Source organism: Amycolatopsis sp. NPDC004368, from assembly GCF_053602515.1.
Window position 1 is genome coordinate 1 of sequence record NZ_JBSGDT010000047.1, and the last position, 54,291, is coordinate 54,291.

The window sequence follows — 54,291 nt, forward strand, 5'->3', positions numbered from 1 at the left end:
CCTCGACAGCGAGGTCGATGGGGTGTCCCGCTGGCCAGTGCAGAAGCTGTATCGACGATGGAAGATGCATGGCAGGCTTGCGCTGGTGAGCAAGTCCAGCAAGGCGTCGTACTTTTCAAGCTTCTGGCGGTGCAGCGTTTCCTGTCCGGAGAGCTGGCCGCCCAGCTGGCCACTGAGCTGGGGTTGTCGTCTCCGGTGTACCCAGACCCTCGCTGCCTAGACTCTCAATTACCGAGTCCAACTTTCGGGGCCCACTTCACCCGGGTTTCCGGGGCGGGGGCCTTTCTCTTGTGCTGCCGTTCAGCTGAGATGAATGCGTTCGGTAGTCGCGTTGTTGTCGGCACTTCTACGGTCCCGGGGCCGGTGGCGCGGACCTAGCGTGGCAGCCGTGGCTGACGTCGTGCCGTTCACGGACAACTTCTCGGATCTCTCCAACACCCAGGGCTACCAGTTCGAGTTCCGCTGCGAACGCTGCGGCAACGGCTTCCGCTCGGCCTTCCAGCGCGACGCGGTCGAAACCGGCCGCGGTGTGCTTCGCGCGGTGGGCTCGTTCTTCGGCGGCAAGCTGCAGGACCTGAGCTACTCGGCCGACCAGTGGCGCTACGACCGCGCCACGAACTCCGCCGCGAAGGACCGCGCGCTCGCGGCCGCGGTCAAGGAGATCTCGCCGAGCTTCCGCCAGTGCCGCGGTTGCAGCGACTGGATGTGCGCGGACCAGTGCTGGAACACCGAGATCGGCCAGTGCCTACGCTGCTCGCCCAGCGTCGCCGAGGAGGTCTCGCGCGCCCAGGCCGCCGCCCAGCGCGACCAGATCTGGAACCGCGCCACCGAGCGCGACTGGACCCGCGACCTCGACCTCGACACCCGCGCCCACCTCACCTGCCCCAGCTGCGGCGTGAAGGCCGAGGGCGGCAAGTTCTGCGCCGCCTGCGGCTCGTCTTTGGCCCCCACGGTCCACTGCACCGAATGCGGCAAACCCTCCCAAGCCGGCGCCGTCTTCTGCGGCGACTGCGGCACGCGGCTGTAGCCGGCCGGGCTTACGAGACGGCCGGTTCCTGGGCCTTGCGCAGCTTCCTGAGGCGCCGGGGCGGCCTCGGCCGGTAAGTGGCCTTGGCGAGCAACACGCCCGCCAGCAGCGGCAGCAGGGCGAGGAGCAGCACGATCACCGCGGCGTAACTGCTTTCCAGGACCGGGTGCCACCAGATCGGCCCGATCTCCACGTCGACCACATCGCCCTTGGCGGGCAGCTGGTCGATCCATTCGGTCGACACGACGTGGGTCGTGCCGTCGAGGACGTAGCTGCCGCGGACCCAGTCGTTGCTGCCGGTACAGCCGCCGCGCCCGGGAGCACAGTCGCCGGCGTAGCCTTCGTGCGCTTCGAGAACGGTCAGATGGGTCTGGGGCGACACGTTGACCAGTGCGGTCAGGGAGTTCAGGACCGGCAGCAGCCCGAGCAGCGTGAGGGCCAGCGCGATCACCGTGCGGGTGGTCAGCGACACCGACGTGACCGGCTGCCGGTCCGCGGCCTCGCGGAAGCGGTTGACCGGTGTCCGCAGGAACCCGCCGCGGCCGCCGTTCCAGGAGTTGTAGCTCGTGTCGGAACCGGCGGCCAGCGCGGCGAACGCCTTGTCCCCGCCCCAGACCTCCCACACCGGCGCGGGCACGGCCGCGGCCAGCATCGCCAGCCGGCGCGAGTTGCCGAACACGCGGTCTTCGGTGAGCGCGCCCGACTCGGTGGTCCACATCGCGTCGCCGTGGAAAGCCACCGAGTGCACGCGGAACCACAGGTCGCGCAGCAGCAAGGCGCGCACCTCAGTGGTCAGCACGGCCGCGGCGAACTCCGGATCGGACGTGGTCACCGTGAACCGGCGGTCGAACTCGGCGTCGACCTCGAATGTGTCCAGCCCGAGATCGGGCTTCAGCCAGCCGAACGAGTTCCGGGTGATCCGCGCGTCTTCCAGCGGGGTGAAGTGCTCCGGCTCGAACGCCCCGGTCCGCGGCGAGATCACCAGCGCCGGCACCTTCGGGATCCGCAGCTGCACCGACGAGTTGATCGAGTCGATCTGCTCCGCGACCCTGCCGATCGCGGCGCCCGGCTCCTCGGGGTTGATCGGGTTGCTCGAGTACTCGGTGCCCAGTACCCGGTGGCCCTGCTGGTCGAACTCGACCTTCGTGCGCACGGGACCGGGATCCGGGTGGTCGAGCGCCACCCCCCGGCCGAGGTGGGGGAGCACCCCGAACGTCTGCCGGCCAGTCGAGCCCGCGATCCGGGCGATCCACGTGCGCTGCCGCCAGGCCCGCCACGCCACCAGCGCGGCGAACGCCACCGGGAACGCGATCCACAGCAGCTGGGGCACGACGCTGCCGGTGCCCGCCGAAAGCCAGTACAGCGCCGTCACGGAGCACACGGCCCCGCACAGGACGTAACACCCGGTCGCGGCCACACCGTTGCGCCGTTCAAGCCGGCCCGCGAGCCACAGCAGCGCGAAGCCCAACGCGAAACCGCCGACGATGAACCACGGCTCGAACAAGTCCATCTACTGGTCCATGTCCAGGTTCTCGCGGGTGTCCTCTTCGGAGTGGTAGCCGGCCGCATCGCTGCCGCCGCGGGAACCCACGATGTCGCGGGTGTTGTCGATCGCCTTGTTCGCGAAGTCGAAACCGGCCTTGCCGTTGTAGGCCGACCCCTTGTCGAGGTCGCCGAGCTTCACGCCGGTCACGCCCTTGAGGGCCTCTTCACCGCCGGCTTTGACCGACTCCTTGAGGGCCTCGACCGTCGCCGCGCCGCGGGAGTTCGTCGCCGAGGCGAGCGCGCCCGTGGCGGCCTTCTCCATGCCCGGCGTCATGCCCGCGCCACCCGACGGGGTGAGCTTGCGGCCCTGCTTGATCAGGTCGTCGGTCCACTTCGCGAGGAAGGTCATGAACTTCTGGAGCAGCTCGCCGAGCTTCCCGAGCTTCGAGGTGATCTTCGTGAACGCACTGGCCGCCTTCGCGATCGAGGCGGTCATCGCCGCGGCGACGGAGGAGCCGAGGCTCACGATCGAGGCGGCCAGCGCCGGCAGCCAGATGTAGATCAGCCAGCTGACCAGCTCGCTGATGATCGCCTTCACGACCTCCTCGATCACGGTCATGACCATCGACCACATCTGGAGCGTCTCGGCGATGCCGCCCGCGGTCGAACCGACGCCCTTGATGCCCTCGGAGAACTGGTCCAGGGACTTGCGCGCGGCTTCGCCGCCATCGCCGACCCAGGTCCGCAGCTCGTCCTTGCCCTTCTTCGCGAAGTCGTCGCCGAGCTTGACGAAGCCTTCGCCGATCTGGCTGAAGTTTCCGGCCGCGTCCTTCAGCGAGTCGCCGTCGCCGGTCACGAAGTGCAGCGCGTCCTGCAGTGGCGAGATGAGCTCGAGAAGCATGTTGAGCCCGTTGCTCACCAACCAGCCGACGGGGTCGAGCGCGAAGCTCGCCACATCCATCGCGGCGTTCGCGACGAAGCCCGCGCCGTCCTGCAGCATCTGGCCGGTGGCCGCGGCGAAGTCGCCGGCGTCCTCGGCGTCGCCGAAGTTCTCGACGGCCCGGTTGACGCCTTCGACGCCCTTTCCGATGAACGGCGTTTTCTCTCCGACGTCCTTGACGGTTTTCCAGGCGCCGTCCTCTTCCGGCTTCAGTTTGACGCCGTCGGCGATGCTGTCGGCCATTTCGGTCTCCCCCTGCTCAGAGCGGTCCGTCGATGTTCGCCTTGAACTTGCCGAAGGTCATGACGGTGTCCTTCTCGTGGCCGTCGTAGATCTCCGCGGCCTGGTTCATCTTCCCGCCGAGCGTGTCGACGCCGGTTTTCATGAGTTCGAGCATCTGGCGCAGGTCGTCGAGCTTGCTCGTGTACGTCTGCTTCACCGCCAGCCCGATCAGGCCCCACGACTTGTCCGTGACGTCGGCCTGGTTCACGAGGTTGCCGAATTTGGTCGTCTCGTCCTTGTAGTGCGGCAGCGTGCTGGAGGCGTAGGTCTTCAGGATCTGCGGATCCACGTCGTGTGCCATCAGTCCTCCTCGTGGTCCCACAGGCGGCGGACGCCGTCGTCGGTCGGTTTGGCCGGTGGGGGCGGCGGGGGAGCGGCCGGGGGCTCGTCGCGGCGCAGGATGTCGCCGTGTTCGAGGTCGTCGTCGGAGAGGGGGCGGGGTGCCGGCTCCGCTTCCGAGGCTTTGGACTTCAGCTCTTCGGCTGTGGTTCCCATCGCTTCGGCCTGGGCTTCGAGGACCTGGCCCGACACGTCGATGCCGAAGGCGGCGCCCACGTGCGCGTCGACGATGCCGGCCTGCTTCAGCGTGGCGTCGGCGACGGCGCGGTGCAGAGTGGACAGGATCGTCGCGGCCAGTTGCTGCGGCTGCCGGCGCAGGGCGTCGGCGGTGAGCCGGATGTCCTTCACGGACCCGCCGGCGCCCGCGACGACCGTGATGGCGCGGTCGGGGGACGTGGCGGTGGCCTCGAGCGCCGTCACCTCGTCCTGCATGTCGCCGACCTTGGCGAAGCTCGCCTCGGCTTGTTTGATCCTGGTCTGGAACTTCTCGAACTCGGCGACGAGCCGATCGAGCTCAGCCGACACGGCGGCCCCCTCACGTGCGCATGCGTACGGACGTGCGGGATTATGCCGCTTCTGTCGTGTTCGCGCTGCGAAGTCGTGAATTTTTCCCGGACGGGGTGATGGCGGTACCCGCGCACCGGCTCGACCCAGAAGATCCTTTGTGGACAAGGAAAATCCAGTGTGGACGGGCCGGAACCCTTTCACCCCAGCGTTTTCGAGAACCAGTGCTCCGCGTACTTGTCGTCGTTGAACGGTTCGACCTCTGTGTACCCGATCCGCGCGTACAGCGCCCGCGCCTCGACGAGATCGTGGCGGGTGTCGAGGCGCAGCACCTCGGCGCCGAGCGAGCGCACCGCGTCCTCGGCCGCCGCGACGAGCCGCGCGCCGCCACCCCGGCCGCGGTGCTCCGGGCGCACGTAGACCTTCGTGAGCTCGTTCAGCCCCGGCCGCACCACGCGCGTGCCGGCGCAACCGGCCACGGTGCCGTCGGGCAGGCGGGCGACGAGGAACGCGCCGGTCGGGGCGACGAGATCGGTGCCCGGCTCGTCGGCCAGGGCCTGGTCGACCTCGGCTTCGGTGGCCGGGCGGCCCCAGTAGCGGCTCGCGACGTCCGTGAGGTATTCGCGCAGGATCGCGCGCGCGTCGAAGTGGTCGACGGAAATCGGCGTGATCGTCCAGTTCGTCGTCACGGAATCATGGTCGGCCGCGTGTCCACTGGTTAACGGGCAAGTCGATCACCTCGGCAAAGCGACGTCCAGTCCCCGTGTGTCACCCGTTCGTGGAATGGGTAGCGTGCGAGCCGCAGGGAAACCGACTTGAGGAGTGCGTCATGGACGGCAACGGCACCGCCGACCGGCCTGAAGAGGGGCAGCAGGAAACCCAGGGCCACCACGCCGCGCCTGAGGGGGCCGGCGTCCACCCGCTGATCGATCTGTCGCGCGACCCGAACCCGGGGCGGCCCGACCACGCGAAGCCGGACGAGGAATAGCGGGGACGTCCGTCACGTTCCACACAACGGGACCCGTTCGGCGAACCCGGCGTCGCTCTGGCCGCAGAGCCCCTATCTGGGGTTACGATGGGCGGTCGCCGTCCCTTCGGACCCCCCGCCCGGACCGCCCGTCAAGTGGCCGGGTATCTTTGGAGACCGTGCCCGGCAGGCGTCGGGCCGCTCCGCGTGCCGTACGGCATGAGCGGGGTGCTCGCGCACCCGGTTCACCGGCCTCGTCCACGTGGGGTTCCGACGGAAAACCCCTTCGGGAAAGTACCGGTCGAGAGACCGTGACGCGGGCCGACACGCCCGACCGCGGGGGCCGGTGAAGACACGAAGAAGCAGCAAGATCGCGACAGAAAGCTGGTCCATTGCCCACGATCCAGCAGCTGGTCCGCAAGGGCCGCCAGGACAAGGCTGCCAAGCAGAAGACCGCGGCCCTCAAGGGGAGCCCGCAGCGTCGTGGCGTGTGCACCCGCGTGTACACCACGACCCCGAAGAAGCCGAACTCCGCTCTGCGCAAGGTTGCTCGCGTGAAGCTGACGAGCGGCATCGAGGTCACGGCGTACATCCCCGGTGAAGGTCACAACCTGCAGGAGCACTCGATGGTGCTCGTGCGTGGTGGCCGGGTGAAGGACCTGCCTGGTGTTCGCTACAAGATCATCCGCGGTTCGCTCGACACCCAGGGTGTGAAGAACCGCAAGCAGGCGCGCAGCCGCTACGGCGCGAAGAAGGAGAAGAGCTAATGCCCCGCAAGGGACCGGCCCCGAAGCGGCCTCTGATCTCCGACCCCGTCTACGCCTCCCCGCTGGTCACCCAGCTGGTGAACAAGGTGCTGAAGGACGGGAAGCGGTCGCTGGCCGAGCGCATCGTGTACGGCGCGCTGGAAGGCGCTCGCGAGAAGACCGGCACCGACCCGGTCGTCACGCTGAAGCGCGCGCTCGACAACGTGAAGCCCACCATCGAGGTGAAGAGCCGCCGCGTCGGTGGTGCCACCTACCAGGTGCCGATCGAGGTCAAGCCCGGCCGCTCCACCACGCTGGCCCTGCGCTGGCTGGTCTCCTTCTCGCAGGCTCGCCGCGAGAAGACCATGATCGAGCGGCTGCAGAACGAGCTGCTCGACGCGAGCAACGGCCTTGGCGCCAGCGTCAAGCGTCGTGAAGACACGCACAAGATGGCCGAGTCCAACAAGGCCTTCGCGCACTACCGCTGGTGATGACCGCCCGGCTGCCGATCCAAGCCATGCCGGGCCCCACGCTCGAGACAGGGGAACACTCTCGTGGCACGTGAAGTGCTGACCGACCTGAACAAGGTCCGCAACATCGGGATCATGGCGCACATCGACGCCGGTAAGACCACCACCACCGAGCGGATCCTGTTCTACACCGGGATCAACTACAAGATCGGCGAAGTCCACGACGGCGCCGCCACCATGGACTGGATGGAGGAGGAGCAGAAGCGGGGTATCACCATCACCTCGGCTGCCACCACCACGTTCTGGGCCGATCACCAGATCAACATCATCGACACCCCCGGGCACGTCGACTTCACCGTCGAGGTGGAGCGCTCGCTCCGCGTGCTCGACGGCGCCGTGGCCGTCTTCGACGGCAAGGAAGGTGTCGAGCCGCAGTCCGAGCAGGTCTGGCGGCAGGCGGACAAGTACGAAGTCCCGCGCATCTGCTTCGTCAACAAGATGGACAAGCTGGGTGCCGACTTCTACTTCACCGTGCGCACCATCGAGGAGCGCCTCGGTGCCCGGCCGCTGGTCATCCAGCTGCCGATCGGCGCCGAGAACGACTTCGAGGGTGTCATCGACCTCGTCCGCATGAAGGCGCTGACCTGGCGGGGCGAGGTGAGCAAGGGCGAGGACTACGAGATCGAGGACATCCCCGCCGAGCTCGCCGACCGCGCCGCCGAGTACCGCGAGAAGCTGGTCGAGGCCATCGCCGAGACCGACGACTCCCTGATGGAGAAGTTCCTCGAGGGCGAGCAGCTCACGGAAGCCGAGATCAAGGCCGGCATCCGCAAGCTCACCGTCGCGCGCGAGGCGTACCCGGTGCTCACCGGCTCCGCGTTCAAGAACAAGGGCGTGCAGCCGATGCTGGACGCGGTCATCGACTACCTGCCGTCCCCGCTGGACGTGCCGGCCGTCGAGGGCACGCTGCCCGACGGCGAGACGCCGGCCCAGCGCAAGCCGTCGGTCGACGAGCCGTTCTCCGCGCTCGCGTTCAAGATCGCCGCGCACCCGTTCTTCGGCAAGCTGACCTACATCCGGGTCTACTCGGGCAAGGTCTCCGCGGGCGCCCAGGTCGTCAACGCGACCAAGGAGCGCAAGGAGCGCATCGGCAAGCTCTTCCAGATGCACTCCAACAAGGAGAACCCGGTCGAGGAGGCCCAGGCCGGCCACATCTACGCGGTCATCGGCCTGAAGGACACCACGACCGGTGACACGCTGGCCGACCCGCAGAACCCGGTCGTCCTCGAGTCGATGACCTTCCCGGATCCCGTCATCCGCGTGGCCATCGAGCCGAAGACGAAGGCCGACCAGGAGAAGCTGTCGCTGGCGATCCAGAAGCTGGCCGAGGAAGACCCCACCTTCCAGGTCCAGCTCGACGAGGACACGGGCCAGACGATCATCGCGGGCATGGGCGAGCTGCACCTCGAGGTGCTGGTGAACCGCATGAAGTCCGACTACAAGGTCGAGGCGAACATCGGTAAGCCGCAGGTCGCCTACCGCGAGACGATCAAGCGGACCGTCGACAAGCTCGACTACGTGCACAAGAAGCAGACCGGTGGTTCCGGCCAGTTCGCGAAGGTCATCGTGAAGCTGGAGCCGCTCGAGACGACCGACGGTGCACTCTACGAGTTCGACAACAAGGTCACCGGTGGCCGCGTGCCGCGGGAGTACATCCCGTCGGTCGACGCGGGCGCACAGGACGCCATGCAGTACGGCGTGCTGGCCGGCTACCCGCTCGTCGGGTTGAAGTTCACCTTGTTGGACGGCGCGTACCACGAGGTCGACTCTTCGGAGATGGCGTTCAAGATCGCCGGTTCCATGGCGATGAAGGAAGCCGCGAAGAAGGCCGGCCCGGTCATCCTCGAACCGCTGATGGCCGTCGAGGTCACGACTCCCGAGGACTACATGGGTGACGTGATCGGTGACCTCAACTCCCGCCGTGGCCAGATCCAGGCCATGGAGGAGCGCGCCGGTACCCGTGTCGTGAAGGCACTGGTGCCGCTGTCGGAGATGTTCGGTTATGTGGGCGACCTGCGGTCTCGCACCCAGGGTCGCGCGAACTACTCGATGGTGTTCGACTCCTACGCCGAGGTTCCCGCGAACGTCGCGAAGGAAATCATCGCGAAGGCGACGGGGGAGTAGTTCCCCCTCGCTCGCGGGCATAAGGATCACTCCTGAACGTCCGCAGCAAAGACGAGAAAAAATCGCCGGCCGGCAGCCACGCCGGCCGGTGAGCACAAAGCGAAATCAGTCCAGGAGGACATTCCAGTGGCGAAGGCGAAGTTCGAGCGGAGCAAGCCGCACGTCAACATCGGGACCATTGGTCACGTCGACCACGGCAAGACCACGCTGACCGCGGCGATCACCAAGGTTCTGCACGACAAGTACCCCGAGCTCAACGAGTCGCGTGCGTTCGACCAGATCGACAACGCGCCCGAAGAGCGCCAGCGCGGTATCACGATCAACATCTCGCACGTCGAGTACCAGACCGAGAAGCGCCACTACGCCCACGTGGACGCCCCCGGTCACGCGGACTACATCAAGAACATGATCACCGGTGCGGCCCAGATGGACGGCGCGATCCTCGTGGTCGCGGCGACCGACGGCCCGATGCCGCAGACGCGTGAGCACGTGCTGCTCGCCCGTCAGGTCGGCGTGCCCTACATCGTTGTCGCGCTGAACAAGGCCGACATGGTCGACGACGAGGAGATCCTGGAGCTCGTCGAGCTCGAGGTCCGCGAGCTGCTGTCCTCGCAGGAGTTCCCGGGCGACGACGCGCCGGTCGTGCGCGTCTCGGGCCTGAAGGCTCTCGAGGGTGACGAGAAGTGGGCCGAGGCCGTCCTCGAGCTCATGACCGCCGTCGACGACAACGTGCCGGACCCGGTGCGTGAGCTCGACAAGCCGTTCCTCATGCCGATCGAGGACGTCTTCACCATCACCGGTCGCGGCACCGTCGTCACCGGCCGCGTCGAGCGTGGCGTGGTCAACGTGAACGAAGAGGTCGAGATCGTGGGTATCCGCGACAAGTCGACCAAGACCACCGTCACCGGTGTCGAGATGTTCCGCAAGCTGCTGGACCAGGGCCAGGCGGGCGACAACGTCGGCCTCCTCGTCCGCGGTATCAAGCGCGAGGACGTCGAGCGCGGCCAGGTCGTCGTGAAGCCGGGCACCACCACCCCGCACACCGACTTCGAGGGCCGGGTCTACATCCTGTCGAAGGACGAGGGTGGCCGTCACACCCCGTTCTTCAACAACTACCGCCCGCAGTTCTACTTCCGCACCACCGACGTGACCGGCGTCGTGACCCTCCCCGAGGGCACCGAGATGGTCATGCCGGGCGACAACACCGACATCTCGGTCCAGCTGATCCAGCCGGTCGCGATGGACGTGAACCTGCGTTTCGCCATCCGCGAGGGTGGCCGGACCGTGGGCGCGGGCCAGGTCACCAAGATCATCAAGTGACGTCGACGCCCCTGACCTGAGGTCATTACACCCCCGGGTCAGGGGCGTCAACTCACGTGTGCGACACTATTCAGGTTGCTCGTCCCGGGGCGGCCGAATCCTCGAGTTGTTCGATTGACTCACGGGGTTCCGGCCGCCCCTGTACGAGCGGCCACGGTCCGTCCAGCTCTTCCTTCGGGGTGAGGCTAGCGGGCAAAGGCCAAGTGGCCGGCGGCGCTGTTGTGCAGTAGCGGTGCAGCGAAGCCGACTCGCGGCCTCCTCACGTTGAGGAAGACCAGGCAGGACGATCCCACGGGATCGGTCTGTGCGTCGGGCGCGACACGCCCGACCGCGTGGACCGGGGACAGGGCCGTTGAACTGCTGAAACCGGGGCTCAGGCCCGGGTTGACGAGACAAGCGGCACGAGACGACGAAGGAACGAGCAGCCACCATGGCGGGACAGAAGATCCGCATCCGGCTCAAGGCCTACGACCACGAGGCGATCGACACCTCGGCGCGCAAGATCGTGGAGACGGTCACGCGCACCGGCGCCCGTGTTGTCGGGCCGGTGCCGCTGCCCACCGAGAAGAACGTTTACTGCGTCATCCGCTCGCCGCACAAGTACAAGGACTCGCGCGAGCACTTCGAGATGCGCACCCACAAGCGTCTGATCGACATCCTCGACCCGACGCCGAAGACGGTCGACGCGCTCATGCGCATCGACCTGCCGGCGAGCGTCGACGTCAACATCCAGTAGCAGCGGCTGGCGAGCGGCGGAGAGTAAGAGACTCATGTCTGACAGGCAGATGAAGGGCATCCTGGGCACCAAGCTCGGCATGACCCAGGTCTTCGACGAGCAGAACCGGGTTGTCCCGGTCACCGTCGTGAAGGCCGGTCCGAACGTGGTCACCCAGGTTCGGACCCAGGACAAGGACGGCTACGCGGCCGTGCAGCTGGCCTTCGGTGCGGTCGACCCGCGCCGGGTCAACAAGCCGCGCACCGGCCACTTCGACAAGGCGGGCGTGACCCCGCGGCGCTACCTCGCCGAGCTGCGTACCACCGACGCGGACACCTACGAGGTCGGTCAGGAGATCACCGCCGAGGTGTTCGCCGCCGGCGTCGAGGTCGACGTCACCGGTACCAGCAAGGGCAAGGGCTACGCCGGTGTCATGAAGCGCCACGGCTTCAAGGGCCAGGGCGCGAGCCACGGTGCCCAGGCCGTGCACCGCAAGCCGGGTTCCATCGGTGGCTGCGCCACCCCCGGCCGCGTCTTCAAGGGCCTGCGCATGGCGGGCCGGATGGGCTCCGACCGGGTCACCACGCAGGGTCTGACCGTGCACGCCGTGCGCGCCGAAGACGGCCTGCTGCTGATCAAGGGCGCGGTGCCCGGTCCCAAGGGCGGCCTGCTGTTCGTTCGCAGCGCCGCGAAGGGTGGTAAATCCGAATGACAAGCGTCGAGCTGAAGACCCCGGCCGGTAAAGCCGACGGCACGGTCGACCTCCCCGCGGAGATCTTCGACGTGCAGGCCAACATCGCGCTGATGCACCAGGTCGTGATCGGCCAGCTGGCCGCCGCGCGCCAGGGCACGCACGACACGAAGACCCGTGGTGAGGTCTCCGGTGGCGGCAAGAAGCCGTACCGGCAGAAGGGCACCGGTCGTGCCCGCCAGGGTTCGACCCGCGCGCCGCAGTTCGCCGGCGGTGGCGTCGTCCACGGCCCCACGCCGCGTGACTACACGCAGCGCACCCCTAAGAAGATGAAGGCCGCCGCTCTCCGTGGCGCTCTCTCCGACCGGGCGCGCGCCGGGCAGCTGCACGTCGTGACCGAGCTGGTCACCGGCGAGAAGCCGTCGACCAAGGCCGCCAAGACCGTGCTCGCCGCCGTCACGCAGGCGAAGCGCGTGCTCGTGGTGCTGCACCGGGCCGACGAGCTGTCCTGGGTCTCCCTGCGGAACCTCCCCGAGGTCCACCTGCTTTGGGCGGACCAGCTCAACACCTACGACGTGCTGGTCAACGACGACGTCGTGTTCACCAAGGCCGCGTACGACGCGTTCGTCGCAGGCCCCGCCCGTGGCAAGGCCGTCAAGGCCTCCGCGCGGTCGGGCGAAGTTTCGGAAGGGAGTGACGAGAAGTGAGCTCGGTCGCCATTCCGGACCACCGCGACATCCTGCTCGCGCCGGTCATCTCCGAGAAGTCCTACGGGCTGCTCGAGGACCACAAGTACACGTTCATCGTCCGCCCGGACGCCAACAAGACCCAGATCAAGATCGCGGTCGAGAAGGTGTTCGGTGTCAAGGTGGTCAGCGTCAACACGGCCAACCGTCAGGGCAAGCGGAAGCGGACTCGCGCGGGCTTCGGCAAGCGCAAGGACACCAAGCGCGCCATCGTGACTCTTTCGCCTGAGAGCAAGGCGATCGAGATCTTCGGCGGACCCACCGCGTAAAGGACTGAGCTGACAATGGGCATCCGCAAGTACAAGCCGACGACCCCGGGTCGTCGCGGTTCGAGCGTCTCGGACTTCGCCGAGATCACCCGCTCCACGCCGGAGAAGTCGCTGCTGCGTCCGCTGAGCGGTTCGGGCGGTCGCAACTCGTCGGGCAAGATCACCACCCGTCACAAGGGTGGCGGCCACAAGCGCGCCTACCGCGTCATCGACTTCCGTCGCAACGACAAGGACGGCGTGCCGGCCAAGGTCGCGCACATCGAGTACGACCCCAACCGCACCGCGCGCATCGCGCTCCTGCACTACGCCGACGGCGAGAAGCGCTACATCATCGCGCCGGACAAGCTGAAGCAGGGCGACACCGTCGAGAACGGCCCGCGCGCCGACATCAAGCCGGGCAACAACCTGCCGCTGCGCAACATCCCGGTCGGCACCGTGGTCCACGCGATCGAGCTCCGCCCCGGTGGCGGCGCGAAGATGGCGCGCTCCGCCGGCGCCCGCGTGCAGCTGGTGGCCAAGGACGGGCCTTACGCCCAGCTCCGGCTGCCCTCGGGTGAGATCCGCAACGTCGACGTGCGCAACCGCGCGACCGTCGGCGAGGTGGGCAACTCCGAGCACGCGAACATCAACTGGGGCAAGGCGGGTCGCAACCGCTGGCGCGGCAAGCGCCCCACCGTCCGTGGTGTCGTCATGAACCCGGTCGACCACCCGCACGGTGGTGGTGAGGGCAAGACGTCCGGTGGTCGCCACCCGGTGAACCCGAACGGCAAGCCCGAGGGCCGCACGCGTCGCCGCAAGGCGAGCGACTCGTTGATCGTCCGCCGCCGTCGCACCGGCAAGAACAAGCGCTGAGCAGGGAGGTAGAAGAACATGCCACGCAGCCTTAAGAAGGGGCCCTTCGTGGACGACCACCTGCTCAAGAAGGTGGACGCGCTCAACGAGGCCAACAAGAAGACCGTGATCAAGACCTGGTCGCGTCGCTCGACGATCATCCCGGATTTCCTGGGTCACACGATCGCCGTGCACGACGGCCGCAAGCACGTCCCGGTGTTCGTCACCGAGGCCATGGTGGGTCACAAGCTGGGCGAGTTCGCCCCGACGCGGACCTTCAAGGGCCACATCAAGGACGACCGCAAGTCGCGCCGCCGCTGAGCGGGCACGAAACAAGACAAGGGAAGTAGCGATGAACGCCCAGAACGACGCGACAGTCGAGGCTGAACTGCCTACGGCTTACGCGCGGGCTCGCTTCGTCCGGGACTCGCCGACCAAGGTGCGCCGGGTGATCGAGCTCATCAAGGGACGTAGCGCCGCCGACGCCTTGGCCGTGCTCCGGTTCGCCCCCCAGGCGGCCAGCGAGCCGGTCGCGAAGGTGCTCGCCAGCGCCGTGGCCAACGCCGAGAACAACCTTCAGCTCGACCCGGAGACGCTCTGGGTCAAGAACGCGTACGCCGACGAGGGCCCGACCCTCAAGCGCATCCGCCCGCGGGCCCAGGGCCGCGCGTACCGGATCCGCAAGCGGACCAGCCACATCACCGTCGAGGTGGAGTCGCGTCCGAAGGCCGACGTGAAGAAGGCGCAGAGCAAGAAGAAGGCAGGTGGCCGGTAGTGGGCCAGAAGATCAACCCGCACGGCTTCCGCCTGGGTATCACCACGGACTGGAAGTCGCGCTGGTACGCCGACAAGCAGTACTCGGAGTACGTGGCCGAGGACGTGAAGATCCGCAAGCTGCTGTCCACGGGCATGGAGCGCGCCGGCATCTCCAAGGTCGAGATCGAGCGCACCCGTGACCGCGTCCGCGTCGACATCCACACCGCCCGGCCGGGCATCGTCATCGGCCGTCGCGGCGCGGAGGCCGACCGGATCCGTGGCGCGCTGGAGAAGCTGACCGCCAAGCAGGTCCAGCTCAACATCCTCGAGGTCAAGAACCCCGAGGCCGACGCCCAGCTCGTCGCTCAGGGTGTCGCGGAGCAGCTGAGCAACCGCGTGGCGTTCCGCCGCGCGATGCGCAAGGCGATCCAGACCTCCATGCGGTCGCCACAGGTCAAGGGCATCCGCGTGCAGTGCGGCGGTCGTCTCGGCGGCGCCGAGATGTCCCGCTCCGAGCACTACCGCGACGGCCGGGTTCCGCTGCACACGCTGCGCGCCGACATCGACTACGGCTTCTTCGAGGCCAAGACGACGTTCGGTCGCATCGGCGTGAAGGTGTGGATCTACAAGGGCGAGCTGGTGGGTGGCCTCAAGGCCCGCGAGGCGCGCGACGCCGCCGCGGCCGCCGAGCGGGCCCCGCGCCGCGACCGCGGTGACCGTCCGTCCCGCCCGCGCCGCTCCGGCGCCTCGGGCACGACGGCGACCTCGACCGAAGCCGGTCGCGCAGCTGCCGCCGCGAAGAACGACGACGCGGCGCCCGTGGCGACCGAGGCGGCCCCGGCTGCCGAGACCGCAGAAAAGACGGAGGGCTGAGACGTGCTCATCCCGCGCAGGGTCAAGCACCGGAAGCAGCACTCCCCGAAGCGCCACGGCGCCGCCAAGGGCGGTACGAAGGTCAGCTTCGGCGAGTACGGCATCCAGGCGCTTGAGCACAGCTACGTGACGAACCGGCAGATCGAGTCCGCTCGTATCGCCATGACCCGTCACATCAAGCGTGGCGGCAAGGTGTGGACGACCATCTACCCGGACCGCCCGCTGACCAAGAAGCCGGCGGAAACCCGCATGGGTTCCGGTAAGGGTTCGCCCGAGTGGTGGATCGCCAACGTGAAGCCGGGCCGCGTGATGTTCGAGATCTCGTTCCCGAACGAGGAGACCGCCCGCGAGGCGCTCCGTCGCGCGATCCACAAGCTGCCCATGAAGTGCCGCATCGTGACCCGTGAAGGTGGTGAGTTCTGATGGCGAACGGAGCCGTCCAGGCATCGGAGCTGCGTGAGCTCACCGCGGAAGAGCTCGTGCTGCGTCTGAAGGAATACAAGGAGGAGCTCTTCAACCTCCGCTTCCAGATGGCCACCGGGCAGCTGGACAACAACCGTCGGCTGCGCACCGTCCGCACGGACATCGCGCGGATCTACACGGTCATGCGTGAGCGTGAGCTCGGCCTGTCCGTGGCCCCCGACGCCGAAAGTGAAGGTGCCGCATGAGCGAGCCCACCACCGAGAAGCTCGTGCGCAACTACCGCAAGGTGCGCGAGGGCTACGTCGTCTCGGACAAGATGGACAAGACGATCGTGGTCGAGCTCGAGGACCGCAAGAAGCACCCGCGCTACTCGAAGGTTCTGCGCAGCACCACCAAGGTCAAGGTGCACGACGAGAACAACGAGGCGGGCGTGGGCGACCGGGTCACCCTGATGGAGACCCGGCCGCTGTCGGCGACGAAGCGCTGGCGTCTGGTGCAGGTCGTGGAGAAGGCCAAGTAAGCAGGGCTCTTCGGAGTCCTTGGTTCCGCAAGGCTCGCCGGCAGGCGAGAACCAGCGCGACATACAGGAGTTGACGTGATCCAGCAGGAGTCGCGGCTTCGGGTCGCCGACAACACCGGTGCTAAGGAAATTCTTTGCATCCGTGTTCTCGGTGGCTCCGGGCGGCGCTACGCGGGTATCGGCGACATCATCGTCGCCACCGTGAAGGACGCCATCCCGGCTGCCGGGGTGAAGAAGGGCGACGTCGTCAAGGCGGTCATCGTCCGCACGGTGAAGGAGCGTCGTCGTCCGGACGGTTCCTACATCCGCTTCGACGAGAACGCCGCTGTGCTCATCAAGAACGACAACGAGCCCCGTGGCACCCGCATCTTCGGCCCGGTGGGCCGCGAGCTGCGCGACCGAAAGTTCATGAAGATCATTTCGCTCGCGCCGGAGGTGCTGTGATGAAGGTGAAGAAGGGCGACACGGTCGTCGTCATCGCCGGCAAGGACAAAGGCGCCAAGGGCAAGGTCATCCAGGCCTACCCCGAGCGCGACCGCGTGCTGGTCGAGGGCGTGAACCGGATCAAGAAGCACACCCGGATCACCCAGACCCAGCGTGGTGCGCAGTCCGGTGGCATCGTGACCCAGGAAGCGCCCATCCACGTGTCGAACGTGATGGTCGTGGACTCGGACGGCAAGCCGACCCGCGTGGGCTACCGCATCGGCGAGGACGGCAAGAAGGTCCGGGTCTCGCGCCGGAACGGCAAGGACATCTGACATGACCACCGCAGAGAAGATCGTGCCGCGTCTGAAGACCCGGTACCGCGAAGAGATCAAGGGTGAGCTCCAGAAGGAGTTCGCCATCCCCAACGTGCACCAGATTCCCGGCGTCGTGAAGGTCGTCGTGAACATGGGTGTGGGTGACGCGGCCCGCGACAGCAAGCTCATCGAGGGTGCTGTCCGCGACCTGTCGCTGATCACCGGCCAGAAGCCGGAAGTCCGGAAGGCCCGCAAGTCCATCGCGCAGTTCAAGCTGCGCGAGGGCCAGCCGATCGGCGCGCGCGTGACGCTGCGCGGCGACCGGATGTGGGAGTTCCTCGACCGGCTGCTCACCATCGCGCTGCCCCGTATCCGCGACTTCCGCGGCCTGTCCGGCAAGCAGTTCGACGGCAACGGCAACTACACGTTCGGTCTCAACGAGCAGTCGATGTTCCACGAGATCGACCCCGACGCCATCGACCGTCCGCGCGGCATGGACGTCACGGTCGTCACCACCGCCACCACCGACGACGAGGGCCGGGCGCTGCTGCGCAAGCTCGGCTTCCCGTTCAAGGAGAACTGAGCCGATGGCCAAGAAAGCGCTGGTCCACAAGGCCGCCAAGAAGCCGAAGTTCGCCGTGCGGGGTTACACCCGCTGCAACCGTTGTGGTCGGCCGCACTCGGTGTACCGCAAGTTCGGGCTCTGCCGGATCTGTCTCCGGGAGATGGCGCACGCGGGCGAGCTGCCCGGTGTCCACAAGTCCAGCTGGTAAGAGGCTCGAAACTATTTCCCAGTTCGCCACAGGCCCCACCCGAGAGGGTGGGGAACCAGGCGAGAAAGGTTGACAGGTCACCATGACGATGACCGACCCCATCGCAGACTTCTTGACGCGTCTGCGCAACGCGAACTCGGCGTACCACGACGAGGTCGTGCTTCCCCACTCGAAGATCAAGGCGAACATCGCCGAGATCCTCAAGCGCGAGGGTTACATCGCGGGCTACCGCGACGAGCCGGGCGAGAAGCACAAGAACCTGATCGTGGAGCTGAAGTACGGCCCCAACCGTGAGCGCAGCATCGCCGGCCTCCGGCGCGTGTCCAAGCCGGGTCTGCGGGTGTACGCAAAATCGACCGAACTGCCGTCCGTGCTGGGTGGCCTCGGCGTCGCGATCATCTCGACGTCCGGCGGCCTGCAGACCGACCGTCAGGCCAAGCGCAACAACGTGGGCGGCGAAGTCCTCGCCTACGTCTGGTAAGGAAGGGGGCACAGACATGTCACGCATCGGAAAGCTGCCGGTCGCCGTCCCCTCCGGGGTCGAGGTGACCATCAACGGTCAGCACATTCAGGTCAAGGGGCCCAAGGGCACCCTCGAGCACACCCTCGCCGAGCCCATCACCGTCGAGCGCGGTGAAGACGGCACGCTGCAGGTGAAGCGTCCGGACGACGAGCGCACCTCCAAGGCGCTGCACGGTCTCAGCCGCACGCTGGTGAACAACCTCGTCGTCGGTGTCACCGCCGGCTACGAGAAGAAGATGGAAATCCACGGCGTCGGTTACCGCGTGCAGGCCAAGGGTTCGGACCTCGAGTTCGCCCTCGGCTACAGCCACCCGGTGAAGATCGAGGCGCCGGAGGGCATCACCTTCACGGTCGAGTCGCCCACCCGGTTCTCGGTGTCCGGCATCGACAAGCAGAAGGTCGGCCAGATCGCCGCGGTCATCCGCAAGCTGCGCCGCCCCGACCCGTACAAGGGCAAGGGCCTGCGCTACGAGGGTGAGAAGATCCGCCGCAAGGTCGGAAAGACGGGTAAGTGATCATGAGCGACACGACTACCACGAAGCGCAAGCCGGTCGGCAAGGACATCTCGACCCGCCGCCGCGTCGCGAAGACCCGTCGGCACTTCCGCCTGCGCAAGAAGGTCAGCGGCACGCCGGTTCGTCCGCGCCTGGTCGTCAAGCGGTCCTCGCGGCACATCGCCGTGCAGGTGATCGACGACCTCGCCGGCCACACCCTGGCGTCCGCGTCCACCCTCGAGGCGGACGTCCGGGCGACCGACGGCGACAAGAAGGCCAAGGCCGCGAAGGTCGGCGAGCTCGTCGCCGCGCGCGCCAAGGCGGCCGGGATCTCGGCCGTGGTGTTCGACCGTGGTGGCAATGCCTACCACGGCCGCATCGCCGCCCTCGCCGACGCTGCCCGTGAGGCGGGGTTGGAATTCTGATGCAGATGCTCGTCAATGGAAGGAAAGCCTGATGCCGGGACGTACGCGGCAATTCGGCGGCGGCCAGGGCGGACCGGGCGGTCAGGGCGGCAACGACCGCGGTGACCGTCGCGACCGCCGGGACCGGCGCGACAGCGGCCGTGGCGGGGCGGCCCAGGACAAGACCCCGCACCTCGAGAAGGTCGTGACGATCAACCGCGTCGCGAAGGTCGTCAAGGGTGGTCGTCGCTTCAGCTTCACCGCTCTCGTCGTCGTCGGCGACGGTGACGGCCAGGTCGGCGTCGGCTACGGCAAGGCCAAGGAAGTTCCCGCGGCCATCGCCAAGGGCGTCGAGGAAGCGAAGAAGAACTTCTTCCGCGTGCCTCGCGTCGGCGGCACCATTCCCCACCCGATCCAGGGTGAGGAAGCCGCCGGTGTGGTGCTCCTGCGTCCGGCGTCGGCCGGTACCGGCGTCATCGCCGGTGGCCCGGTCCGCGCGGTGCTGGAGTGCGCCGGTGTCCACGACGTGCTGTCGAAGTCGCTCGGCTCCGACAACGCGATCAACATCGTGCACGCGACCGTGGCGGCCCTGAAGGGTCTGCAGCGTCCCGAAGAGGTCGCGGCCCGCCGCGGTCTCCCGCTCGAGGACGTCGCGCCGGCCCGGATGCTGCGCCAGCGCGCGGGCCAGGGGGTCTGACATGGCTCAGCTGAAGGTCACCCAGATCAAGAGCAAGATCGGCACGAAGCACGAACACCGCGAATCGCTGCGCACCCTCGGGCTGCACAAGATTCGCCAGTCGACTGTGCGTGAAGACACCCCCGAGGTGCGCGGCCTGATCCGGGCCGTCCGCCACCTCGTGGAGGTCGAGGAGGTCCAGTCATGACCGCCATCAAGATCCACCACCTGCGTCCGGCTCCGGGCGCCAAGCGCGACAAGATCCGCGTGGGCCGTGGTGAAGGTTCCAAGGGCAAGACGGCCGGTCGCGGCACCAAGGGCACCAAGGCCCGCAAGAACGTGCCCGCCGGCTTCGAGGGTGGGCAGATGCCCATCCACATGCGGCTGCCGAAGCTGCGTGGCTTCAAGAACCGCTTCCGCACCGAGTACCAGCCGGTGAACGTGGGCGACATCGCCCGCGTCTTCCCGGACGGTGGCACGGTGGGCGTCGAGGAGCTCGTCGCGGCGGGTCTCGTCCGCAAGGGCAGCCTCGTGAAGGTTCTCGGCAACGGTGACCTCAACGGCGTGAAGCTGGACGTCACCGCGGACGGTTTCTCCGGCTCTGCCAAGGAGAAGCTCGAAGCCGCCGGTGGCACCGCCACCACCAACTGAGGCGACTGAGGCAACTCGGTACCGACGTACGACTCGGGCCCACCCAGCGAACAGCCGGGTGGGCCCGAGTCGTTTTCCGCGTTCGTCCACAGTGCCGGTTCACCGCCACCCGACGGCTGGCTCCGTGAGTTCGCTCGTAGCGCAATCCGTTGCCTCGCAACGAAGCAACCCTCGTGGTAGCCGCGCGTCCTTCGTGTAGCGACCACCGGGAACCTACCGACGACCGCGGCCGAACAGGTGATCATTTCGCCTGCGAACGGTCCAACCTGCGGCGTCGGCTCAGGGCTTCGAGGGCAGGCCGAGCCGGAAAACGCACACGCGCTGCGGGCGCGCCCCAGGAAGCTGTTAGAGTCGGCCACACGCTTCGGGACCAGTGTGCCCTGAGGCGTTCCTGGCTTGCCTGCCAGTGAGCTGTGTTCCCGCCGGACTCGTGCCGGCCAAGCCGATCGTCGGTAGGACAGCCGACGACGCCGAGGAGGTCCCCCGCGTGCTCAGCGCCTTCCGCTCGGCTCTCGCGACGCCGGATCTACGCAAGAAGATCCTGTTCACGCTAGCCATCGTCGCGGTCTACCGGATCGGTGCCGCCATCCCGGCCCCGGGGATCTCGTTCTCCGCAGTGCAGGCCTGTAGCTCTCAGGCCGACCAGCAGGGCGTCTACCAGCTGCTGAACCTGTTCAGCGGTGGTGCGCTGCTCCAGCTGTCGCTGTTCTCGACCGGCATCATGCCGTACATCACGGCCAGCATCATCATCCAGCTGCTCACCGTGGTGATCCCGCGGTTCGAGGAGCTGAAGAAGGAAGGCCAGGCCGGCCAGAACAAGCTCACGCAGTACACCCGGTACCTCACGATCGCCCTGGCGATCCTGCAGGCCACCGGCGTCGTGGCGCTGGCCGACCGCGGCACCCTGTTCCAGGGCTGCCAGCAGCAGATCATCCCGGACAACAGCGTCTACTCGCTGGCCCTGATCGTCTGCACGATGACTGCCGGCACGGCCGTGATGATGTGGCTGGGCGAGCTCATCACCGAGCGCGGCGTCGGCAACGGCATGTCCGTCCTGATCTTCCTGAACATCGCGGCCCGCATCCCCACCGAGGGCGCCAACATCATGAGCAACGGCGGCGCGGTCGCCCTGGTCATGATCTGCGTGTTCGGCTTGGTGATCATCGCGAGCGTCATCTTCGTGGAGCAGGGCCAGCGCCGGATCCCGGTGCAGTACGCCAAGCGCATGATCGGGCGCCGGATGTACGGCGGCACGTCCACGTACCTGCCGATCAAGGTCAACCAGGCCGGTGTCATCCCGGTCATCTTCGCGTCGTCGCTGCTGTACCTGCCGCAGCTGCTCAGCCAGCTCATCGGCGACCCGAACAGCAACTCCGGCTGGCAGGCCTTCATCCAGAACTACCTGGTCAACCAGAGCAGCTGGGTGCACATCCTGCTGTACTTCGCGTTGATCATCTTCTTCACGTACTTCTACATCACGATCACGTTCAACGTCGACGAGCGTGCGGACGAGATGAAGAAGTTCGGTGGCTTCATCCCGGGTATCCGCCCGGGCCGCCCCACCGCCGAATACCTGAGCTACGTCCTCGGCCGCATCACGCTGCCGGGCTCGCTGTACCTGGGCATCATCGCGATCCTCCCGAACTTCTTCCTGTCCCTCACCGGTAGCGGGAACAACCAGAACTTCCCGTTCGGTGGCACGGCTGTGCTGATCATGGTGGGTGTCGGCCTCGACACCGTGAAGCAGATCGAAAGCCAGCTGATGCAGCGCAACTACGAAGGGTTCTTGAAGTGACGCGGTTGGTTCTCGTCGGCCCGCCAGGTGCGGGCAAAGGCACGCAGGCAGTCGCCCTGTCCGAGCAGTTGCGGGTTCCGCACATCTCGACCGGTGACCTGTTCCGCGCCCACGTCGGTCAGGAGACGCCGCTCGGCCAGGAGGCCAAGCGCTACCTCGACTCGGGTGAGCTCGTCCCCGACTCGGTGACCAACGAGATGGTGCGCGAGCGGCTTGCCGAGCCCGACGCGAAGGCCGGCTTCCTGCTCGACGGTTTCCCCCGCAACACGAAGCAGGCCGAGGTCCTCGGCGAGATGCTGAAGGAAGCCGACTGCGCCCTCGAGGCCGTCATTCAGCTGCAGGTGCCGGAGGACGTGGTCGTGTCCCGGCTGATGGCCCGCGGCCGCGCCGACGACACCGAAGAGGTCATCCGCCGCCGTCAGCAGATCTACTGGTCCGAGACGGCTCCGCTGCTCGAGTACTACGGTGAGATCCTGGTCGCGGTCGACGGTGTCGGCGACGTGCAGGAGATCTCGGACCGCGTGCTGGAAGCGCTGCGCGACCGCACGTGAATCTCGGAGGGTTGCGTGTTCTGCAAGTGCTCCGCCGTGGGCGCATGATCGAGGTCAAGACGCCGGGCGAACTGCAGGCGATGCGGGCGGCCGGGCTGGTCGTCGCGAGGACCCTGGCCGCCGTGCGGGAGCGCGCGCAGGCCGGGGTCAGCACCGCCGAGCTCGACGAGCTGGCCGAGCAGACGATTCGCGATGCCGGGGCTGTGCCGTCCTTCAAGGGCTACCACGGCTTCCCGGCGTCGATCTGCGCGTCGGTCAACGAGCAGATCGTGCACGGGATCCCGTCGAGCCGGCAGGTGCTGGCCGACGGTGACCTGATCTCGGTCGACTGCGGCGCCATCCTCGACGGCTGGCACGGCGACTCCGCCGTCACGCTCGCCATCGGCACCGTGAGCGAGAAGGACCTCGCGCTGTCCGCCGCCACGGAGAAGGCCATGTGGGCCGGCATCGAGGCGGTGCACGCGGGTGGGCGGCTCACCGACATCTCGTTCGCGGTGCAGACCGCGGCCGAGAAGGCGGGCCGCGACAACGGCGTCGAGTACGGGATGATCCTCGAGTACGGCGGCCACGGCATCGGCCGCCAGATGCACATGGACCCCTTCCTGCCGAACGTCGGCAAGCCCGGCAAGGGCCCGCGGCTCAAGGTCGGCATGGCGCTCGCGATCGAGCCCATGCTGACCGGTGGCGGCGGCGAGACGGTGGAGCTGGAAGACGGCTGGACCGTGGTCACGGCCGACGGCTCGCGCGCATCGCACTGGGAGCACACCGTGGCCATCACGGAAGACGGTCCCTGGGTGCTCACGGCGCCCGAGCAGGACTGACCGCCCCACAAAAGTTCACCTGACCAGGCGATTCTCGCAGGTCGGCTCGGTTTCAGGCATACTGGACCCCTGGCGCCCGGTCGCCGGCTTGTAGCACAGTTACCCCCCGTTTGGGGGTCGCGACACGAGTTGCGTACACTGTCAAGTCGGCGTACTCATCGCGCCGGTTCCAGCGCGCTCGTGAACTCTCGCGAACACCGGAGTCGGGGTGGAGTGTGCCGGAGCAGCACCCCAGTAAGCAAGGACTCGAGCTCATTACGGATCACGCTGTGTGCATCAAGCGTGCATTCAGGGATTGCGGAGGACATGGCTAAGAAAGACGGGGCCATCGAGGTCGAAGGCCGCGTGGTCGAGCCGCTCCCCAACGCGATGTTCCGCGTCGAGTTGGAGAACGGCCACAAAGTTCTTGCCCACATCAGCGGCAAGATGCGGCAGCACTACATCCGCATCCTGCCCGAGGACCGGGTCGTCGTGGAGCTCTCGCCCTACGACTTGTCTCGTGGTCGCATCGTCTACCGCTACAAGTGATCACGAAGAGCTGAGAAGAAGCAGGAGAGTCGACAGACGTGAAGGTCCAGCCGAGCGTCAAGAAGATCTGCGACAAGTGCAAGGTGATCCGCCGTCACGGCCGGATCATGGTGATCTGCGAGAACCTGCGTCACAAGCAGCGTCAGGGCTGAGCACCGCACTCCAGCAGAGCGGATTGACGGCTACACACCCTCCCCGCACCTGCCGGGCCGCGTGAGCGGTCCGGTACACCCCCGGACTTCAGGCCGGGGCCGGGACACCCGCAGCGCAAGCCGCGGGCACGACAGGCGAGTCGGTTCCGGAACCGGACGGGGAGCAGACCTGAAGACGAAATCGAAGAAGGAGCTACAGCGCCCATGGCACGACTCGCTGGCGTAGACCTCCCCCGCGAAAAGCGGTTGGAGATCGCGCTGACCTACATCTACGGCATCGGCCGTACCCGCTCGAAGCAGATGATCGCTGCTGCCGAGCTCAACGCGGACACCCGCGTGAAGGACCTCAGCGATGAGGACCTCATCAAGCTTCGTGACTACATCGACGAGAACTTCAAGGTCGAGGGTGACCTGCGTCGCGAGGTGAACGCCGACATCCGTCGCAAGATCGAGATCGGCACCTACCAGGGCCTGCGCTGGCGTCGTGGTCTGCCCGTCCGCGGTCAGCGGACCAAGACCAACGCCCGCACCCGCAAGGGTCCGAAGAAGACGGTCGCCGGCAAGAAGAAGGCTGGCAAGAAGTGAGCCTCAAGGGCAAGAAGGTCGTGCAGATGGGCGGCGGGAACCGCCGCGGTGCGGCTTGTGTCTCGCCCAAGGCGCTCTACGCCCGCCCGATGGCGCTGCGGAACCTGTACACCGATGCCGGGTCGATCATCCGGCGCGGTCAGCAGGAAGCGGCTGCCGAACACCTTCAGAACGCGCGCTAACAGGAGAACCCTCAGAACATGCCACCGAAGTCTCGTACTGCGGCTGGGGCCAAGAAGGTCCGCCGCAAGGAAAAGAAGAACGTTGCGCACGGTCACGCGCACATCAAGAGCACCTTCAACAACACCATCGTCTCGATCACGGACCCCACGGGTGCTGTGATCGCGTGGGCGTCGAGTGGTCACGTGGGCTTCAAGGGCTCGCGCAAGTCCACCCCGTTCGCCGCGCAGATGGCCGCCGAGAACGCCGCCCGCAAGGCCGCCGAGCACGGCATGAAGAAGGTCGACGTCTTCGTGAAGGGCCCGGGTTCGGGCCGCGAGACGGCGATCCGCTCGCTGCAGGCCGCCGGTCTCGAGGTCGGCACCATCCAGGACGTGACCCCGCAGCCTCACAACGGCTGCCGCCCGCCCAAGCGGCGCCGGGTCTGAGGAACGGGGAGGAGTAAGAAGAAATGGCTCGTTACACCGGCCCCGCGACGCGTATTTCGCGTCGCCTCAAGGTTGACCTCATCGGCGGCGACCAGGCTTTCGAGCGTCGCCCCTACCCGCCGGGCCAGCACGGCCGCGGGCGCATCAAGGAGTCCGAGTACCTCCTGCAGTCGCAGGAGAAGCAGAAGGCTCGCTACACCTACGGCGTTCTCGAGCGCCAGTTCGTCCGGTACTACAAGGAAGCCGTGCGGCGTCCGGGCAAGACCGGTGAGAACCTGCTCCAGATCCTGGAGTCCCGGCTCGACAACGTGATCTACCGCGCCGGCATCGCCCGCACGCGCCGCCAGGCGCGCCAGCTGGTGAGCCACGGCCACTTCCTGGTCAACGGAGTCAAGGTCAACGTCCCGTCGTTCCAGGTCTCCAAGTGGGACATCATCGACGTGCGGCCGAAGTCGTTCTCGATGCTGCCCTTCGTGGTGGCGAAGGAGTCCTTCGGCGAGCGCCCCATCCCGGCGTGGCTGCAGGTCGTCCCGTCCAACCTCCGCGTGCTGGTCCACCAGCTGCCGGAGCGTGCGCAGATCGACGTTCCGGTTCAGGAACAGCTGATCGTCGAGCTCTACTCGAAGTAGTCCGGCCCCGGTCGGACAGGGCGGCGGCGCCCCGAGTGCGCCGCCGCCGCGCCATCCCTTCGACGTCATATGGCGGGCGTCGTCTGGAAAGGAATTAGGAAGAATGCTGATTTCCCAGCGGCCGGCTCTCGGCGAAGAGACGGTCAACGAGACCCGCTCCCGGTTCACCATCGAACCGCTGGAGCCCGGCTTCGGCTACACGCTCGGCAACTCGCTGCGGCGCACGCTGCTGTCGTCCATTCCGGGCGCGGCCGTGACGAGCATCCGCATCGACGGCGTGCTGCACGAATTCACCACCGTTCCCGGGGTGAAGGAAGACGTCACCGACATCATCCTGAACCTCAAGGAGCTCGTGGTCTCCTCGGAAGAGGACGAGCCGGTCACCATGTACCTGCGCAAGCAGGGCCCCGGTGAGGTCACGGCTGCCGACATCGTGCCTCCGGCCGGCGTCACCGTGCACAACCCGGACCTCCACATCGCGGCGCTGAACGGCAAGGGCAAGCTCGAGATCGAGCTCGTCGTCGAGCGTGGCCGCGGTTACGTCCCGGCTCTGCAGAACAAGCAGGCCGGCGCCGAGATCGGCCGGATCCCGGTCGACTCGATCTACTCGCCGGTGCTGAAGGTGACGTACAAGGTCGAGGCCACCCGTGTCGAGCAGCGCACCGACTTCGACAAGCTGATCCTGGACGTCGAGACCAAGCCGTCGATCACGCCGCGGGACGCGGTCGCGTCGGCGGGCAAGACGCTGGTGGAGCTGTTCGGTCTCGCGCGCGAGCTGAACGTCGACGCCGAGGGCATCGAGATCGGCCCGTCGCCGCAGGAGGCGGACACCATCGCCGCCTACGCGATGCCGATCGAGGACCTGGACCTCACCGTCCGGTCGTACAACTGCCTCAAGCGCGAAGGCATCCACACGGTGGGCGAGCTCGTCTCGCGCAGCGAGGCGGACCTGCTCGACATCCGCAACTTCGGTGCGAAGTCGATCGACGAGGTCAAGCTGAAGCTGGTCGGTCTCGGCCTGGCCCTCAAGGACAGCCCGCCCGGGTTCGACCCGACCGCGGCCGCGTCCAGCTACGACGGTGAGGGCTGGTCGGGAAGCGTCGCCGGCATCGGCGGCGGGATTTCGGACGACGGCCACGACGATGGCCAGGACTACGCAGAGACGGAACAGCTGTAAGGCCGCGTAGGCCTGGAGCTGTGCAGCTGAACTAGGAGAATCGATGCCCACCCCCACGAAGGGCGCCCGTCTCGGCGGGTCGTCTGCGCACGAGCGCCTGATCCTGGCCAACCTGGCCAGCCAGCTGTTCGAGCACGGCAAGATCACGACGACCGAGGCGAAGGCCCGCCGGGTGCGCCCGCTGGCCGAGAAGCTGATCACCAAGGCGAAGCGGGGCGACCTGCACAACCGCCGTCAGGTGCAGAAGGTCGTGCGCGACAAGGACGTGCTGCACAAGCTGTTCGCCGAGATCGGTCCGCACTTCGCGGAGCGCGCCGGCGGTTACACCCGCATCACCAAGACGATGCCGCGCAAGGGCGACAACGCCGCCATGGCCGTCATCGAACTGGTCGCGGAGAAGACCGTGACGTCGGAAGCCGAGCGGGCTCGCAAGACGAAGTTCGCGAAGGACGAGAAGCCGGCTGAGACCGCCGTGGTCGAGGAGACCACGTCGGAGGAAGCCGTCGCCGAGGCTCCGGCCGAGGAGACCACCGAGGCCGCCACTGAAGAGACCGCCACGGAGGCCGCCGCGTCCGACTCGGACGAGGCCGCCGCCGACGACGCGGACGCCAAGAAGGACTGAGTCCTGACGGCACAGTCGACACCGGACGAGCCCGCCACTCCCCTCGGGGAGGGCGGGCTCGTTCGTCTGCGCTTGGACGTTTCCTACGACGGCACGGACTTCTCGGGCTGGGCGCGCCAGCCCGGCCGGCGCACGGTGCAGGCCGAGCTGGAAGCGGCCCTGCAGCGCCAGCCGCCGGGGGCCGCGGTGCCCAAGTCGGTGGTCGTCGCGGGCCGCACCGACGCCGGGGTGCACGCGACCGGTCAGGTCGTGCACGTCGACGTCGTGCCGCTCGAACCCGGCGCTCCCGGCCGCGTTCCGGTTGACGCGTCAGGCATTCCGGACCTCACGCGCATGACGGGCCGCTGGAACAAGCTGATGCCCGCCGACGTGCGCGTGCTGCGCGCCAGCGTGGCCCCGGAGGGGTTCGACGCCCGCTTCTCCGCGATCCGCCGCCACTACCGCTACCGGGTCTCCGACGCGCCCTGGGGTGTCGATCCGCTGCGCCGCAACGACACCCTGGCCTGGGGCCGGCCACTGTCGGTCGACGCGATGAACGAGGCCGCCGAGGCGTTGCTGGGGCTGCAGGACTTCGCCGCGTACTGCAAGCAGCGCGAGGGCGGCACCACGATCCGCGAGCTGCAACAGCTGGTCTGGACGCGGCTCGACGAGCACCTGCTGGAAGTTCGCGTCTCGGCCGACGCCTTCTGCCACTCGATGGTCCGCAGCCTCGTCGGCGTGCTCCTGATGGTGGGCGACGGCCGACGCCCCCGGTCGTGGCCCGCGGAGGTCCTCGCCAGCGGCGCGCGTGACAGCGCGGTGGCCCCGGCCCACGGCCTCACGCTGACCGCCGTGGACTACCCGCCCGACGCGGAACTCGCCGCGCGGGCGGAGCAGACGCGCAACGTCCGCTCGGCGGAGGACCTGTAGCTTCTGTCCCCGTGACAGAGCACCAGGAGGAGACCAGGGCGGCCTACGACGGGGTCGTCGACCTGTACACCTCGCGCTTCGCCGACCCGCTGCTCACGGAACCGCTGTTCACCCGCACCATGGCGACCGCCTTCGCCGAGCTGGTGCGGGGAACCGGGAACCTGCGCACCGCCGACGTCGGCTGCGGCCCCGGGTACATCACGGCTTTCCTTGCCGCACAAGGACTCGACGCCTTCGGGCTCGACCTTTCGCCCGCCATGATCGAGTACGCCCGCAAGACGTTTCCTGCTCAGCGTTTCGACGTGGCGCGCACCGAAGCCCTGCCGATCGAAGACGGCGTCCTCGGCGGCGTCATGGCTCACTTCTCGCTCATCCACACCCCGCCGTCGGAAGTGCCCGCGCTGGTCGCCGAGCTCACGCGCGTACTGGCCCCTGGCGGCCTCTCTCTGGTCTCTTTCTTCGCCACCGAGGGTCCTGCCCCGGTTCGGTTCGACCACCGGGTCACGCCCGCGTACAGCTGGCCGGTGGACCAGTTCGCTCAGCTGCTCAGCGAGGCGGGACTGGAACCGGTCGCCCGCCTCGTGCACGACCCGCGCTCCGAACGCGGCTTCCTCGACGCGCACCTGCTGTTCCGGCGGCCGTAGCGCGGCGTCAGCGGCCGCCTTGATAGCGGCCCGGGCTGCTGCCCATGACGTTCGTGAACGCCGCGATGAAGCCACTCGGGTTGGCCCACCCGCAGGCGTGCGCGGTTCGTCTGACGTCGTGGCCGTCGGCGAGCAGCACGAGAGCGTGGTGGATGCGCAGCTGCGTGCGCCACTGGTGGAAGGTCATGCCGAGCTCGCCGCGCATCAGCCGGCGCCGAGGTCTTCCCGAGCGCGGCCATCGAGGTGTTGTCGCCCGGGTTCTCGGCCAGGATTCGCGCGAGGGCCCGCAAACGGTCGTCGCGCGGCTCCGGCAGGTGCAGCGGTTGCTCCTGGACCTCCCTGAGCTCGTCGACGAGAACCCGCAGGAGGCGAGTGCGGGCCACGCCCGCGCGGTGGTGATCGGGCGGCCCGGTGAGGGCGAGCAGGACCTCGCGCGCGAGGCCGGTGGCCAGGAACACCGCGGGCCGGTCCGGGATGTGCGAAGCCAAGGATGCGGGGAGGAACACGATCCGCATGTCCCCACGCCGACGACGTCGTTCGCGTCCTGGAGCGCGCTCGGATCACCGACGCGACGCTGGCCGGCCACAGCTACGGCGGAATGGTGATCTCCGCCGCGGCCGACCGCGCGGGCGGCCGGGTCTCCCGGATGGTCCACCTCGACGCCTACGCGCCGTGCGACGGCGAGTCGTGCTGGTCGCTGACCACCGAGGAGTACCGGCAGTCCTTCGTGACCGGTGCGACGGGCACGGGCTTCGCCGTCGAGCCGCCGTGTCGCGCCCCGCACGGCGGTGATCCCCGCCGCCGTCCCCACCCGCTGGCCTCGCTCGTGCAGAGGATCCGGCTCACGGGCGTCGTCGATGGGTGCCGCGGCGTGAGTCGTCTACTGCTCCGGCTGGGCGGAGCGCACCCCGTTCGCCGGACTTCACGCCCGGCTGCAAGCGGATCCGGGCTGGCGCGTGCACGACCTCCCGCCCGCGCACAACGCGATGCGGGAGGACCCGGAGGCCGTCGCCGAGCTGCTGATCCGGCCCTGACCACGGTGTCCTGAATGGACTGAAGGCCTCCTCGAACGCGTCGAGGAGGCCTTCGGCACAAGCGAAACCGCTCAGTCACCCCGGCGGACGGGGCCGAGCAGCTGCTGTTCCTTCTGCGTCGTCACCAGGCGCAGCGGCCGCCACAGGTTGCGGCCCAGCGCCACGACCTGGTCGTCCTTGAGCGTGGTGAGCTGGCGCATCATCTGCGGCGGCAGGCGCCAGATGCGGGCCGCCAGCTCGGCCTGGCCGGCGGGCAGGCGCTGCATCAGCACGAGATCCGCGGCGTTGGCCGTCGCGCCGGCCTGCGGGTGCAGGTAGGGCAGCACGTACACCGTCGTCTGCCAGGGCGAACGCGGCGGGAAGAGGTCCTGCGGCGTCGGGCCGCCGTCGGTGACCACGAGCAGCGGGGCGTCTTCCGACGGCCGCGGCAGCTCGACCGGCGACAGGCGCCGGATCTGCACCAGCGGCGACGGCCGTCCGTCACGGTTCCCGGCGGCCTGGGACAGCACCTGCCAGGCCGCGGGCCGCCCGGTGGCCACGACCACCCAGGCACCCACCGCCATCGCGCGCAGCGCCACCTGCCGGGCGAGGTACAGCCCGCCGACGAGCACGATGCGGGTGGGCGCCGAGCGCAGCGCGGAGATCGTGAGCGGTTCGCCCTTCAGGCCCGAACCGAGGACGATGCCACCGCGGTCGCCCGAGGGGCTGATCGCGTCGAGCATCGCCGGGTCGACGGTGAACTCCGGGGCGACGCCGGGGTTCTGCCCGGCGTCGCGCAGGCGCGTGCTCACGCCGTACCTCCGATCGGCAGGGTGGCGGCGAACGCGGAGATCTGCAGGCCCCGCAACGGCGTCAGGTCGACGTCGAGCCGCTCCGAAATGGACTTCAGCCGCTGGTCGGCCGCTTCGAGCTCACGCGGGTTGCGGGCGCTCACGCGCACCACGCCCCGCAGCCCGATGCGGCCCTCGTCCGCGGCGGGGGAGATCGACATGGCGACCGTGGCCGACAGCGCGCGCACGCTCGTGAGCGCGTCGAGGCTGCCGCTGATCTTGCCCTTGGGCCAGCTCGTGATGGCGTAGCTGGAGTGCCCGATGCCGGCCGCCGTGACGCCCGACCAGCTCTCCTGCAGCGTGACCTTCGCCGACGAACCCGCCACGGCGGTGAGCTCGGCGGCGGAGATGCTGGCGCGCAGCAGCTCGTCCGGGTCGAGCGGCCGCGTCGGCACGCCCTGGGACTCCAGCGCGTTGCGCACGCGCGACAGCGCGCCGATCAGCGCGCGGTGGGCGCCGACGACTCCGCCCCCGCGTTCGCGGATCGCTTCCGGGCAGCGGCGCGGGTCGAGGCGGATCGCGATCCACGTGGTGCGCCGGGCGGCCGCGGGCAGCGGACCGAGCACCTCCAGGTAGGAGCTCAGTGCCGGCGAATCCGACGGCAGGGCCGCGGAACCGGGGTAGCTGTGCCAGATCATCTGGATGGAGTCGAGCACCACACCGCGGTCTTCGAGGCACGGCGCGAGCGCCGACAGCGGCAGGCTCGGTGCGCCACCGGCCTGGGTGATCAGCGCGGGCGTCGGCTCCACGAGGAGCACCGCCGTCCACGTGCCGTCGTTCCAGGCGAGGCCGACCTGCTGGCGCTCGTGGTCGACACCGTGCGCCACCACGAGGTCCGGCACGGCCAGGCGCAGCAGGTTCACGCGCGCGTCGTCCGGACCCGTCACCGTGGTGTTCTCCGCGGCCAGCTCTTCGAGGCTGCTGGGCGGCGGCGGGGTCGCGACGCGGTCGTGCGAGCGGAAGCGGTAGCGCAGGGTGAGGCCGAGCCACTGGGTGAACCAGCGCCCGCCCCAGCGCAGGAACGCGAAGATGAGGAAGACGGCCGCGACGCCGATCGCGATGTACTTCAGCTGGTCGGTGTTGATGGCGAGCAGCACGAGTCCGATCGCGACACCCACCTCGAGCAGCACGAGGTTCGCCACGGGCAGCGGGCCGAGGTTGATGCCGCCGGACCGTCGGCGCGAAGGCGGGGCCATGCGGGTCGCGGTCGAGGTGCCGCCCTGGGGTGAGCCACCGGAACCGGGGCCCTCAGGACCGGGACCGCCGGAGCCGCCACCGGGTCCCCCCGGACCACCGGGCCCACCGGGCCCACCGGGCCCACCGGGTCCGCCCGGCCCACCGGGTCCGCCCGGACCGCCGCCACGAGGACCGGGTCCGCCGGGCCCTCCCGGTCCACCGGGCCCACCGGGGCCACCGGGGCCGCGCGGGATTCCGCCGGGGCCGCCAGGACCGCCCGGCACGCCACCCGGTCCGCCCGGTCCGCCTGCTCTGCCCGGCCGCTGCGGCGGGCCCGGAGGACGTCCTCCGGGTGGCGGTGGCCCGGGGGGCCCTGGCGGACGTGGAGGCGTGGTGACGGACATCCGCGCGTTCTCTTCCCCTCGTGAGTGCTACGTTCCCGGAAAGCCGGTCCCGAGGTGTCCGACCCTAGCTTGAGTTGGTAGAAACCCCACACCAGACGGTCCCCGTACGGCTATCCTGCGGAACCGTACCGCGACGGGGAGGACTGTAGGTCGAGAATGCCATCAACACCCACGACTAAGAGTCAGGTTCAGGCCTACAAGTTCGTCATGCGCCGGATGCAGTCGGCGCTCGTCCGCCGCGACGCGGTGATGCTCCACGACCCCATGCGCACGCACGCGCGGGCGACCACCGTAGGGGTGATCCTCGGTGTGCTCGGAGCGGTGGTCTTCGTGCTGATCGCCCTGCTCAGCCCGGCTCCGGCGGTACCCGCGTCGGGTGGCATCGTGATCGGTGAGCAATCGGGCACCGTTTACGTCGTCACGGGCAATCCGCAGAAACTGATTCCGACGTTCAACCTCGCTTCCGCGCGCCTGATCCTGCTCGCGCAGTCGCAGCAGTCGACCCAAGGCGCGGGACAGCCCCCGGCGAATGGCGCGCCGGCCGCGGCCGTGAATCCGACCGTGGTCTCCGATGAACAGCTCAAGAACATTCCGCGGGAGAAGCTGACCGGCATTCCCGATGGGCCACAACTTCTGCCCGATGGCGCCCAGCGCATTTCCCCCAACTGGGCGGTGTGCGACCAGGTGGCGCTCGACCCGCGGCTGCCACAGCCCGACAGTGTGAACCGCACCGACACCACCGTGGTCGGTGGCGTCGCGAACGTGGGCACCGAGCTCGACAAGACCCAGGCGCTGCTCGGCCGCGCGGACGACGGCAGGACCTACCTGATCTACCGCCTCCAGGCCACGCAGGCGCGGCCCGACGCGAACACCGTGCGCGCCGAAGTCGACCTCGGCGACAACGACCCGGTGCGGGCGGCGCTGCAGCTGCCGGCCAAGGCGCGCAAGGTTTCCCAGGCGTTCCTCAACGCGATCCCCGACGTCGGCCGGCTGGTTCCGCCGGTCGTCGACGGCGCCGGTGAGACCCCGCAGCAGGACTTCGACGGCCTCACCGTCGGCGACGTGTTCTCCACGAGCCCGTCCGGGGCTCCGACGGACTTCTGGCTGATCACCCGCAACGGCATCCAGAAGGTGTCGTCCGCGGTCGCCGACATCGTCCGGACGGCGAAGAACGGCGGCGGGTCCCGGATCACCAACCTCGGCCTGGAGAAGATCAACAACGTCCCGCGGCTGCAGTCCACCGACCCCGGGTTCGTGAAGGTCGACAACTACCCCGAGCAGACGCCGACGGTGCTCGACGCCGCCCAGGGCTCGCCGGTGGCGTGCCTCGGCTGGTCCTTCGACCTCAACAAGAAGCAGGCGCACACCTCGGTGTACGTGAGCAAGGGCCTGCCGGCCGAGACGACGAACGCCGACGGTTCGAGCAAGGTCCAGAGCATCAGCAACACCGGCCCGAACGGCCTGCCGATCACCGGGTTCTACATGCCGCCGGGCTTCGGCGCCGTGGTGCAGTCGGCCACGGAGTCGCCCGCGACGTTCTTCAAGGGCTCGATCCAGCTGATCAGCGACCGCGGTCTCCGGTACGGCGTGCCGGACCAGGCGACGGCGGCCGCACTCGGCCTGACCGACGCGCTGCCGGCACCGGAGTCGATCATCGGCCTGCTGCCCACGGGGTCGTCGCTGAACACGCAGAACGTGATGAAGCAGTTCGACTCCGTGCCGATCGACCCGAACGCTGGCTCGTTCCAGGCACCCGCCCAGCAGGCGGGACAGCAGGCGGGCCAGCAAGCCGGCCAGCCGGCCGGGAACTGAGGCGGATCCCCGGCCGTCTCACACTCGAGCACAGTCGGGTGAGTGGAGGGATCTCGTGGCGGCGGGGAACAACGCGCTGAACATCGACGGGGAAGCCGTCGGCGGCTACGCGGCCAAGGTCGCGCTGGCCGCCGGCGAGCTGGACACGGCGGCGGCCGGCGTCGGGGCGGGAGCGACCAGGCCCCAGGCGTACGGAGAGCTCGGCGGCCGGCTCGGTCTCGACCAGTCCTACGCGCGGGCGTCCGGGGCGCTGCGGCAGCAGTTGCAGGCGGGCGCGACGGCCCTGCGCTCGGCCGCGGCGGCGCTGGATCAGCTCACCGCGGGTCACACGCAGCGCGACGCCGACGCGGCCGAGCAGATCAAGCGCGCGGGAGGCCTGTCGTGACCGAACCGTCCCTGACGTTCGTGTCCGAGCTCGCGGGTGAGCTGGGCGTGACCGACCCCGTGACGACGTACTACCGCCCGCTCGTGGGCCAGTGGGCCGAGCTGGACGCGGAGGCGCAACGCCTTCGCACCGCGGCGAAGACGGCGGGCGGTGTGTCCGCCGACCTGGCCGACGAACTGGGCCGCCTCGACGCCGCGTGGTCCGGTGAGGACGCCGATGCGTTCGTCACCTACCTGGGTGAAATCCGGTCCGCGAGCGAAGGCGTGGAAGACGCGCTCGACGAGCTGGCGGGCGCGCTGGAAGAACTGGCCGGATCACTGCGCAAGATCGTCGGCGACGCCACCGACGTGCTCGTGGACTCGGCCGATCTCCTGTCGGAGTCGGCGATGCTGCCGGTCGGGGGCGTCAGCCGCTCGCGCACGCAGCTGCGGGAGACCGAGCAGTCGGTGAAGTCGTTGTACGACGCGGCCGAAGACGTGCTCCAGCACTTCGCGCAGCTGTGCAACGGCGTCGGCGCGCCGGCGGGGGAGCAGCAGAGCATCGCGGTGCGCCGGCGCTACCCGCAGGAGCAGTTCAGGCTGCACGACGGCGGTCCGGTTTCGGCGTCCACACCGGACTCGTCCACACCGGACTCGGCGACGCACCCCGGGCACGAGACCGCGGACCAACCCGGGTTGGCTGCCACGGCTGAGCACTCGACGGCACAGCCCGGGACCGATGGCACGACCACCTCGTCGGCCGACGACTCCGTCACCGCGTCCGCGGCCGAGGATCCCCGCCCCGGCAAGGAATCCGGCGCCGACCCGCGCCTCGCCCAAGGCCAGGCGGGCGTGCCGCCGATCGCGCCGGAAGCCCTCGCCCCGGCGCCCGAGCCGGCTAGCCAGGCCCAGTCCGGCGGCATGTCGATGATGCCGATGATGGGCATGGGCGGCATGGGGATGGGCGGCGGTGGCATGGGTGGCGGTGGCACGCGCCAGGCCCGCAAGGGCACCCCGGCGAAGCCGTCCGAGCTCGTCGGCGATCCCGAGCCGGTCACGCCACCGGTGATCGGTGAGGACCCCCAGAAGCCCGGGAAGGCCGGGAAACCTCCGAAATGACCGGAAGGGGCCGCCCATCGCTTTCCGCGGTGTACGGCCCCTTCGACGTCTTCGCCGGGGTGGTGCTCAGCTCGACGGGCCGGCTGCCCGGTTGCGCCGGATCGTGTGCATCACGAACAGCGTGATCAGCAGGGCGACGACACCGCCGCCGGTGCCGGCCAGCGCCACGATCATCGGCGTCGAGCTCATCGAGTCGGCCGGCGGCAGTTTCGCCTGCTGCACCACAGGCCTCGGCGTCGCGAGCACGCCGACGTCGTTGGGCAGGTTCGCGGTCAGCGCGGCAACGGGGTCGATCACGCCGTACCCCACGAAGTCGTCGCGTCCACCCGGCGCGGCCGGGTGCTGCGCGGTCGCCTCGATGCGCTGGATCACCTGGCGGGCGTTGAGCTGCGGGTACATCTGGCGCACGAGCGCGGCCACGCCGGCCACGTACGGCGACGCGAAGCTCGTGCCCTGGATCGGTGACTGCTGCGTGCCTTCGATGGTCAGGTTCGCCAGGCCCGTGGAGCCCTCGGCCGGGTCGAGCGACACGATGTCGGTGCCCGGCGCGGCGACGCCGACCCACGGCCCGTGCACGCTGAATGACGCGACGCCGCCGGTTTCGTCGATCGCACCGACCGACAGCACGTCGTCGGCGAACCACGGCGGCGTGACGATCGAGCGCGGCTTGTTCGGGTCGGCCTGGTCGTTCTGCGGGCAGTCGTCCGAGACGTTGCCGGCGGCGGCGACAACCACCACGTTGCGCTCGGCGGCGAAGTGCACCGCGGCTTGCACCTGCTGCTCGCCCTGCTGGATGCTGCCGGTGCCGTCGGCTGGGCGGCAGTGGTCAACGGACATGTTGATGACGCTGGCTTCTTGCCGTTCCGCGATGCCGCGGATGATCTCCGCCAGCGTCTGCAGCGTGCCCGCGGTGCCTTCCTTCTGCAGCTGCCGGGTGTCGCCTTGGTCGTTCTGCTGGGGGTTCGTACCGGATCCGCTGCCGCTTACCTGGCCGCCGCCACCATTGCCGGGCAGCTGGTTGCCGTCCTGACTGCCGTTCTGGTTGCTGGGTGGGGTGCCGGTCCCGCCACCGGGCTGCCCGGTGTCGCCGCCCGTGCTGTTCTTGTCCTCGGCGTAGTTCGAGCTCAGCTGCCGGTAGGACACGATCGTGGCGTCCGGGGCGACACCGATGAACCCGACCTTCGGGTCCTGCGGGTTGCCCGCGATGATGCCGGCGACCTCGGTGCCATGACCATCGCAGTCCTGCAGGCCGGCGGCCTGACCATTATCCGGCGTCGCGACGTACTCACCGCCGCTTTCGACCCGGCCCTCGAACCACGGGTGCGGCGTGACGCCGGTGTCTACCACCGCGACCTTCATACCGCCGCCGACGCTGCCCTTGGCCGCGCGCACGATCTGCTGCGCCTTGTCCAGCTGCAGGTAACTCTGGCCCCACGGGATCGTGTTGATCTGGACGTTGTCGCCGAGGCTGCGCTGCACGCACTGGGTCTTCTTCGTGTAGGTCTTGTCCGGTTTGCGCTCGTCGGGGATCAACGCGCCCAAGTTGACCTGCGGCGGGGTGGCCCACGTCCCGGCGGCGGCGCCGGTGTCCTGCTGCGCCGACGCGGGTGACACGAGGGCGAACGGTGACAGCACCCCGAGCCCCGCCGCGAGCAGGACCACACCCGTGCGGGCGCCGATCCCGAGCCGCCGGACGAGCGGACGTCGTGCGCGCATGTGCTGCCTCACTTGAGGTTGAGGTGGCGAAGCGTCGTGTAGAGGTCCATCACGCCGAGGGCGAGCGGCAGCACGACCGCGATGCAGATCGCCTCGAGGATCTCCACGGTGCGGCGCAGCGGCGGTGAGAAGCGCTGGTTCGGGAAGATCACCCCGACCACGAGCGCACCCGCGGCGACCACGATCAGCGCGCCGAACACGTACAGCACCCGGAACTCGGCGGTGGTGGCGAAGAGCCAGCCGACGAGGATGCCGGCCGCGGACACCATGCCGGTGGTGAGCAGCGCGATGGCCTGCGCGCCGTTGGCGTACGCACGGGCGCGCAGCAGCAGCACGAGCGTGGCGACGACACCGAGGATGATCCCGAAGTAGCCGGGGGCGGTCGCGGCGAGCACGGCGGAGACGGCCGTGGTGGCGCCGCAGCCGATCATCAGGCCGGTCATGTAGTCGTGGGCCACGGCGGTGCGCTGCTCGATGGCCTCGTAATCCGGGAACCCGGAGTCTTCCTTCAGCTCCTCCGCGGTGCTGGGCACGTGGGGCAGCGGGAGCTTCGCGAGCCAGATCGTGGCGCGCGGCAGGAAGGAGATGCAGGCGAGCGACACGGCGACCGCGCCGGCACCGACGCCGGCCGTGGTCGCGCTGGGCACGAGCGTCGCGACGAGGAACGCGATCGCGCCGAACGCGCCGGCCGTGGCCGCGGCGATGAACACGCGGATGCCGGCGCCGATCACGAGGATGCAGACGGCGGCGACGATGAGCACGAGCACCGCGCCCAGCAGCAGGTTCGCGCGCACCGAAAGGCCCGGCACGATGTAGAACCCGCTCACGAACGCGAGCGGCAGGCCGCCGGCCGCCGCGATCAGCACGCCGGTGGCTTCGGCCTGGTAACCCTTCGCCAGCGTGGCGCCGACCGCCACGCAGGCGATCGCGCCGAGACCGCCGGCGATGGCCGCGGCGAGCGCGCTGCCGCCGTAGAGCGAGCCGCTCATGAACAGCGCGAGCGCCGAGAGGAACAGCGCGAGCCCGCCGGCCACGTGACCGAAGCGGCGCGCCGTTTCCTTGGTCCACGGGCGGAAGCTGTCCGGAGTGGACTCCGCGATGGCGTCGACCACGTCGTCGTACAGCGGCGGCGGCGGGTTCTCGTTGCGCTTGCGCAGCTGCAGCAACTCGCCGTCCACGACGCCGAGCGACGCCAGCGTGCGGCTCGGGTCGAGCGGGGCGTCGCCGAGCTTGGCCAGTGCCCAGCCGCCGTGGCGCGCGCCACCGTCGGGTGAGGTCTCCTTGGCCATCTCCAGCAGCATCGGCAGCAGGTCGGCCACCGCGACGTCGGCCGGTAGCGCGACGTCGATCCGGGTGTTCGGCGCGACCACCGTCACCCTGCTGAATACCGTCGTGCCCGTTGCCACTTGATGCCCCCGCTCTGAAGAGTCAGCTCCCGGGGGAACTTATACCGAACCCGGGCGCCGGGATCATCGACTGTCCGAAAATCCTTGGCGAAAGTACACCTCACGGACGTCGGCCGGGCGGCGCGACCAGGTGGGATCCGCCGATTCGGGTCCTCGCTGTCGGTGGTGGGCCGTACACTTCGTGGATCAGAGGAAACGGGGTTCGCGGGCGATGCGCCGGACCCGGCGGTGATCCGCGCGCGACAGCCGACGAGGGGGCAGGCTCGATGCACTTCCGGGCGTTGGCCGGATTTCCCCGGCGACGTTCGATAGGTTGTCACGCGCGCCCGAGTGCGGGAACCGGCCGGCAATCGTCGAGTTGGAATAGAGGGGTCCTTCGATGAGCACGCTTCAGTTCAAGAAGTCGCCACGGCTGGCGGCGCCGCGCCCGCCGGGCGGCGAGGTGCACCTCGAGCCCCCACCCGAAGTACCCCGCACGATCCCGGGCAACATCGTCGCGAAGGCGATTCCGGGCGTCATGATCTTCGCCTCGCTCGGGATGATGGTCTTCATGTTCACGGCGGGTGGGAAGAACCCGACCACAATCATGATGAGCGGCATGATGCTGATGGGCACCGTCGGCATGCTCGCCGGCGGTGGCGGCCGGGGCGGTGGCCAGAAGAAGGCCGAGATGGACGAGGACCGCAAGGACTACCTGCGCTACCTCGGCCAGATGCGCGACCGCGCCCGCGAGGCGATGGTCGACCAGCGCGCCGCGCTCGAATGGGTGCACCCCGACCCGCAGTCGCTGTGGTCGCTGGCGGCCAGCCGCCGCATGTGGGAGCGCCGCCAGAACGATCAGGACTTCCTGCACCTGCGCGTCGGCCGCAGCTCCCACCGCCTCGCCACCCGGCTCGTGCCGCCGCAGACCGGTCCCGTCGACGAACTGGAGCCGATCGCCACCCTCGCGCTGCGCCGGTTCGTGCGCGCGCACTCGATCGTGCCCGACCTGCCCACCCAGATCACCCTGCGCGGGTTCGCCGCGGTGAGCGTGCAGGGCGAGCGGTCGCTCACGCGCGGCCTCACCCGCGCGATGCTCGCCCAGCTGGTCGCCTTCCACAGCCCCGACGACGTGATGATCGCGATCGCCACCGCGGGCCGGGCGAAGCAGGAGTGGGAGTGGGCGAAGTGGCTCCCGCACGTCCAGCACCCCACGATGTCCGACGGCATCGGCCAGCTGCGCATGATGGCCGGTTCGCTGGCGCAGATCGAGCAGTGGCTCGACGAGGAGCTGCGTGACCGGCAGCGGTTCTCCCGCAACGCCACGCCCGCGCCCGACCAGCCGCACGTCGTGATCGTGATCGACGACGCCGAGGTCACCCGCGAAGAGCAGATCATCCTCGAAGAGGGCCTGGTCGGCGTCACGCTGATCGACCTGTCCGACACGCTCGGGAACCTCTCCGCCCGCCGCGGTCTGCGGCTCGTGGCCGAGCCCGACCGCCTCGGCGCGCGCAGCGCCGGCGGCGTCGAGTGGTTCGGCCGGCCGGACACGCTGTCCGTGGTCGAGGTCGAGGCACTCGCCCGCCTGCTGTCGCCGTACCGCGTCGGCGGCGGTGGCGGCACCGAGGCCAGCGACGACGAGCCGTTGCTGTCCAACCCCACGCTGCTGGAGCTGCTCGGCATCCCGGGCGACCCGATGACCTTCGACGTGCAGGGGGCCTGGCGCCCGCGCCCGGTGCGCGACCGCTACCGCGTGCCGTTCGGTGTCGGGGAGTACGGACAGGCCGTCGAGCTGGACATCAAGGAAGCGGCGATGGAGGGCATGGGCCCCCACGGCCTGTGCATCGGGGCGACCGGTTCCGGTAAGTCGGAGTTCCTGCGCACGCTGGTGCTGGGCCTGCTCGCCACGCACTCCAGCACGTCGCTCAACATGATCCTCGTCGACTTCAAGGGTGGTGCGACGTTCCTCGGCCTGGACAAGGCCCCGCACGTCGCCGCCACGATCACCAACCTCGCGGGCGACCTCACGCTGGTCGACCGCATGAAGGACGCCATCGCCGGCGAGGTGTCGCGGCGCCAGGAAGTGCTGGCGAAGGGCAACTACAAGAACGTCTGGGACTACGAGAAGGCCCGTGAGAACGGCGCCGACCTCGACCCGCTGCCCGCGCTGTTCATCTGCATCGACGAGTTCTCCGAGATGCTCACGGCGAAGCCGGACTTCATCGACATCTTCCTCCAGATCGGCCGCGTCGGCCGGTCGCTGCAGATGCACATGCTGCTCGCGTCGCAGCGGCTGGAGGAGGGCAAGCTGCGGGGTCTGGACACCTACCTGTCCTACCGGATCGGTCTGAAGACGTTCTCCGCGGCGGAGTCGCGGGCCGCGATCGGTGTGCCCGACGCGTTCGAGCTGCCGTCGATCCCGGGTTCGGGGTACCTCAAGTACGACACGTCCACGATGGTCCGGTTCAAGGCGTCGTACGTGTCGGGTCCGTACCGGCCCGCGGGCATCAAGGCCGCCGGCCCGGTGTCCACGGTCGTGCGCGCCGACAAGCGGCCGCAGATGTTCGTGCCCGACTACGTCGAGCTGCCGCCCGAGCCGGAACCCGAGCCCGAGCCCGTGGAAGAGGAGGTGGCCAAGCCGAAGGAGTCGGAAGAGGCCACCGAACCGAGCGAGCTCGAGGTGATGGTCGACCGGTTCATCGGCCAGGGCCCGCCCGCGCACGAGGTGTGGCTGCCGCCGTTGGACGAGTCCAACTCGCTCGACACGATGCTGCCGAACCTCAACCCCACCGACGACCGCGGCCTGTCCCCGGTCGGGTTCTTCGGCAACGGCCGTCTGCAGGTGCCGCTGGGCATCGTCGACCGGCCGTTCGAGCAGCGGCGCGACCTGCTGTGGGCCGACTTCTCCGGTGCGGCCGGCCACGCGGTGATCGCCGGTGGTCCGCAGGCCGGCAAGTCGACGATGCTCCGCACGCTGATCATGTCGATGGCGCTCACGCACACGCCCGAGGAGGTGCAGTTCTACGCCCTCGACCTCGGTGGCGGCACGCTCGCGGGTCTGGCCGACCTGCCGCACGTCGGCGGGGTGGCCGTGGCCCGGCGCGAGCCCGACAAGGCCCGCCGGATCGTGGCCGAGCTCACCACGCTCATGACCGAGCGCGAAGGCCGGTTCGGGGCGCTGGGCATCGACTCGATGACCGAGTTCCGCAACCGCAAGCGCCGCGGCGAGATCTCGCCCGACCAGGACCCGTTCGGCGACGCGTTCCTGCTCGTGGACAACTGGCGCGCGATCCGCGACGACTTCGACGAGCTCGAAGCTTCGATCACGCGGCTGGCCCAGCAGGGTCTGTCGTACGGCATCCACGTGGTCATCACGGCCAACCGGTGGGCCGACCTGCGCCCGGCGATCAAGGACATGCTGGGCACGCGGTTCGAGCTGCGCCTCGGTGACCCGACCGAGTCGGACATCGACCGCCGCGTGGCGGTCAACGTGCCGGCGGGGCGGCCCGGGCGCGGCCTGACCCGCGACAAGCTGCACATGCTCACCGGTCTGCCGCGCGTCGACGGGTCGAGCGATGCCGAGTCGGTGGCTGCCGGTGTGGCCGACGCCGTCGCGAAGATCCGTGGCGCCTGGCGCGGCCGCACGGCACCGCAGGTCCGCCTGCTGCCGGAGCTGATCACCTACGACGAGGTCCTGAAGATCGACTCGAAGCGCAACACGAAGCTGGTGCCCTTCGGCGTCAACGAGGACGACCTCGCACCGGTGTACCTCGACTTCGACGCCGAGCCGCACTTCTTCGCCTTCGCTGACGGCGAGTCGGGCAAGACGAACCTGCTGCGCCAGATCGGCCGCGGGATCGCCGAGCGCTACTCGCCGCAGGAGGGTGTGATCCTGCTCGTCGACTACCGGCGCACGATGCTCGGCTTCCTCGAAGGCGACTCGCTGCTCGGGTACGCGGTGTCGGCGAACCAGCTCGAGAGCATGGTCAAGGACGTGCACGGGTCGATGACCCGGCGCCTGCCGGGACCGGACGTCACGCAGGACCAGCTGCGGAACCGGTCGTGGTGGACCGGGCCCGAGCTGTTCATCCTGGTCGACGACTACGACCTGGTGGCCACGCAGACGTCCAACCCGCTCAAGCCGCTGTCCGACTTCCTCGCCCAGGCGAAGGACGTCGGCCTGCACTTGATCATCGTGCGCCGCACCGGTGGTGCCTCCAGGGCGTCCTACGACCCGATCATCGGCAAGCTCAAGGAAATCGCGGCGCCGGGCATGGTCATGAACGGCTCGAAGGACGAGGGTGTGCTGATCGGCAACATCCGGCCCGCCGCGATGCCGCCGGGCCGGGGCGTGATGCTCAGCCGCAAGAACGGCCGGCAGCTCGTGCAGGTGTCGTGGATCCAGCCGGACTGATCCGCGCGGGCGACGGCAGGGGTGTCGGGTGACGGTGCGGGTGGCGGTGGACTTCGGGACCACCAGCACCTGTGTCGTCACTTCCGTCAACGGCCGCGAGCCGCAGGTCGTGGTGATCGACGGCCAGCCGTTGATGTCGTCGGCGGTTTTCGCGGCCGCCGACGGCACCTTGTTCGTGGGCCAGGAGGCCGAGCGGCAGGCGGCCGTCGACCCGTCGCGCTACGAGCCCAACCCGAAGCGGCGCATCGACGAGGGTGAGCTGCTGCTCGGCGACTCCGTGCTCCGGGTGACGGACGTCGTCCACGCCGTGCTGGGCCGCGCGGTGGCCGAGGCCCGCCGCATCGCGGGCGACGCCGAGGTCGACCTGCTCGTGCTCACCCACCCCGCCGACTGGGGCGCCATTCGCACCCGGCTGCTGCGGCAGGCGGCGGGCCGGCTGGCGCGTGAGGTCGCGCTGGTGCCCGAGCCGGTGGCCGCGGCCGTGTACCACGCGGCGACCTTCGCTCCCGTCGCTTCGCCGGACGGGCGCACTGTGGAGTTCAGCGGCCGTCCCGGCGACGCGCTCGCGGTGCTCGACCTCGGTGGCGGCACGGTCGACGTGAGCGTGGTGCAGCGGCTGCCCGACGCCGGGCGTGGCGCCGCCGGCCAGCCTCGGCGCGGCGGCTTCCAGGTCCTCGCCACGCGCGGCGACCCGAGCTTCGGCGGCGCGGACATCGACCAGGCGCTGCTGGAGCACATCGGTTCGCTGGTGTCCGACGCCGATCCCGGCGCGTGGCAGCAGCTGGTCACGGGCCGCGAGCTCGCCGACCGGCGGCGCCGGCGCGTGCTGCGCCAGGACGTGCGCGGGGCGAAGGAGACGCTGTCGCGCCACACCTACACCGACGTGCCGATGCCGCCGCCGTTCGCCGACGCGCACGTGACCCGCGAAGACCTCGAGAAGCTGATCGCGGCGCCACTCGGGCGCACGGTCGAGCTGACCAGCGCGGCGATCGCCGACGCGGGGCTGCGGCCGAAGCAGCTCACCGCCATCTTCCTCGTTGGCGGCTCGAGCCGGATCCCGATGATCTCGCGCCTGGTCCACGAACGCACCGGTGTGGTGCCCACGAGCCTCGACCAGCCGGAGACGGTGGTGGCGCGCGGTGCGCTGCGCGCGGTGCTCGTGGACCCCGACCGCACGGGCGCGCTGCCCGGTGCGTCGCCGGCGCGCAATGGCGGTGCGCCGGTGGAACAGCGCACCGACGTCGTGCGGCCCGGCGAGGTGCCGCGCCCGGTCGACGGGGACGCCCGTACCGAGCTGGTGGGGCGATCCGCCGCCCCGCCGCGGGTGCAGCCGAGGCCCCAGCCGGTTCCCCAGCAGATGTCTCCGCCTTCGATGTCCTCGCCTTCACTGTCCCAGCCGCCGTCCGGTCCGATGCCGGCCGCGCGCCCGACGCCGAGCCGAGGGTTCGCGGGCCCGGGCGGGCCCGGTGGTCCGGTCCGGCCGCCCGGCCGGCCGTGGCCGCCTGAGGGCAGTCCCACCGGCAAGAGCAAGCGCCGGCTGTGGTGGATCGTCGCGCTCGTGGCTGTGGTCGTGGTCGTCGCCGGGGTGGTGCTGTACGTGGTCAACCGGGGCGACGACAACGCGGCGACGCTTCAGGGCAAAACCTTTGCCCAGTACGACTTCAGTCTCGTCGCGCCCCAGGACTGGGTCCAGACCTCCGACCAGGTCGCCGAACGGCAGGTGATTCTGCACCCGCAGGATGCGACCGAGGCCAACGATCTGGTGGTCGCAGAGGAATTCGTGATGGACTACGACGCGACCGCCGACCGCGCGCAGCTCGTGGAAAGTTTGCGATCGCAGGCGGCGAGAGACGCGGACTACAGCGCCTTCGACCCCGACCTGACGTACGGTGGCCGCACCGTGATCGGGTACCACCAGCGCAAGAGCGACCGGCTCACCGTGAACTGGTACGTGGTGGTGCAGGGAAAGATCCGGGTGCACGTGGGCTGCCAGTACGAAGCGCCCGCGCTGCGGCAACGCGTCGACACGGCCTGCGAGCAGATCGTGCGGACGCTGAAGATCACCAGCTGAAGGAGTACCCGTGCCGTCGGAACCCGAGTCCGCCGCGGCGGCTTTCACCCGTGCGGGCCAGGACGCGGTCACGCACGCGCGCCGCGTCGCCGGCACCGCGCTCGCCCGCACCGAGCGCCACCGCGAGGCCAACCGGGAACTGATGAAGGCCTACGCCCGCCACCGGCTCGCGGGCGGCGGCGCCGTCGAGCCGACGCCGAGGGTGCTGCGCGGTGCCGCTGCCCGGTTCCGCGCGGCGTGCGGACTGCCGATGCCGCACCTGCCGACGGAGGCCGAATTGGTCCGGTCCGAGTCCGAGGTTCCACCGGCGGACCCACGAACGAGTGATGACGAAGAGGACTTTTCGCAGTTGCGAATCATGAGCCGGGAACCGTGAAAGTGGTTCATTCCGGCTGTGCGTGTGCTAATTGCCCAGTAGGGCCAGGGTTTTGCGACCTTTCCCGTCGGCGTCGTGCTCGGTTCGGCGGCGCCGGTTCCCTCGGGTGGCGTTCACGCAAGCAACTACTTGGGAAATCTCGCACCAAGGGTGAACCGAACCTGGCACTGTCTTCGTCGTAGGGGTGTACGGCGGAAACAGGACGCCGGTACGCACGGACAATCAGATGAAGGGGGTAGTTCCCATGGCGGCTGGCGGCTTTGAAGGAACTCCGGAAGAGTTCACCAACGCTGAGAACCAGGTCACCGACGTTCGCGTCGCGATGGACCAGCGGCTCTCCACGCTGCAGGGCGAGATCGAAGCCACTCGCGCGGGCTGGGACGGCGAAGCGGCTCAGGCGTTCAACAACGTCATGCAGCGCTTCGACGAGTCGGGCAAGAAGCTGAACCAGGCGCTCCAGCGCATTGCGGACCTGCTGCAGGAAGCCGGCTCCAAGTACCAGCGCACTGAAGCCGAGCAGAACGAAATCGTGAGCAGCTTCAACAAGGGCTTCGGCGTCCTCGGCTGACCCGAGCGGCAATGTTCAGTTGATCCATTCCACACCCCGACTTTGACAGGAGTACGACATGGCACGCATCCTCGTTGACCCGGCCACGATCCACCGGGCGGCTGACGACTGCAACTCGACCACCAAGGACCTGAAGTCCTCGTTCGACCGGCTCAAGGAAGACCTGAGCAAGCTCACGAACACCTGGACCGGTGCGGCCAAGGACAACTACATGAAGGCCCAGGCCGACTGGGACAACAGCTTCAACGACCTCACCCAGCTGCTGGCGCAGATCGCCATCGCGCTGCCGGAGATCGCCGACGGTTACACGAAGACCGACAAGGACGTCGAGAACCTCTTCTGATTCTCGGGTTCTGACGAAACCACGGCGGGCTCCGCACTTCGGTGCGGGCCCGCCGTTTTCGTTGTCCGGCAACGGGTTCCCGGTGGGTGTCCACTCCGGACCCGCGCGCCGGCGGGGCTAGTGGGGCGCGCCGACCTCGTACTCGGGCTTGTCGTTGAGCACCCGCACGGTGACCTTCCGCGGCTGTCCGCCGAGCTGCAGCGTGCAGTCGAACGTGGTGCCGTTCTGTGTGGACTCTCCCGAGGGGCAGGAGACGTTCTTCACGTCGGGCTCACCGTAGTTCTCGGCGAGCACCTTCGAAACGCCGTCCTGCAACGACTTCTGCTCCAGCGTGTCACCGCGGAACGCCCCGAGCAGCCACGCCGCACCGCCCCCGAGCACCGCCACGACCACCACCGCGCCGCCGATCAGCCACGGCTTGCGCGAGCGCGGCGCTTTCTGCACGGCCTCGGCGGAGAAGGCACCGAGCCCGCCGTAGGTCGTCGGCTGGAACCCGCCGCCGAACCCCTGCTGCTGCGGCGGCACGCCCGGCACCTGCTGCCCGGCGTACGGCTGCTGGTGCGGACCACTCGCCGGGGTGGCGTAGGGCTGTTGCTGGGGCCCGCTCGCGGGGTTGGCGTACGGCTGGTGCTGCGGGCCGCTCGTGGGGTAGGGCTGCGCCGCCGGGCCCGGGTACGGCTGGAGCTGCGCTCCGCTCGGGTACTGCTGCGGGTTCGCGTACTGCTGCCCGCCGGTGTTCGGGTGCTGCGTGTTCGGGTGCTGCGCGTTGGGGTGCTGAGTGTCCGGTTGCTGGGCCGGTGTGCCCTGTGACCACGGGTTCTGCTGTGGCTGCTGCCACGCGCCCTGCTGCCACTGACCGGGGTTGTGCGGGTCCTGACCCGCGGGCGCGGCGGGCGGCTGCCACCACTGCTGAGCCTGCTGTGGCGGCTGCGGCTGCTCGGGCGGCTGCGGGGGCTGTGTCATCGGAGGTCACCTCGGGTGCTCATCAGTTGCCCTGCAGTTCGCCGAGCCGGCGGTAGAAGTCCTGCTTGGCGGCGTCGTCCGGAAGTGCGGTGATCTGGCTCGCGTCCGGCAGCTTCGGCAGGTCCTGCGCGGTCGCCTTGCCGGTGAAGCGGAAGTCGTACTTCAGCTCGATGTTGTGCCCGTCGCCGGAGAACTTGGCCGCCATCACGAACTCGGCGAGCGAACCGTCCGGCTCCAGCTTGATCGTGGTGGGGATCACGGACTTGTTCAGCTGCGGTCCCACCTCCTTGAGCAGCGAGTCGGGCAGCAGCTCCACGCGCTTGTCGAGGAACTGGGAGAACGGCACGTTCACGGTGAGCTCGGCCGACCCGTCCGCCGCGCTCTTCGCGCCGCGCACGGCTTTCTTGTCGGCGTTGTACGAGTCGTCCACGGCGTTGGCCATCTTGCAGGCCGTGAGCACCCCGCCCCACGCGCACGGCTGGATGAGGCCGGCCTCGGGCTTCGGCATCGACACCCAGGCCGTCGGCGCGAGCGACTTGTAGGTCGGGCCGAGGTACACGTACTCGAGCGGGCCGTCGGCGGGGGTGAACGTGTCGATGATCTCGTCGGGGTTCTTCTGCGACCGGTTGTGCACCACGCGGCTCTCGGGGCTGCCGGTGCGCGCCGAGGTGATCACGCTGTGGATCCACTTGTCGTCGAACTTGAAGTAGGCGTCGGCGGAGTTGGTCACGTCACGCGCGTCGAGGATCGAGTCCTCGAGCTTCGACATGGCCTTCTCGAACTTGGCGCCGACGTAGGCCGACGCCTGGTCGCCGTTGGGCAGTGCGGTGCCGGCGCGGGCCTGCCCGCACGCGGTCGCGAGCACCAGCACGGCGCCCAGGGCGAGCGCCGCCCGGCGTGCCCGTTTCGTCATCGCTTTCCCCCGGGGGTGTTCGGCTGTCCGCGCGGATCGTCTCATCTTGGCCTGTCGCGCGCGCCCTCGTGGGTGGTTCGGCGAGGACGGCCGGTAGAATCCCCGGTGCGGTCCGAGGTGCCCGGTTTCGGGGATCTCGACCGGCGGGCACCCCCCGCTGTACGGCTCACGTGAGCAGGGGCGTATCTTCATATGTCGTTGTGCGTTGCGGCGCGTCAGCGCTAGGCCCGCACAGAACCCACACGCAATTGTTGACGACGAGGTAGACCCTTGCCCACGTACAGCCCCAAGCCCGGCGACGTCACTCGTGCCTGGCACGTGATCGACGCCGAGGATGTCGTGCTCGGCCGGCTCGCGACCGAGGTCGCCACGCTGCTGCGCGGCAAGCACAAGCCGACTTACGCCCCGCACGTGGACACCGGCGACTTCGTCGTCATCGTCAACGCCGAGAAGGTCGCGCTCACCGGTAACAAGCGCGACCAGAAGTTCGCGTACCGCCACAGTGGTTACCCCGGCGGTCTGCGCAAGCGCTCCTTCGGCGAGCTGCTCGACACCAAGCCCGAGCACCTCGTCGAGAAGGTCGTGAAGGGCATGCTGCCGAAGAACAAGCTGGGCCGCGCCATGGCCAAGAAGCTGAAGGTGTACGCCGGCCCGCAGCACCCGCACGCCGCGCAGCAGCCGCAGGCGCGCGAGATCACCAAGATCGCGCAGGTCGCGCAGTGAGTGAGGAACAGTCTGTGACCAGCACCGAGACCGAGGTCGTCGCCTCGACCGAGACCCCTGAGGGCGAGGCCGTCGCCACCAGCGAGACGCCCGCCGCCCCGCGTCCGTCGCGTGCCGCGGGTGGCAACGCCCAGACCGTCGGCCGTCGCAAGGAGGCCGTGGTCCGCGTCCGCGTCGTCCCCGGTACCGGTGAGTTCAAGCTCAACGGCCGCAGCCTCGCGGAGTACTTCCCGAACAAGGTCCACCAGCAGCTCATTCGTGAGCCCCTGGTCACGGTCGACAAGCCGGACTCGTTCGACATCTTCGCCAACCTCCACGGCGGCGGCATCTCGGGCCAGGCCGGTGCGCTGCGCCTCGCCATCGCCCGCGCCCTCGTCGAGGTCGACGCGGACGACCGCCCGGCCCTGAAGAAGGCCGGCTTCCTGACCCGTGACGCGCGCGCCACGGAGCGCAAGAAGTACGGCCTCAAGAAGGCCCGCAAGGCTCCGCAGTACAGCAAGCGGTAGGGTCGGCCGTTCGGGGGAGAGTCTTGCTCGCGCCTGGCGGCGCTTCGCCGGACTCTCTGCCCCGATCACATGGGGGGTCGAACCCCCAAACCCCACCAGGGGGCAAGCCCCTGGACCCCCAGGTGGGTTGCGCGCAGCAGGTGTGTTGCGCAAGGGGTCGAAGTGCTTTGCCTTGTGAAAGGCAACCTCGGGAGCGCCCATCCGTCCATCGGATGGGCGCTCTCGTGCTTTCCGAAGCCGTGACAGCTTCGACGAGCGCTGTCTGTTGTGTTCTCTGGGACCTCATGTGTCCCATCTGCCCCACAGTGATGCATTTCGCGCGTGGTCCGCGACATTCCTGGGGTGGGGGCAGGGGCCCGGCCGGGTTGTAGCCGCCGCTAGGTTGTCGTGGTCGATTTGGACCTTGGAGGTCGTGGAGATGGCTCGACTGTTCGGCACCGATGGCGTACGTGGCCTGGCCAACGCCGAGTTGACCCCGGAGCTGGCGCTCTCGCTCGCGGCCAGCGCGGCGCGGGTGCTCGCCGCGCACGACCGTTCGCACCGCCCGGTGGCCGTGGTCGGCCGTGACCCGCGGGCGAGCGGCGAGATGCTGGAGGCTGCCGTGGTGGCGGGCCTCGCGTCCGCCGGGGCCGACGTGCTGCGCCTGGGCGTGCTGCCGACGCCGGCCGTCGCGTACCTCGTGGGTGCGCTGGACGCCGACCTGGGCGTGATGATCTCCGCCTCGCACAACCCGATGCCCGACAACGGCATCAAGCTCTTCGCCGCGGGCGGGCACAAGCTCCCCGACAGCATCGAGGACGAGATCGAGGCCGGCCTCGCGGGCACCGACGTCGTCCGGCCCACGGGCTCGGGGGTCGGCCGCGTCTCCGACGTCTCCGACGCGCTGGACACCTACGTCGAGCACCTCGTCTCGGCCACGCCGCACCGCCTCGACGGCCTGAAGGTGGTCGTCGACTGCGCGAACGGCGCGTCGTCCGTCGCCGCCCCCGAGGCCTACCGCCGCGCCGGCGCCGAGGTCGTGGCGCTGCACGCCGAGCCCGACGGCATCAACATCAACGAGCACTGCGGTTCGAACCACCCCGACCTGCTTCGCGCCGCCGTCGTCGAGCACGGCGCCGACCTGGGCATCGCCCACGACGGCGACGCCGACCGCTGCGTCGCCGTCGACGCCTCGGGCGAGCTCGTGGACGGCGACCAGATCATGGCCGTGCTGGCGCTGGCGCTGGCCGAGGACGGCGAGCTGGTGAAGGACACGCTCGTCGCCACCGTGATGAGCAACCTGGGCCTGCACCTCGCGATGAAGGCCCACGGCATCACGGTCGTCACCACGTCCGTCGGCGACCGCTACGTGCTCGAAGAGCTGCGCGCCTCCGGCCTCGCCCTCGGCGGCGAACAGTCGGGCCACGTCGTCCTCCCCGCCCACGCCACCACCGGTGACGGCCTGCTGACCGCCCTGCGCCTCATGTCCCGCATGGCCACCACCGGCAAGAAGCTCGCCGAGCTCGCCGGCGTGATGAACCGCCTGCCCCAGGTCCTCGTCAACGTCCCCGTCGCGGACAAAGCGGCCGTCGCCGACTCCTCCGAAGTCCGCGACGCCGTCGGCGAGGTCGAAGCCGAACTCGGCGAAGAGGGCCGCGTCCTGCTGCGCCCGTCGGGCACCGAACAGCTCGTCCGCGTGATGGTCGAGGCCCCGGCCCACTCCACGGCCCAGGCCGCGGCGGATCGGCTGGCCGGAGTGGTGTCCGCGGTCTCCTGAACGTCCCGTTTTCGGTGAACGGCCTGCGCCGTCGGTGAACTCGGAGGTACATTCCGCATGCAGTGCGGACCGACGGGGGAGTGGGATGGACGGGCAGGAGGGGCTGAGTCCTCAGTTCGCCAGGAGCATGGCGGCGATGGAAGAGGTCAGGGCTCAGTACCGGGCCGATCACGAGCGCGCGCTGACCGACGACGAATCGCGTCAGGCGGAGTTCGCCAAGCTAGTGGAGGAGAACCGCGCCCGCAGCGAGCAGCTGCGCGCGGAGCGTGAGGCCGCCGGAACCGAGAGCGACCCCGCCGCGTCGAAGGAAGCGGAACTCGCCGCCATTCGGGCGGTGGAGGCCGCCGAAGACGGCGCGATCTTCCAGTTCGAGGACGAGACCGCGGTGGACGCACCACCGCAGCCGGTGGTGCCGGCCTTCCGGCCGCCGGTGGCCCCGGCAGCCCCGGAGGCTCCGGCCCGCCCGGCCGCGCGCCACCGCGCGGCGGAGGCCGACGACGACTTCTCGGCCACGAACTGGGTCGACGACCACTGAGGCAGCTGTTCCGCACGAGGGGAGAAGTGCGTTGGCCGGATTCAAGATCGAACCGGATCAGGTGAAGAACGTCGCGAACGAGGTGTCGACGATGGCGACCTCGTTCGACGAGATGAAGACCTACACCGCGGCGTCCCAGCTGGCGCCCGCGCACTTCGGCAAGATCCCCGGCCTCTCGGCGGCCGCCGGCGCGTACGTCGCAAAGGCCCAGGCCCTCGGCGACTCCGCGACGAAGGGCGGCGCGTTCCTCAAGGACTACGCGACGCGCCTCAGCCAGTCGGCGACCCTGCACTCGGAGAACGAGCAGGAGAGCACCTGGGGCATCACTGACGCCGGCAAGGAGGCCTGACCATGGCGCCGCCCCCTGGCTCCGGCCGCCTCGGCGACAGCATCATCGCCCCGCTGCAGGATCCGGCCGACGTCCACCTCGACGACACGTCCGACAACATCCTCAAATCCCTCGCGGGCTTCCACGACAAGATGACCGGCAAATTCGTCGGCTTGTACAACAAATGGCGCGGTGACCCGTCACGCAACCTCGCTGCGCAATGGGCGCCGCCGTACGGCGCGGGCGACGAAGAGAACCGTCTTCTCGGCGAGCTGGGCGGCTTCGGGTTCGGCTATCTCTGGGGCGCGCAGGGGCGGGCCGCGAACCTCGGAAAGGCGGCGAAGGCGGCGCAGGACGCGAGTGGCCAGGTCAAGCAGGACCTCACGAGCGCATGGCAGGGCGACGCCGCCGACTCGGCTGCGGAAAAGATGGACGACTTCAACAAAGCAGCCGGTGAGTACGGCGGTTACGAGAACGGCTTCAGCCAGCTCCTGCAGCAGCTGTGGCACAGCGTCCGGCCGCCGATCGTCGACATCACCAAGGTGCCGACCACAGGAAGTGCGAAGCTTCTCCTGGACAGCCACAACCCGGACGACTGCGACGGGATGAGCATGTTCATCGACCGCCTGCACGACGCGGTCAACTGGGGGCGGAAGAAGAACCACGCCGAGGTCGCTCGCAGCCAGGAAGACGGCACCGGGCCGATCAACCCGCAGGACATCCGGCACATGTCGGTGGACCTCGACACGGGCTACGACTCCAAGTGGTCCGACATGCAGTGCAACCAGATGGACGAGTTCTGCCAGCAGTACTCGGACGCCATGAACCAGTTCCGGCAGGCGATCCGCAACGCGCACACCGCCGCAACCAATGCGTTGCGGGCGTTCTCGGATGGTCTGAACGTGCCGACCGACCCGTTCGCCTCGCTGCACCTCGGCGCGTCCCCGGACACCGGCGGCGGTACGAAGACAAGCAGCACGGGTGGGCACAGCAGCGGCTCCGGCAGCCCGTCGTCGGGCACCGGCACCGGCGGCGGTGGCGGGATGACCACTCCGTCGGCTGCGACGCCACCGCCGACGCCCGCCGTCACCCCGCCGGCGGCGACGGACCCGAACCTCAACCCGGTCACGCACCAGCCGCTCGAGGTGGACCCGACCACCGGGCAGCCGTACCCGATCGACCCGAAGACCGGCGAGGCGATCAAGTCCGACGAGACCGAGCCGGAGTCGGTGACCGTCGAGCAGGGTGACCACAAGATCTCCATGTCCGAGCCCGACGACCACGGCAAAATGGGCATCACCGTCGACGACGGCACCGGGCAGGAGAAGCAGTACCAGCTCGACTTCGGTGACAAGCCCGCCACCGCAGCGGACGGCGCGACCGCGGCTCCCACGCCCGGCACCCAGACGCCCGGCACGCCGTCGGACTTCGGTCCCCAGGGCCACGACCCGGCCGCCACCGGCGGCACCACGCCGTCCGGCCAGGTCTACCAGCCCGGCCCCGACGGCAAGATCCACATCGACGACGGAAACCTCAAGATCACCGCCGAACGCCCCGATGGTCCCGACGGACCCACCGTGGTGACCG

General features: G+C 69.1%; 68 protein-coding genes (1 of these 68 only partly in view). 56 read left to right on the top strand and 12 right to left on the bottom strand.

All coding sequences use genetic code 11. The features are described 5' to 3' along the window. The first annotated feature begins 388 nt into the window (after nt 1–388). On the top strand, nt 389–1,027 hold the full coding sequence (locus ACWEOE_RS37815; protein WP_452017931.1) for a zinc ribbon domain-containing protein: 639 nt from the start codon (nt 389–391) through the stop codon (nt 1,025–1,027). Nucleotides 1,028–1,037: 10 nt separating this feature from the next. Here ACWEOE_RS37815 and ACWEOE_RS37820 read toward each other — a convergent pair whose 3' ends face one another. The 5 genes from ACWEOE_RS37820 to ACWEOE_RS37840 form a co-directional block, all read right to left on the bottom strand. Next, nucleotides 1,038–2,537, bottom strand: a complete 1,500-nt coding sequence (locus ACWEOE_RS37820; RefSeq protein ID WP_452017933.1) for a hypothetical protein — start codon at nt 2,535–2,537, stop codon at nt 1,038–1,040. Beyond that, nucleotides 2,538–3,695 carry a hypothetical protein gene (locus ACWEOE_RS37825; protein WP_452017935.1) on the bottom strand — a complete coding sequence of 386 codons (1,158 nt, stop codon included), beginning with the start codon at nt 3,693–3,695 and terminating at the stop codon, nt 2,538–2,540. Between the two features lie 16 nt (nt 3,696–3,711). Continuing rightward, on the bottom strand, nt 3,712–4,035 hold the full coding sequence (locus ACWEOE_RS37830; RefSeq protein WP_366575807.1) for a hypothetical protein: 324 nt from the start codon (nt 4,033–4,035) through the stop codon (nt 3,712–3,714). Further along, entirely contained in the window at nt 4,035–4,598 is a 564-nt protein-coding gene (locus tag ACWEOE_RS37835; protein WP_452017937.1) for a YbaB/EbfC family nucleoid-associated protein, read from the bottom strand. Before ACWEOE_RS37835 ends, ACWEOE_RS37830 begins: the two co-directional genes overlap by 1 nt. A gap of 179 nt (nt 4,599–4,777) precedes the next feature. Next, nucleotides 4,778–5,266, bottom strand: coding sequence for a GNAT family N-acetyltransferase (locus tag ACWEOE_RS37840; RefSeq protein ID WP_452017939.1), 489 nt, complete (start codon nt 5,264–5,266; stop codon nt 4,778–4,780). 140 nt (nt 5,267–5,406) lie between these two features. Between ACWEOE_RS37840 and ACWEOE_RS37845 the strand changes: the two genes are divergently transcribed. The 39 genes from ACWEOE_RS37845 (at nt 5,407) to ACWEOE_RS38035 (ending at nt 29,369) form a co-directional block, all read left to right on the top strand. Next, complete coding sequence (locus tag ACWEOE_RS37845) at nt 5,407–5,565, top strand: hypothetical protein (protein WP_452017941.1); 159 nt, start codon at nt 5,407–5,409, stop codon at nt 5,563–5,565. 371 nt (nt 5,566–5,936) lie between these two features. Further along, the gene (rpsL, locus tag ACWEOE_RS37850; RefSeq protein ID WP_003102113.1) at nt 5,937–6,311 is read left to right on the top strand and encodes a 30S ribosomal protein S12; all 375 of its coding nucleotides are present in this window, start codon (nt 5,937–5,939) and stop codon (nt 6,309–6,311) included. After that, nucleotides 6,311–6,781, top strand: a complete 471-nt coding sequence (gene rpsG, locus ACWEOE_RS37855; RefSeq protein ID WP_007031033.1) for a 30S ribosomal protein S7 — start codon at nt 6,311–6,313, stop codon at nt 6,779–6,781. Before rpsL ends, rpsG begins: the two co-directional genes overlap by 1 nt. Before the next feature lie 63 nt (nt 6,782–6,844). Beyond that, nucleotides 6,845–8,944 carry an elongation factor G gene (gene fusA / locus ACWEOE_RS37860; protein ID WP_452017943.1) on the top strand — a complete coding sequence of 700 codons (2,100 nt, stop codon included), beginning with the start codon at nt 6,845–6,847 and terminating at the stop codon, nt 8,942–8,944. A gap of 126 nt (nt 8,945–9,070) precedes the next feature. After that, on the top strand, nt 9,071–10,264 hold the full coding sequence (tuf, locus tag ACWEOE_RS37865; protein ID WP_452017945.1) for an elongation factor Tu: 1,194 nt from the start codon (nt 9,071–9,073) through the stop codon (nt 10,262–10,264). 430 nt (nt 10,265–10,694) lie between these two features. Continuing rightward, nucleotides 10,695–11,000, top strand: coding sequence for a 30S ribosomal protein S10 (rpsJ, locus tag ACWEOE_RS37870; protein ID WP_003102098.1), 306 nt, complete (start codon nt 10,695–10,697; stop codon nt 10,998–11,000). Nucleotides 11,001–11,034: 34 nt separating this feature from the next. Continuing rightward, nucleotides 11,035–11,691, top strand: a complete 657-nt coding sequence (rplC, locus tag ACWEOE_RS37875; protein WP_452017947.1) for a 50S ribosomal protein L3 — start codon at nt 11,035–11,037, stop codon at nt 11,689–11,691. Further along, a complete protein-coding gene (gene rplD, locus ACWEOE_RS37880) occupies nt 11,688–12,377 on the top strand; it encodes a 50S ribosomal protein L4 (RefSeq protein WP_452017949.1) in 690 nt (229 codons plus the stop codon). The genes rplC and rplD overlap by 4 nt, the downstream gene beginning before the upstream one ends. Further along, the gene (gene rplW, locus ACWEOE_RS37885) at nt 12,374–12,685 is read left to right on the top strand and encodes a 50S ribosomal protein L23 (RefSeq protein WP_220246080.1); all 312 of its coding nucleotides are present in this window, start codon (nt 12,374–12,376) and stop codon (nt 12,683–12,685) included. The genes rplD and rplW overlap by 4 nt, the downstream gene beginning before the upstream one ends. Before the next feature lie 15 nt (nt 12,686–12,700). Further along, nucleotides 12,701–13,537 carry a 50S ribosomal protein L2 gene (gene rplB, locus ACWEOE_RS37890; RefSeq protein WP_452017951.1) on the top strand — a complete coding sequence of 279 codons (837 nt, stop codon included), beginning with the start codon at nt 12,701–12,703 and terminating at the stop codon, nt 13,535–13,537. 18 nt (nt 13,538–13,555) lie between these two features. Next, a complete protein-coding gene (gene rpsS, locus ACWEOE_RS37895; RefSeq protein ID WP_153035997.1) occupies nt 13,556–13,837 on the top strand; it encodes a 30S ribosomal protein S19 in 282 nt (93 codons plus the stop codon). A gap of 31 nt (nt 13,838–13,868) precedes the next feature. Then, entirely contained in the window at nt 13,869–14,291 is a 423-nt protein-coding gene (rplV, locus tag ACWEOE_RS37900) for a 50S ribosomal protein L22 (RefSeq protein ID WP_452017954.1), read from the top strand. Further along, a complete protein-coding gene (gene rpsC / locus ACWEOE_RS37905) occupies nt 14,291–15,145 on the top strand; it encodes a 30S ribosomal protein S3 (RefSeq protein WP_452017956.1) in 855 nt (284 codons plus the stop codon). Before rplV ends, rpsC begins: the two co-directional genes overlap by 1 nt. A gap of 3 nt (nt 15,146–15,148) precedes the next feature. Next, on the top strand, nt 15,149–15,568 hold the full coding sequence (gene rplP, locus ACWEOE_RS37910) for a 50S ribosomal protein L16 (protein ID WP_004558864.1): 420 nt from the start codon (nt 15,149–15,151) through the stop codon (nt 15,566–15,568). Further along, nucleotides 15,568–15,813: a 50S ribosomal protein L29 gene (gene rpmC, locus ACWEOE_RS37915; RefSeq protein ID WP_452017958.1), complete on the top strand. Its 246-nt coding sequence runs from the start codon at nt 15,568–15,570 to the stop codon at nt 15,811–15,813. Before rplP ends, rpmC begins: the two co-directional genes overlap by 1 nt. Next, a complete protein-coding gene (gene rpsQ, locus ACWEOE_RS37920; RefSeq protein WP_326568103.1) occupies nt 15,810–16,088 on the top strand; it encodes a 30S ribosomal protein S17 in 279 nt (92 codons plus the stop codon). Before rpmC ends, rpsQ begins: the two co-directional genes overlap by 4 nt. A gap of 75 nt (nt 16,089–16,163) precedes the next feature. Next, complete coding sequence (rplN, locus tag ACWEOE_RS37925; RefSeq protein WP_004558867.1) at nt 16,164–16,532, top strand: 50S ribosomal protein L14; 369 nt, start codon at nt 16,164–16,166, stop codon at nt 16,530–16,532. Then, nucleotides 16,532–16,846 carry a 50S ribosomal protein L24 gene (gene rplX / locus ACWEOE_RS37930; protein WP_204091700.1) on the top strand — a complete coding sequence of 105 codons (315 nt, stop codon included), beginning with the start codon at nt 16,532–16,534 and terminating at the stop codon, nt 16,844–16,846. Before rplN ends, rplX begins: the two co-directional genes overlap by 1 nt. A 1-nt stretch (nt 16,847) precedes the next feature. Continuing rightward, nucleotides 16,848–17,411: a 50S ribosomal protein L5 gene (rplE, locus tag ACWEOE_RS37935; RefSeq protein WP_452017960.1), complete on the top strand. Its 564-nt coding sequence runs from the start codon at nt 16,848–16,850 to the stop codon at nt 17,409–17,411. Between the two features lie 4 nt (nt 17,412–17,415). Then, nucleotides 17,416–17,601, top strand: a complete 186-nt coding sequence (locus ACWEOE_RS37940) for a type Z 30S ribosomal protein S14 (RefSeq protein WP_326568105.1) — start codon at nt 17,416–17,418, stop codon at nt 17,599–17,601. Nucleotides 17,602–17,683: 82 nt separating this feature from the next. Continuing rightward, nucleotides 17,684–18,082, top strand: a complete 399-nt coding sequence (rpsH, locus tag ACWEOE_RS37945; protein ID WP_220246088.1) for a 30S ribosomal protein S8 — start codon at nt 17,684–17,686, stop codon at nt 18,080–18,082. Nucleotides 18,083–18,098: 16 nt separating this feature from the next. Continuing rightward, nucleotides 18,099–18,638, top strand: a complete 540-nt coding sequence (rplF, locus tag ACWEOE_RS37950; RefSeq protein ID WP_452017963.1) for a 50S ribosomal protein L6 — start codon at nt 18,099–18,101, stop codon at nt 18,636–18,638. Beyond that, entirely contained in the window at nt 18,635–19,042 is a 408-nt protein-coding gene (gene rplR / locus ACWEOE_RS37955; protein WP_452017965.1) for a 50S ribosomal protein L18, read from the top strand. The genes rplF and rplR overlap by 4 nt, the downstream gene beginning before the upstream one ends. A 31-nt stretch (nt 19,043–19,073) precedes the next feature. Further along, nucleotides 19,074–19,718 carry a 30S ribosomal protein S5 gene (gene rpsE / locus ACWEOE_RS37960; RefSeq protein ID WP_004558874.1) on the top strand — a complete coding sequence of 215 codons (645 nt, stop codon included), beginning with the start codon at nt 19,074–19,076 and terminating at the stop codon, nt 19,716–19,718. Between the two features lies 1 nt (nt 19,719). After that, the gene (gene rpmD / locus ACWEOE_RS37965; protein WP_452017966.1) at nt 19,720–19,905 is read left to right on the top strand and encodes a 50S ribosomal protein L30; all 186 of its coding nucleotides are present in this window, start codon (nt 19,720–19,722) and stop codon (nt 19,903–19,905) included. Beyond that, nucleotides 19,902–20,348, top strand: a complete 447-nt coding sequence (gene rplO / locus ACWEOE_RS37970) for a 50S ribosomal protein L15 (protein WP_452017968.1) — start codon at nt 19,902–19,904, stop codon at nt 20,346–20,348. The genes rpmD and rplO overlap by 4 nt, the downstream gene beginning before the upstream one ends. A gap of 487 nt (nt 20,349–20,835) precedes the next feature. Continuing rightward, a complete protein-coding gene (gene secY / locus ACWEOE_RS37975; RefSeq protein WP_360597836.1) occupies nt 20,836–22,143 on the top strand; it encodes a preprotein translocase subunit SecY in 1,308 nt (435 codons plus the stop codon). Further along, on the top strand, nt 22,140–22,694 hold the full coding sequence (locus ACWEOE_RS37980; protein WP_452017970.1) for an adenylate kinase: 555 nt from the start codon (nt 22,140–22,142) through the stop codon (nt 22,692–22,694). Before secY ends, ACWEOE_RS37980 begins: the two co-directional genes overlap by 4 nt. Before the next feature lie 44 nt (nt 22,695–22,738). Further along, nucleotides 22,739–23,515 carry a type I methionyl aminopeptidase gene (gene map, locus ACWEOE_RS37985; RefSeq protein ID WP_452017972.1) on the top strand — a complete coding sequence of 259 codons (777 nt, stop codon included), beginning with the start codon at nt 22,739–22,741 and terminating at the stop codon, nt 23,513–23,515. Nucleotides 23,516–23,821: 306 nt separating this feature from the next. Next, nucleotides 23,822–24,043, top strand: coding sequence for a translation initiation factor IF-1 (gene infA, locus ACWEOE_RS37990; protein ID WP_004558881.1), 222 nt, complete (start codon nt 23,822–23,824; stop codon nt 24,041–24,043). 38 nt (nt 24,044–24,081) lie between these two features. Continuing rightward, on the top strand, nt 24,082–24,195 hold the full coding sequence (rpmJ, locus tag ACWEOE_RS37995) for a 50S ribosomal protein L36 (RefSeq protein ID WP_004558882.1): 114 nt from the start codon (nt 24,082–24,084) through the stop codon (nt 24,193–24,195). A gap of 204 nt (nt 24,196–24,399) precedes the next feature. Then, a complete protein-coding gene (gene rpsM, locus ACWEOE_RS38000) occupies nt 24,400–24,780 on the top strand; it encodes a 30S ribosomal protein S13 (protein WP_204091690.1) in 381 nt (126 codons plus the stop codon). Next, nucleotides 24,777–24,962, top strand: a complete 186-nt coding sequence (locus ACWEOE_RS38005; RefSeq protein WP_452017974.1) for a hypothetical protein — start codon at nt 24,777–24,779, stop codon at nt 24,960–24,962. The genes rpsM and ACWEOE_RS38005 overlap by 4 nt, the downstream gene beginning before the upstream one ends. Before the next feature lie 18 nt (nt 24,963–24,980). Beyond that, a complete protein-coding gene (gene rpsK, locus ACWEOE_RS38010; RefSeq protein WP_004558885.1) occupies nt 24,981–25,388 on the top strand; it encodes a 30S ribosomal protein S11 in 408 nt (135 codons plus the stop codon). Between the two features lie 23 nt (nt 25,389–25,411). Next, entirely contained in the window at nt 25,412–26,017 is a 606-nt protein-coding gene (gene rpsD / locus ACWEOE_RS38015) for a 30S ribosomal protein S4 (RefSeq protein ID WP_452017976.1), read from the top strand. Between the two features lie 103 nt (nt 26,018–26,120). Further along, the gene (locus ACWEOE_RS38020) at nt 26,121–27,194 is read left to right on the top strand and encodes a DNA-directed RNA polymerase subunit alpha (protein WP_452017978.1); all 1,074 of its coding nucleotides are present in this window, start codon (nt 26,121–26,123) and stop codon (nt 27,192–27,194) included. Nucleotides 27,195–27,237: 43 nt separating this feature from the next. Beyond that, nucleotides 27,238–27,816 (top strand): 50S ribosomal protein L17, encoded by a 579-nt coding sequence (gene rplQ / locus ACWEOE_RS38025; RefSeq protein ID WP_452017980.1) that lies wholly within the window; start codon nt 27,238–27,240, stop codon nt 27,814–27,816. Between the two features lie 72 nt (nt 27,817–27,888). Then, entirely contained in the window at nt 27,889–28,725 is an 837-nt protein-coding gene (gene truA, locus ACWEOE_RS38030; RefSeq protein WP_452017982.1) for a tRNA pseudouridine(38-40) synthase TruA, read from the top strand. An 11-nt stretch (nt 28,726–28,736) separates the two neighbouring features. Continuing rightward, on the top strand, nt 28,737–29,369 hold the full coding sequence (locus tag ACWEOE_RS38035; RefSeq protein ID WP_452017984.1) for a class I SAM-dependent methyltransferase: 633 nt from the start codon (nt 28,737–28,739) through the stop codon (nt 29,367–29,369). 7 nt (nt 29,370–29,376) lie between these two features. Here the strand turns inward: ACWEOE_RS38035 and ACWEOE_RS38040 are convergent, their stop codons facing one another. Continuing rightward, complete coding sequence (locus ACWEOE_RS38040; protein ID WP_452017986.1) at nt 29,377–29,556, bottom strand: helix-turn-helix domain-containing protein; 180 nt, start codon at nt 29,554–29,556, stop codon at nt 29,377–29,379. A gap of 136 nt (nt 29,557–29,692) precedes the next feature. Between ACWEOE_RS38040 and ACWEOE_RS38045 the strand changes: the two genes are divergently transcribed. After that, nucleotides 29,693–29,974 carry a hypothetical protein gene (locus ACWEOE_RS38045; protein WP_452018031.1) on the top strand — a complete coding sequence of 94 codons (282 nt, stop codon included), beginning with the start codon at nt 29,693–29,695 and terminating at the stop codon, nt 29,972–29,974. Next, nucleotides 29,860–30,417: an alpha/beta hydrolase gene (locus ACWEOE_RS38050; protein WP_452017988.1), complete on the top strand. Its 558-nt coding sequence runs from the start codon at nt 29,860–29,862 to the stop codon at nt 30,415–30,417. Before ACWEOE_RS38045 ends, ACWEOE_RS38050 begins: the two co-directional genes overlap by 115 nt. 57 nt (nt 30,418–30,474) lie before the next feature. Here ACWEOE_RS38050 and ACWEOE_RS38055 read toward each other — a convergent pair whose 3' ends face one another. Then, nucleotides 30,475–31,194 (bottom strand): hypothetical protein, encoded by a 720-nt coding sequence (locus tag ACWEOE_RS38055; protein WP_326568117.1) that lies wholly within the window; start codon nt 31,192–31,194, stop codon nt 30,475–30,477. Further along, nucleotides 31,191–32,429, bottom strand: a complete 1,239-nt coding sequence (eccE, locus tag ACWEOE_RS38060; protein ID WP_452017990.1) for a type VII secretion protein EccE — start codon at nt 32,427–32,429, stop codon at nt 31,191–31,193. The genes ACWEOE_RS38055 and eccE overlap by 4 nt, the downstream gene beginning before the upstream one ends. 600 nt (nt 32,430–33,029) lie before the next feature. Between eccE and eccB the strand changes: the two genes are divergently transcribed. Genes eccB through ACWEOE_RS38075 form a run of 3 tightly spaced genes read left to right on the top strand, consistent with a single transcriptional unit; the run spans nt 33,030 to nt 36,107 of the window. After that, the gene (gene eccB, locus ACWEOE_RS38065) at nt 33,030–34,625 is read left to right on the top strand and encodes a type VII secretion protein EccB (protein WP_452018029.1); all 1,596 of its coding nucleotides are present in this window, start codon (nt 33,030–33,032) and stop codon (nt 34,623–34,625) included. A gap of 55 nt (nt 34,626–34,680) precedes the next feature. Next, nucleotides 34,681–35,010: a hypothetical protein gene (locus ACWEOE_RS38070; protein WP_452017992.1), complete on the top strand. Its 330-nt coding sequence runs from the start codon at nt 34,681–34,683 to the stop codon at nt 35,008–35,010. Beyond that, nucleotides 35,007–36,107 (top strand): WXG100 family type VII secretion target, encoded by a 1,101-nt coding sequence (locus tag ACWEOE_RS38075; RefSeq protein ID WP_452017994.1) that lies wholly within the window; start codon nt 35,007–35,009, stop codon nt 36,105–36,107. Before ACWEOE_RS38070 ends, ACWEOE_RS38075 begins: the two co-directional genes overlap by 4 nt. Before the next feature lie 66 nt (nt 36,108–36,173). Here ACWEOE_RS38075 and ACWEOE_RS38080 read toward each other — a convergent pair whose 3' ends face one another. Beyond that, nucleotides 36,174–37,823, bottom strand: a complete 1,650-nt coding sequence (locus ACWEOE_RS38080; protein WP_452017996.1) for a S8 family serine peptidase — start codon at nt 37,821–37,823, stop codon at nt 36,174–36,176. An 8-nt stretch (nt 37,824–37,831) separates the two neighbouring features. Continuing rightward, entirely contained in the window at nt 37,832–39,199 is a 1,368-nt protein-coding gene (gene eccD / locus ACWEOE_RS38085; RefSeq protein WP_452017998.1) for a type VII secretion integral membrane protein EccD, read from the bottom strand. A gap of 409 nt (nt 39,200–39,608) precedes the next feature. On the opposite strand from eccD, the gene eccCa reads away from it, so the two are divergent. The 5 genes from eccCa to ACWEOE_RS38110 all read left to right on the top strand — a co-directional run bounded on the left by eccCa (nt 39,609) and on the right by ACWEOE_RS38110 (nt 46,980). Continuing rightward, entirely contained in the window at nt 39,609–43,622 is a 4,014-nt protein-coding gene (gene eccCa / locus ACWEOE_RS38090; RefSeq protein WP_452017999.1) for a type VII secretion protein EccCa, read from the top strand. Nucleotides 43,623–43,650: 28 nt separating this feature from the next. Then, entirely contained in the window at nt 43,651–45,693 is a 2,043-nt protein-coding gene (locus ACWEOE_RS38095) for a type VII secretion-associated protein (protein WP_452018001.1), read from the top strand. A 10-nt stretch (nt 45,694–45,703) separates the two neighbouring features. Beyond that, nucleotides 45,704–46,069 carry a hypothetical protein gene (locus ACWEOE_RS38100; RefSeq protein ID WP_452018003.1) on the top strand — a complete coding sequence of 122 codons (366 nt, stop codon included), beginning with the start codon at nt 45,704–45,706 and terminating at the stop codon, nt 46,067–46,069. Between the two features lie 244 nt (nt 46,070–46,313). Then, nucleotides 46,314–46,637: a WXG100 family type VII secretion target gene (locus ACWEOE_RS38105; protein WP_364045254.1), complete on the top strand. Its 324-nt coding sequence runs from the start codon at nt 46,314–46,316 to the stop codon at nt 46,635–46,637. Nucleotides 46,638–46,695: 58 nt separating this feature from the next. Then, complete coding sequence (locus ACWEOE_RS38110) at nt 46,696–46,980, top strand: WXG100 family type VII secretion target (protein ID WP_452018005.1); 285 nt, start codon at nt 46,696–46,698, stop codon at nt 46,978–46,980. Nucleotides 46,981–47,097: 117 nt separating this feature from the next. On the opposite strand, the gene ACWEOE_RS38115 is transcribed toward ACWEOE_RS38110, so the two are convergent. Continuing rightward, complete coding sequence (locus ACWEOE_RS38115) at nt 47,098–47,943, bottom strand: DUF4333 domain-containing protein (RefSeq protein ID WP_452018007.1); 846 nt, start codon at nt 47,941–47,943, stop codon at nt 47,098–47,100. 22 nt (nt 47,944–47,965) lie between these two features. Continuing rightward, nucleotides 47,966–48,856, bottom strand: a complete 891-nt coding sequence (locus ACWEOE_RS38120; protein WP_452018009.1) for a hypothetical protein — start codon at nt 48,854–48,856, stop codon at nt 47,966–47,968. 270 nt (nt 48,857–49,126) lie between these two features. Between ACWEOE_RS38120 and rplM the strand changes: the two genes are divergently transcribed. The 6 genes from rplM to ACWEOE_RS38150 all read left to right on the top strand — a co-directional run. Then, entirely contained in the window at nt 49,127–49,579 is a 453-nt protein-coding gene (gene rplM / locus ACWEOE_RS38125) for a 50S ribosomal protein L13 (protein ID WP_220246114.1), read from the top strand. Between the two features lie 14 nt (nt 49,580–49,593). Next, entirely contained in the window at nt 49,594–50,085 is a 492-nt protein-coding gene (gene rpsI / locus ACWEOE_RS38130; protein ID WP_360597513.1) for a 30S ribosomal protein S9, read from the top strand. A gap of 418 nt (nt 50,086–50,503) precedes the next feature. Continuing rightward, nucleotides 50,504–51,841 carry a phosphoglucosamine mutase gene (glmM, locus tag ACWEOE_RS38135; RefSeq protein ID WP_452018012.1) on the top strand — a complete coding sequence of 446 codons (1,338 nt, stop codon included), beginning with the start codon at nt 50,504–50,506 and terminating at the stop codon, nt 51,839–51,841. Between the two features lie 85 nt (nt 51,842–51,926). Next, nucleotides 51,927–52,376 carry a hypothetical protein gene (locus ACWEOE_RS38140; RefSeq protein WP_452018014.1) on the top strand — a complete coding sequence of 150 codons (450 nt, stop codon included), beginning with the start codon at nt 51,927–51,929 and terminating at the stop codon, nt 52,374–52,376. 31 nt (nt 52,377–52,407) lie between these two features. Further along, nucleotides 52,408–52,725 carry a hypothetical protein gene (locus ACWEOE_RS38145; protein WP_452018016.1) on the top strand — a complete coding sequence of 106 codons (318 nt, stop codon included), beginning with the start codon at nt 52,408–52,410 and terminating at the stop codon, nt 52,723–52,725. A gap of 2 nt (nt 52,726–52,727) precedes the next feature. Then, nucleotides 52,728–54,291: the 5' portion of a hypothetical protein gene (locus ACWEOE_RS38150; RefSeq protein ID WP_452018018.1), read on the top strand. The gene runs 680 nt beyond the window's last position; the window shows 1,564 of its 2,244 coding nt (coding positions 1–1,564); the start codon lies at nt 52,728–52,730; its stop codon lies beyond the right edge, outside the window.

Coding starts and splice junctions, on each gene's coding strand:
- ACWEOE_RS37820 (WP_452017933.1), bottom strand. CDS start 2,537: ATGGACTTGTTCGAGCCGTGGTTCATCGTCGGCGGTTTCGCGTTGGGC.
- ACWEOE_RS37825 (WP_452017935.1), bottom strand. CDS start 3,695: ATGGCCGACAGCATCGCCGACGGCGTCAAACTGAAGCCGGAAGAGGAC.
- ACWEOE_RS37830 (WP_366575807.1), bottom strand. CDS start 4,035: ATGGCACACGACGTGGATCCGCAGATCCTGAAGACCTACGCCTCCAGC.
- ACWEOE_RS37845 (WP_452017941.1), top strand. CDS start 5,407: ATGGACGGCAACGGCACCGCCGACCGGCCTGAAGAGGGGCAGCAGGAA.
- rpsG (WP_007031033.1), top strand. CDS start 6,311: ATGCCCCGCAAGGGACCGGCCCCGAAGCGGCCTCTGATCTCCGACCCC.
- rpsJ (WP_003102098.1), top strand. CDS start 10,695: ATGGCGGGACAGAAGATCCGCATCCGGCTCAAGGCCTACGACCACGAG.
- rplC (WP_452017947.1), top strand. CDS start 11,035: ATGTCTGACAGGCAGATGAAGGGCATCCTGGGCACCAAGCTCGGCATG.
- rplD (WP_452017949.1), top strand. CDS start 11,688: ATGACAAGCGTCGAGCTGAAGACCCCGGCCGGTAAAGCCGACGGCACG.
- rplB (WP_452017951.1), top strand. CDS start 12,701: ATGGGCATCCGCAAGTACAAGCCGACGACCCCGGGTCGTCGCGGTTCG.
- rpsS (WP_153035997.1), top strand. CDS start 13,556: ATGCCACGCAGCCTTAAGAAGGGGCCCTTCGTGGACGACCACCTGCTC.
- rplV (WP_452017954.1), top strand. CDS start 13,869: ATGAACGCCCAGAACGACGCGACAGTCGAGGCTGAACTGCCTACGGCT.
- rpmC (WP_452017958.1), top strand. CDS start 15,568: ATGGCGAACGGAGCCGTCCAGGCATCGGAGCTGCGTGAGCTCACCGCG.
- rpsQ (WP_326568103.1), top strand. CDS start 15,810: ATGAGCGAGCCCACCACCGAGAAGCTCGTGCGCAACTACCGCAAGGTG.
- rplX (WP_204091700.1), top strand. CDS start 16,532: ATGAAGGTGAAGAAGGGCGACACGGTCGTCGTCATCGCCGGCAAGGAC.
- rplE (WP_452017960.1), top strand. CDS start 16,848: ATGACCACCGCAGAGAAGATCGTGCCGCGTCTGAAGACCCGGTACCGC.
- ACWEOE_RS37940 (WP_326568105.1), top strand. CDS start 17,416: ATGGCCAAGAAAGCGCTGGTCCACAAGGCCGCCAAGAAGCCGAAGTTC.
- rpsH (WP_220246088.1), top strand. CDS start 17,684: ATGACGATGACCGACCCCATCGCAGACTTCTTGACGCGTCTGCGCAAC.
- rplF (WP_452017963.1), top strand. CDS start 18,099: ATGTCACGCATCGGAAAGCTGCCGGTCGCCGTCCCCTCCGGGGTCGAG.
- rpsE (WP_004558874.1), top strand. CDS start 19,074: ATGCCGGGACGTACGCGGCAATTCGGCGGCGGCCAGGGCGGACCGGGC.
- rpmD (WP_452017966.1), top strand. CDS start 19,720: ATGGCTCAGCTGAAGGTCACCCAGATCAAGAGCAAGATCGGCACGAAG.
- rplO (WP_452017968.1), top strand. CDS start 19,902: ATGACCGCCATCAAGATCCACCACCTGCGTCCGGCTCCGGGCGCCAAG.
- map (WP_452017972.1), top strand. CDS start 22,739: ATGATCGAGGTCAAGACGCCGGGCGAACTGCAGGCGATGCGGGCGGCC.
- infA (WP_004558881.1), top strand. CDS start 23,822: ATGGCTAAGAAAGACGGGGCCATCGAGGTCGAAGGCCGCGTGGTCGAG.
- rpsM (WP_204091690.1), top strand. CDS start 24,400: ATGGCACGACTCGCTGGCGTAGACCTCCCCCGCGAAAAGCGGTTGGAG.
- rpsK (WP_004558885.1), top strand. CDS start 24,981: ATGCCACCGAAGTCTCGTACTGCGGCTGGGGCCAAGAAGGTCCGCCGC.
- rpsD (WP_452017976.1), top strand. CDS start 25,412: ATGGCTCGTTACACCGGCCCCGCGACGCGTATTTCGCGTCGCCTCAAG.
- ACWEOE_RS38020 (WP_452017978.1), top strand. CDS start 26,121: ATGCTGATTTCCCAGCGGCCGGCTCTCGGCGAAGAGACGGTCAACGAG.
- rplQ (WP_452017980.1), top strand. CDS start 27,238: ATGCCCACCCCCACGAAGGGCGCCCGTCTCGGCGGGTCGTCTGCGCAC.
- ACWEOE_RS38040 (WP_452017986.1), bottom strand. CDS start 29,556: ATGACCTTCCACCAGTGGCGCACGCAGCTGCGCATCCACCACGCTCTC.
- ACWEOE_RS38050 (WP_452017988.1), top strand. CDS start 29,860: ATGCGGGGAGGAACACGATCCGCATGTCCCCACGCCGACGACGTCGTT.
- eccE (WP_452017990.1), bottom strand. CDS start 32,429: ATGGCCCCGCCTTCGCGCCGACGGTCCGGCGGCATCAACCTCGGCCCG.
- eccB (WP_452018029.1), top strand. CDS start 33,030: ATGCAGTCGGCGCTCGTCCGCCGCGACGCGGTGATGCTCCACGACCCC.
- ACWEOE_RS38080 (WP_452017996.1), bottom strand. CDS start 37,823: ATGCGCGCACGACGTCCGCTCGTCCGGCGGCTCGGGATCGGCGCCCGC.
- eccCa (WP_452017999.1), top strand. CDS start 39,609: ATGAGCACGCTTCAGTTCAAGAAGTCGCCACGGCTGGCGGCGCCGCGC.
- ACWEOE_RS38105 (WP_364045254.1), top strand. CDS start 46,314: ATGGCGGCTGGCGGCTTTGAAGGAACTCCGGAAGAGTTCACCAACGCT.
- ACWEOE_RS38110 (WP_452018005.1), top strand. CDS start 46,696: ATGGCACGCATCCTCGTTGACCCGGCCACGATCCACCGGGCGGCTGAC.
- ACWEOE_RS38115 (WP_452018007.1), bottom strand. CDS start 47,943: ATGACACAGCCCCCGCAGCCGCCCGAGCAGCCGCAGCCGCCACAGCAG.
- ACWEOE_RS38120 (WP_452018009.1), bottom strand. CDS start 48,856: ATGACGAAACGGGCACGCCGGGCGGCGCTCGCCCTGGGCGCCGTGCTG.
- glmM (WP_452018012.1), top strand. CDS start 50,504: ATGGCTCGACTGTTCGGCACCGATGGCGTACGTGGCCTGGCCAACGCC.
- ACWEOE_RS38140 (WP_452018014.1), top strand. CDS start 51,927: ATGGACGGGCAGGAGGGGCTGAGTCCTCAGTTCGCCAGGAGCATGGCG.